This window comes from Salinicoccus halitifaciens (assembly GCF_021026095.1).
Taxonomy (GTDB): Bacteria; Bacillota; Bacilli; order Staphylococcales; family Salinicoccaceae; genus Lacicoccus; species Lacicoccus halitifaciens.
Map to the genome: position 1 here is coordinate 1 of NZ_JAJNCU010000009.1, position 42617 is coordinate 42617.

Consider the following 42617-nt stretch of genomic DNA (forward strand, 5'->3'; position numbering starts at 1 on the left):
TTTATATAAAAATCCCCGGATTAAAATTCACATTTTAATCCGGGGATTTTTGGTTATGGGCGGGGACTTATGTCCCAGCCCCGTTTCATTTTAGAAGCTCTCAGGTTTATAAAGGTTCCTGTTTTCCAGAGGGAATATCCGTTCCGTAAACATGCCTTCTTTAGTGTTTTCCAGATGTTTATCCATCATCATCATCCGTGCATCGATATTGTCGATGAAGTGCAGGATTTCCGCCTCCTTCAACATCGGCACTTTCGGTGAACCGTACTCGAGCTTGCCGTGGTGCGAGAGGATCAGGTGCTTCAACAGCAGCACTTCCTCCCCTTCAATCTCCAGTTCATCTGCAATTTTGGTGATCTCCTCCACTGCGATGACGATATGGCCGATCAGGTTGCCTTCCGTCGTATAAGTCGTCCCTATCGGTCCGGACAGCTCCTTCACTTTACCGATATCATGCAGGATGATGCCGCTGTACAGCAGGCTCCTGTTCAATGACGGGTAGATGTCGCACAACGCTTCCGCCGTCCTCAGCATATAGTGTACATGGTATGCGAGACCGGAGACGAAGTCGTGATGGTTCGTCATTGCGGCAGGATAAGTCAAAAACTCATTCTTATATTTTGAGAGAAGCTGACGGACGATGCGCTGAAGCGCACCGTTCTCTATCTTCAAAGTATAATCCAGTATGCTTTCAAGCAGCTCATCTTCATCCATCGGCGCTTTTTCGACAAAGTCCTTCGGCTGCAGTCCGTCCTGCTCCGTCGCGAGGCGGTACATCGCGATTTTCATCTGGCGTTTATTGCGGTAGTCGATGACGTCGCCCTTCACTTTGATCAGCGTCTCAGGAACAAGGGCTTCCATATCTTCCTTGGAGACCGTCCAGAGCTTGGCTTCGATTTCGCCTGACTTGTCCTGCAGATACAGTGTCATGTAAGGTTTCCCCTGGGTGGTGACACCCTGCTGGCTTCTTTTGATCAGGTAGAAAGTTTCCACACTGTCCCCTGCTTTAAGATTTGCGATATTCGTCACAAAATTCACCTCTATTTAACTTTCTCTTTTAGTCTGATTGTCTGGCTGGAAGGTATTGCGGTGTCAAGGTTGCATGTGAAATAAAGGACCTGGTCTTTCACTTCGCTCCGCAGATAATCCATTATGATCTTCTTGCGCTCTTTATCGAAATGGACGAATGCATCATCAATGATCAGCGGCAGTTTGTAATAGCCCTGCAGTGCCTGGATCAGGCTGAGCCGGAGACTGATGTAGAGCATCTCCTTCGTCGACTGCGAGAGCTCCAGAGGATGGAAGAGCTGGCCGTTCGAATGTCTGACGGTGATGCCATTGTCATCATAGATGACATTGATGTACCGGCCCTTGGTCACAAATTCGAATATGCTCCTCGCTTCCTCGATGACAATCGGCAGACGCTCATCCTTGATCGCTTTTATATGAGTCTCGATGAGCAGCTGGATATATTTGAGCGACAGGTAATCTTCCGAGAGGCCCTGGATCAGGCTCTTGCGCATTTCATACTCATGGTTGAGTTCGCTCAATTTGCCGTCGCTTTCCAGCACTTCGATTTCCTTGTTCAGTTTAGCAAGCACTTTCTGCTCATCCTGCACCAGTTCGTTGAAATGCTCAATCTGTTTATTGATGCCCTCTTCCTCTTCTTTCAGGTCCGCAAGCCTCAGGGAAGCAAGGTCGTTCCTTATATCATAATCGAACAGCTCTTCACTCAATTTTGCATCGAGCTCCCTGAACTGCTCCAGATTCTTCCGGTATTCTTCGGCTTTGCGTGCATGATAGTAGTAGTCATCCTCATTTTCTGCATCGACATGATCGAACAGTTCTCCGATCTCTCTGCCGGCTGAGGCCACTCTTTCTTGCATGACGCTGATTTCATTTTCAAGCAGCTGGATCTGGTCGGAGAGATGATTGTAATTTGCGATATCCTCATTGAGTTCGGTGAGCCTTGAATTCACTTCATAGAAAATGGAAGCATCATTGTATGTGATGCCGAACCTTGAAATCTCAGCCTTCACTTCACGTTTGAACGCCTGCAGGCTTCTGATGACATTATCCTTCTCGACGCTGTGCCTGTTGATCTGGTTGCGTTTTTGCTTGATATCGCGGATTGTATGGATCGCATCCACAATATATTTGTTTTCGATTTCAGGATTGATTTTAAGTTTCCGCTTCACTTCCAGAAGGTCGGTGTTCAGACGGTCATGTTCGGTTTCTTTCATCGCGAGTGTCTCTTTCAATTCTTCGATCTTCACATTGAGGGAAATGCGTTTCGATTTCAGGGTGCGCAGATCCATCTTCAAATCCCTCGCATCATTCAGGTCGAAATCGATATCGTGTGCCTGTTTGATTCCTTCAATTTCGTCTCTCAGTTCCGCCACTTCATTTTCATAATCGGTCCGGAGACTCTCCTCCTCTTCCCTGTTCGTCAGGAAGAGTATGAGGAGCGCCGCCAGGCCGATTGCCGTGAACACCGTTCCCATGACCAGTGCGGAGTTGATGAAATAAAAGATCCCGATGCCGAGCGTGACCGCACTGATGGCGAGGACGAGGAAGGTCTGGTTCCTCTTTGCACGGTTGCGTTCCCGCTTCTCCCTCTCATATTCCTTTTCAATGAGCTGGAACATCTTGCCCTTTTCTTTAAGCTCGATCTCCTTGTCCAGCACTTCCTTTTTGACCCTGATGCGCGCATCACTGATCTGGGCCGCCTCAAGCTCTGTGATTTCCTGGTCGAGCTGTCTGATGTCGGATTTGATATGTTCAACCTCGCGCACGAGATATTGCTCTTCGAGATTGACCTCGTCCAGTTTGGCAAGCAGTGCCTGCACTGATTCCCGGACGATGTTCGAGTCATCCACTTCGAGATGCTCACTCTCCCAGCCGATGTCTTTCTGCAGCTGGACGATTTCGTCTTCGAGGGTTCCGATTGCATTGGTGAGGCGGGTGACTTCCAAATTCTTCTGTTTAATGTCAGGCTCCCGGGACTTGAGTGCCTCGAGATATTCAATATCTTCTGGCGCAGGCAGTTTGATCCGGTTGATTTCACTCTTCAATGATTTCAATTTTTCCAGACGGAGATCGATATCCTTAGCCGCCTGTTCGTAGCTGTTTTTCAATGACTCGTATCTTTCGATACCTTTTTCAGGGAATGTGGGGGGCGCGACATTCAGTATGCCTTCAAGCGCCTTCCATTCTTTTATATCTCTGTGATACATGATTTCTTTCATCTTCTGTTTTCTAACGCTATCCAGCTGGTGCAGCGCATCCCGTTTGGCACTGATGCTCTCTTCATACTTCATCTGTTCAGTCGTCAGATGATTATAATTCGATTCCTCTGCTTCAAGTTTCCGGATCTTCTCGTTGATCTCGCGGAGTTCGACCAGTTCCTGATTGATTTTCGGATTGATCCCGTTTTTCTTATATAAATCCTTCAATTCCTGATCGATGGCCGAGAGCATCTCGTCATATTGATGGGAGCCAAGCGCCCCTGCACGGAGCAGATACTCCTGGAGTTTGTCTTCAGTCATATTCTTATGGATATCCTGGAGTCCGAGCACATCGAATGAAAATATGGAGCGGTATGTCCGTTTATCGATGAAGTTCATCTTCCTGACGAGCCAGTCTTCACTGCGTGAAGAACCGTCATTCAAGTATATCTTCACGTCGCCCTGGACTTTATTGCCTTTGACCCTTTCTATCTCGACCGGGCCTTCGCCGTCTTCGAAGTCGACGGTGAGTTTGCCGCCGTACATGTTGTGCATGCGCGGCTCGCGCCTCGGTTCAGCTTCTTTCCTAGTCGGAAAGCCGAAGAGGACAGAGTGGATGAATGACTGCATCGTGGATTTGCCCGCTTCATTTTCACCGAATATCTGGACGAACTGATGGGGTGTCCTGATCTCGGTTTCTGCAATCTTCCCGTAACCGTATATATTTAATGATAGAATCTTCATCTTTTCACTACTTCCTCATCAGCATTTTCAAACGCTCTTCGCCAAGCTCCAGATAGTCTTCTTTTTCCAGTTCATTCATCGGCGGCAGCAGACGGTTGATTTTCGGGTCCATGTACATGCTGTTCAGGGCTTCCTTGAATATTTCATCATTGTCCGAATAACTTGCTTTTATGTCATTCAGTATTGCCGTCTGGTCCTGGTTTGCATAATCGATCGTCAATGAATCGATCCATATGAAGTCCTTCACATCCTGCTCATCCTCATGGAGCAGCAGAAGAAGTTCATTATAATCCGCTTCCGCCAGTTCATCATCCCCCTCGTGATGGAGCGTCAGCTGAATGATCTTCTTGCCGGCCTCGCGCAGCCGTGATTTGAATTCAACGATGGCCTGATATACATCATGCTTATCCAGGGCCGGCATATCAAGCGTGTATTCTGCAAAAGTGATTTCATGGACAGGGACGAATGTCGTGCTGAGGAAGACCTCATCCCCTTCGACAAGGAGAAATCCTTTATCGCCGTACTCATTCCTGTTACGCCCCTGTATATTCCCGGGGTAATGGATCGGCGGGAGGTCCGAGAGCTGTTCCCTGACATGGATGTGCCCAAGCGCCCAGTAATGGTAGAGCTTGCTGTTGAGCGTCTCCAGGTTGAATTCCGTATAGCGTGCCTGCTTATGGCTCGAGTTTGCATAAGTGCCGTGCAGTATGCCGATATGGATGCCCTCATTCAGATCATTGACCGGATAGTCATCGAGCTTGTTTTCATATGTATCGTCAAGGAAATAGCTGAAGCCGTGAAGGAAGATGCGTTCACCCTTCGAGCTCACGGATTCGAATGTCTCCACCTGCTCCTTGAAGACACTCACGTTGTCCGGCCACTTCGTCTTCGCCTTTTCGGTGAGCGGATCATGGTTGCCGTGCAGCATATAGACGAATATGCCGTTATCCTTCAGACGTTCAAACTGCCGCTTCAAAAACGTTTCGGATTTCAGGGTGCGGTTTTCCTTGTCGAAGACGTCACCGGCGATGATGATGAAATCCACCTGTTCTTTGATTGCAATATCGATCATTCTTGTCACGCTTTTATATGTACTTGAGATCAGATCCTCGAAGATGTTCTTCGGCATCCTGGTCCGGGATTTGAACGGACTGTCCAGGTGCAGATCCGCACAATGTATAAATTTGACCATCAATTTCACCCACTTTGCTTTATATGTTCATACACAACCAGTATACCAAATTTCAAAACAAAAGAGGCCTAAGAATAGACCTCTCAATGATTAATTTTGGTTGTTGATTCCGTACAATTCTTCGATCGGTTTCATGATGACACGATTCAAGTCCTGAATCAGCTGACTCATGTTCTGTTCAGCTTCCATCAAAGCTTTGATGTTCTCATCATTTTCTATTTCCGCAGCTGAGCTCTGTGCCTTCTGCACGTCTTCTTCAAGGATTTCCTCGCCCTGCATCTGCTTTTGCTGAAGCTCCATCTGCACCTGTCTGAATTCATCAAACAATGCCTTGGATTCAGGGTTGCTGTTCACTTTCCCATAAAGTTCCTTCATATTGTTGAATTCATCTGATTCTCTTAATGCACTCTCGAGTGCATTGGCCTGATCGTATACATTTACTGACATCATAAAACTCCTTATTTTTTTGATGTGTCTACTGTAACATATTCTTTTAATTTATAACAACACTACAACGATGCCCTGGAACAATCCGATGACCGCCCCCAGGATGAACCCGAGCAGCGTGATCATCTGGAACTCTTTTTTCGCAACATCCATGACAAGATTTTCAATGTGGGCAAGCTCAAAGCTGTCTATCTGCTTCTTGATCACTTCGGCAAGCTGAAGTTTATCCATAATCCTGCCCATATTGTGGGCCAGATAATTGATGGTGTTGTCTTTCAGCGTATACTTGCCGCGCTCTTTGAAAGAGTCAAAGAATTCCCTGTTGAATTCAATGATCGGCTTATCCAACAGACTGCGCACGTCGATGCGCGCCTCCAGTGCACTGCTGATGCTTGTGACGAGCCCGTCCTTGTCATCCTCGGACAGGAAGTCATTGACCGGCCTGCCCTTCACCCTCCTGTACTCTTCGATGATGAACTTTTCCATGATATCCACCATTTTAGGATGATGGATCAATTTCACAAGCTCTTTTTGGATATTCAGGGTGATGCTCTCTTTCGTCATTAAATATTTCAGCGTTTTAGCAAGCCGCCCTCTCTTTTCTATGAACTCATCCGTCATCGTGTACAGATCTGCGTAGCCTTTGTCGGAGGTCATATATTCTTCGAGTTTGCGGGTGAGCTGGGGCTGGAGCCCCGCCACTTTCATGTCGATCGTATGCATGGCATCTCGCGGCATAAGGTCCTCTATCTTAGATATATAAAGTTTTTCACTTTCTTCCGATATCTTCTTCTCAAGTTCTGCATTGAATCCCCTGATCACTTTCTCACTCAGGTCCGGATGCAGCCGCTCAAGGAAGTAACCGATGCTGAGCTTCTCCTCTTCGATCGTGCTGATCTGCCTGTCGATGAAATTCATGATGAACCGGTCCGTTTCGGGACTTTTGACTTTATTTATGAAAACATCCGGTGTCAGCAGATGACCGGTGATGATCCTGCCGAGCTTCGTCGAAGCTTCGCTCCGACGGCTTGGTATGACGCCCGGTGTGAACGGCAGCTTGATGCCGAATAAATGCTTCGCCTCATAGGGGCGGAACAGCATCCTGATGGCAAGCATGTTCGTGAAGCCCGCAATCAATGATCCCGTCACCACCATGAATATGATCAATCCAATTGTATTCATCCACTGCCTCCCCTGCCTGATCTCTTTCTTCACTTCGCAATAATACCATAAAAGCATCCGATTATTGAAAAAAAAGAGCAAAGCGTCATGCGCTTTGCCCTTCATTTATGGGACCACAGAGTTTATACCGGCTGAAGATCCGTCTGCTTGTTGAAGAACGTCCTGATTTCGCGTTCGATGTATGAAGCATGCACCGGCTGGTTCTCGTCGTTCAATACTCTGTATATTTTATTGCCTTTGTTGAATTGAAGTTCATAGCCACTTCTTGTTTCAAGTGTTTCCCAGTACACTTTCTCGCTGTCGTAAAGCGGATATACACAATGGCCTCTGGATATCACCTGAGCGAGTTCCAGCGGATCTCCGGAGAATGTATTGGTCAATACTTCACTGTTCCTGAAAAGTGCACATAAAGAAATACATGTCGTCCAATTCGGCAAAATACGCTCTTTTTCGATCTGAACCAATGTCTTCTTTGATAATCCAATCGTGTGGCTCATAGAGTCCTGTGTGTACCCGGCTTCGGTACGCACCATCTTGAACTTGGACTGTAAAGTTTCTATAAAAGCTTGCTTATCCATTTTAAACACCCTTTCAAAAATACAACGGCCTATCGCTGCCGACGATAACGTTAAAAAACTACACTTAAAATATAATAATATAAATTTACCAAAAATAAAAGAGTATACAAGATAAGTTCAATAAGTGTTCACTTATGGAAATCTTATATACTCTTATTATTATACCACTTTTCCATATAAAGTGTAATATTATGCTTGCTTCGCCGTCTCCGCCTTCTCCTCTTTCCTCGTCATCTGCTCATTCAGCACGACGGAGATCGCTGCATCACCCGTGATGTTCACGGCTGTACGGGTCATATCGAGCAGCCGGTCGATACCGATGATGATGCCGATGGCTGCAGGGTCGAGGCCGACCGCGGTGAGCACCATCGCAAGCATGACCAGGCCGACGCCCGGGACACCCGCCGTTCCGATGCTCGCCACGACCGCAATGATGACGACAGTGATCATCTGCATGATGGTGAGGTCCACCCCGGACAGCTGTGCGATGAAGACCGTCGCCACCCCCTGCATGATCGCGGTGCCGTCCATGTTGATCGTCGCACCGAGCGGCTGGACGAAACTGGATACACCTTTCCTGACACCCAGGTTCTTCTGCGCAGTCTCCATCGATATCGGCAGTACAGCACTCGATGACGATGTACTGAATGCGACACCCATCGCCGGTGCGAAACCTTTGATGAACCAGATGAAACTACGTTTCGCAAGGAAGCGGATGGCGCCGCCGTAAACGAATAAGAAATGTATGAACAGTGCGAGCAGCACACAGACGAAGTACATGCCGAGCTGCTGGATGGCACCGAATCCGGCCTGGACGAAAGCCGTCGCTACAAGGCCGAAGGCACCGATCGCTGCGAAGTATTTCATGATTGCAAGCACGATCCACATGACGACTTCATTGGCCTCTTCGAACAGCCTGATCAGTCCCGGCACTTTGTCTTTCACGGCAATCAATGCGATGCCGATGAATATCGCAAATGCGATGATCTGCAGCATATTCGCAGTCCCCATCGCTTCGATCACGTTGGTCGGGATGATGTTGATGATCGTCTGGTCGAATGTCTGGTTGATCGCTTCACCGGTCTCTCCTTCAAGCTCGGTTTCACGGTACTCCTCCACTTCGGATGAAGAAAGAAGTTCTGATTGGCCTTCACCCGGCTGAAGCACGAGCGCGACGATGATCGCGATTGAGATGGCGATGGCGGTCGTCGTCAGATAAAATGCCAGCGTCTTGATGCCGAGACTGCCCAGGGTCTTCGGATCCCCGACACCGACCACGCCGAGCACGATGGAAATGAATACGACGGGGACGACCATCATGAATATCATGCTGAGGAACAGCTGCCCCACGACATTGAATATGTACTGATCGATCCACTGCACCCAAGCCTCGCCGGACATTGGGCTCAAGATGGAGCCGATGATGATGCCGGCAACCAGCCCGATGACAATATATAATGTTAAACGGTTACTTACTTTCATATTATTCCTCCCTGATGCGTAGTGAAAACACTTCCAAATTATACAGCGAAACAATTTTTTTAACAACTGAAACTTTTACAAATCCCGTCTCACCGGGCTGCAGGCGGATTTTGAGGGAGACGTCCCTTATTCATCGGCCGGTTGGAATTACATTTCCGATAACCTCTATATGTAGCTGCATCAATAAAGGCACCGTCACTGAAATGACGGCGCCCCGGAACATCAAAGTTTCACAAGATTATATTTGATCGCATAGATTACAGCCTGTGTACGGTCTGAGACTTCCAGCTTGTTCAGAATATGGCTGACATGCGTCTTCACTGTCTTCTCACTCACATAAAGGGCCTCCCCGATCTCCTTGTTGGATTTGCCCTTAACGATCTCCTTCAGCACATCTATTTCACGTGCGGATAAGGCATTCCTTTCATGCGGCAGGTTTCCGGTATTATCGATGATCTTCAATATGTTCGGATGGATGACCTTCTCACCCTGGATCACATCCCTGATGGAGGAGACGAGCTCCTCCGCTTCCATCTCCTTGATGATGTAGCCGTCCGCCCGTGCCTGGAACACCGGCCTGATATATTCCTCGCTCGTGTAGCTCGAAAGTATGAGCACCTTCACCTTCGGATAATCCGCCTTGATCATCCGGGTGAGCTCGATGCCGTCAATCTCCGGCATGACGAGATCCAGGAGTACCAAATCGACTTCCGCGTGGTGTTCCTTCAAGTATTCGAGCGTTTCCCTGCCGCTGCCGAAATCTTCGAGCACATTGATGTTCTCGGTGGTCGACAGCAGGAATTTCATGCCTTCCCTCACGATATGATGATCGTCCGTGATGATGACGTTATACATATGCTTCACTCCTCAATCGGTACAGTGATCCTGACGACTGTACCTTCATCAATTCCTGTATCTATATCCAGCTCGCCGCCGAGTTTCCTGATGCGTTCCCTCATGTTGCCGAAGCCGTAGCTCGTCGCCCTCTTGTTGCGCAGATCGAACCCGGCGCCCCTGTCCGTCACCGTCGTGTAAAGTTTTTTATCCCGTACGGTCATTTTGACATCCGCCTCTTTTACACCGGAGTGTTTCATGACGTTGTTCAGGCTTTCCTGTATGATGCGGTAGAGCTCGATCTCTGCAGCGTCGCTGATGCTGTAGAAGCCTTCCAGTTCGATGTTGACCTTGACCCCGATGAGTTCGCTGTACGATTCGATGGCATGCAGTATGCCGTTCTCAAGCCCGATCGGCTTCAGCTGCCATATCAGTGCCTTCATTTCCTTCATGGCGTGTTTCGATGTATTTTCGATGGAGGTCAGGGCATCGTCGATCTTCTCTGCATCAGAGAGGGATTTCGCCGCATGGGACGTGATGCCGATGGAAAACAGCATCTGGTTCACGGAATCATGGAGGTCGCGTGCAAGCCGCTGACGCTCCTTGATGACGACACTTTCCTTCTCCTTTGCGGTCAGTTCGATCCTTTTCAAGGTCGATCCGATCTGGAATGCCACCGATTCGAGCAGTGCGAGCTCGTCCTTGTCGAACTCTTCACGGTCCGGGCTCGCCACGTTCAACAGACCGTAAGACTCGGAGCCGGATATGAGCGGCATGGTGGCATGGTGGGTGATGCCTTTATTCTCCCCCGGGAACTCCAGCTGGGCCTTTTCAAGCCTTGAACAGACGAAGATGTTCGTCGCCGTCCTGAGCTGGCCTTTATGGTAAGCCCGGACACACCAGCAGCTCCCGTCATCCAGGTAGTGGCAGTCCCGCTTTTTAAGCGAAGGCGGAAGCCGGTAATGGGCAGCGAGTTCATGTTCACCCTCATCATTGATGAAGAAGATCCAGCCGGTATCGAATTCAGTATGGTCGATGAGTTCGCGGAGCGCACCGTCCAGCATCGTCTTAAGATCGGTCTCTTCATTCAGGAACTCTGCGATATCTTTCAATAATTTTAATTTACTCTTCATGGAAACACCCATATTCATTTCTGTTGTAATCAATTTGTAAAAATATTGATGGCAAATGATCCCCTGCATACTATAATATTATATTATGTAACCAAGTAAAGAAAGTAAGAGGAAGGTCGTCCATATGAAAAACAACAAACTATTCATGCAGCTGATATTCCTTGTCTCATTGATTGCGACACTCGGTTCCCTGTATTTCAGCGAAGTCAGGATGTATCTTCCCTGCGAGATGTGCTGGTACCAGCGGATCATCATGTATCCGATCGTGCTCATATCATTCATCGGCCTCATCAGGAATGATCTGAATTCAAGGATTTACGTCAGGGCGTTCAGCGGCATCGGCATCATCACCTCCGCCTACCATTACAGCCTGCAGAAATTTTCGTTCATCGCCGACAGTCAGCCTGCTTGCACGGGTGTCGACTGTACTGTACAATATATAAATTGGTTCGGCTTTATCACGATTCCGTTTCTCGCACTCATCGCATTCATACTGATCTTTACAATGTCATTTTTAATCAAAAAATAAAAGGAGTTATCATTGAATGGGAAATAAAATATTTTACGGCATCATCGCAGCAATCGTTGTTGCATTCATCGCAATTTTCATCGTCATGAACAACAATTCATCCGAGCCTGACCAGCTGAGCGACTCGGGCTACTACCCTTATACGGATATGGAACCCGAGGCACTGAGCGGTCCGACGATCGACGCACTGGATAATGAGGATTACCATTATAACCAGACGCCGGCTGAAGTCGCAGGTGCCATCGAGGACGGCGACGGCCAGTACGTCTACTTCTGGTCCCCTACATGTCCACACTGCCTGGAAGCCACACCACTGCTTGTGGACGCTTTCGAACAGGCGGATGAAGACCTGATCCAGCTGAATGTCCTCGAGTACGAGGAGCCTTGGAGCACATACGAGCTTGAGGCGACACCGACACTCATCTACTTTGAAGATGGGGAAGAAGTCGAAAGAATTACCGGGAATCCGGGAGACGTTGAAAGCTATGAGTCATTCATCGCTGCAACTTCAGGAGAATAATTGATGAAATTCACAGTGCATGAAAATTTTGACGGCCAGTCCCTCGAAGACGTCTTAAAGACGCTTCACTTATCGAAAAAGGAACTTCATCTTCTGCGCATGTCAAAAGATATCGAAATCAACTCGGAGAAGAAGCCTTTGAACACCGTCCTCCATACGGGTGATGCCGTAGATCTCCCGGCGGCGGAAGAAAAAAGCCAGTACAAGCCGAGTTACAGGACATGCGAAGTATTGTACGAGGACAGATATCTCGCCCTCCTCTTCAAGCCTCGCGGCGTCAAGACACATCCGAATGAAATGCACGAAACGAACACATTGATGAACCATGCACTCTATACGCTCGATGTGGATTATCTCGAACCCGTCCACCGTCTCGATCAGGAGACGAAAGGCGTGATACTGGTGGCCAAGCACCCATACGTCAAAAAGATGCTTGATCATATGCTGGCTGAACGCGAAATCAAGCGCGTCTACATCGCAAGGGTCGATACGAAGAAACGTCTGGAGCCCCAGACCATTTCCGCACCGATCGCCAAAAACCCGAAAGAAAGAAATAAATACCACGTCACCCCGCGCGGAAAAGAAGCCGTGACGAACATCATCAAATCCAAAGTGACGGATGAGTACTGTGAAATCGAACTGGAGCTTGAAACCGGGCGCACCCACCAGATCAGAGTCCATCTTGCGCATATCGGGTTTCCCATCATCGGAGATCCGTTGTACGGCGGCTCGACACTGAGGGATCTGCAGCTGTTCAGCTATAAGATGTCATTCATCCATCCGATCCTTCAGAAAGAATTGACCATCGCACTGGATAAAGATGAATTATAAATGAAAAAGCCCTTTGAAATCACAATGATTTCAAAGGGCTTTTTTTATGGTGCCGCATATCAGTTGCTCTTCTTGAATCTGTTCCTGATCCGCGTCAGCAGATAATTTTCCTTATGTTCTATCTGTTCACGGTTCACTTTCAGCGCACGGCGCATCAGTTCTTCCTGCGCGCTGAGCAGCGGCGCATCATTCCTCACATATGCGTAAGTGCCGTCCGGCTTCTGGTAGCGTGCTTTTTTATTGTCTCTCAAGTACAGTGCGTTGATCTCCTTCAATTCTTCGATGAACCTTTCATCATTCACCGGGAAGAGGATCTCCACACGCTTGATCATGTTCCTTGTCATCATATCCGCAGAGGATAAAAACATCTTATCCTGTCCGTTATGGCGGAAGTAATAGATCCTTGTATGTTCCAGGAACCTGCCGACCACACTGATGACGCGGATATTTTCACTCACACCGGGAATCCCTGCCTTCAGACAGCATATGCCGCGGATCACGAGGTCGATCCTGACGCCTTCCTGTGATGCGATGAGCAGCTTATCAATGATCTTCTTATCGGTAAGTGAGTTCATCTTGGCGAATATATAGCCGTTGCCGTGCGCTTTATGGAATGCGATTTCCTTGTTGATGTAATCATCGAACAAATCCCGGATTTCAAAAGGTGCCACATGCAGCGATTTGTATTCGGGTTTCAGTGAATATCCGCTCAAGTAGTTGAAGAAGTTGATCGCATCGTCGCCGATATCCGGATCTGTCGTGATGATGCCCATATCCGTATATTGCTTCGCTGTGGAGTCGTTGTAATTGCCCGTCCCGAGATGGACGAACCTGACCAGCTTGTTCCTCACACGCTTGATGACGAGTGTGATCTTGCTGTGCGTCTTCAAATAGTTCATACCGTAGATCACATGGCATCCTGCATCCTCGAGCTCCTTCGCCCAGTGGACGTTGCTCTCCTCATCGAACCGCGCCTTCAATTCGACCAGCACCGAGACCTGCTTGCCGTTCTCGGAAGCTTCCTTCAGGGCGGCGATGATCGGTGAATCGCTCGATACACGGTACAACGTCTGCTTGATCGCGAGCACATCCGGGTCTTCCGCCGCCTCTTTGACGAAATCCACGATCGGCTGGAATGACTCGAACGGATGGTGCAGGAAGATATCTTCCTTCAAGGCGCGCTCATACACATCGTCCGTACCGAGGAACTTCGGGGACTGCGGTTCGAACGGTTTATAGATCAAATTCGGGTATCTCCCCTTAAGGTTCGAGACGAACTCGAAAAGGAAAGTCAGATCCAGCGGCCCGTCAAACTTATACACATCATTTTCACCGAGGGAGAGCTCCTCCATTAAAAATGAGCCTTTGATCGCACTGTCCCCGCCGCTGTCGATCTCGAGGCGCACTGCTGCACCTTTCGTGCGTTCCTTGAGGAACCTTTCGATTTCGATCAGCAGATCCTGTGCCCCCTCCTCATGGATGGTGAGGTCGGCATTCCGCGTGATCCTGAATGCGAATGTCCTGTCTATTTTGTACCCTTTGAATAATTTGCCGACATTCCTGATGATGATGTCTTCGGACAGCACGACGTATGTCCTGCCGTCATCATGGAAAGTGTAGAACCGTTTGATGATTGTCGGCAGCTGCACGATCGCCGTCTGATCACCAAGCTCATTCGACAGATTCACGAATATATTGATCTTTTTATTCATCAGCTTCGGGAAAGGCCGGTATGCATCGATGCCGAGCGGCGTCAATGAAGGGAAGATTTCTTCGTCGAAGATTTTATCCGTCTCCGCTTTGAATCCATCAGGCAGATCTTCCGGCTTTTTGAAATAAACCCCGTAACTTTCAAGTTCATCTTTAAGGTCGTTGAAGATGCGGTACTGGGCTGTGCAGTTTTCCCTGTTCAATCTGCTGATGTTTTCAAGCTGCTCACCCGGGGTCATCTTCGTCTTATTTTCAGGCTCATGGTAATTCATCTTCACCTGGTCTTTCAGCCCGCCGACCCTGACCATGAAAAATTCATCCAGGTTGGAACTGGTGATTGCGAGGAATTTGAATCGTTCGAGCAATGGATTATGGTCATCGATCGCCTCTTCCAGCACTCTGTAATTGAACCTGAGCCAGCTCAGTTCACGGTTATCATAATATTCCCTGTTGTCGAGTTTGTATTCCACGGTCATCCCTCCAATCACCATTATATCGTTTTAATGTTAAGCTTCTATGAATTTTATCGCCAATTTCTTATCGAGTATCTTCTCGATATGCTTCTTCTGTCTTGATGCCTGATATTCCTCGGCGATCGGGTCACCCTTATACTTGATGGTGAGCAGATACTCATCATCATGCTCTTCAAGATACAGGTCACTGACGATGTTCGTATGCGAGATATTGAGCGCATTCGAAAATTTGAGTATGCTCCCGAGATCGAGCAGCAGTTTGATGTCCTCGTCATCAAACCAGCCCACGTCCTCTGCATAAAATTTAAGGAGCGTCTTGTTCTTGAAGCTTGCAATCAACGCAAGCCGCACCCGGTCCCGGTGGACGATGCCGTTGATGTTGCTGTTGGCGAGCAGGTAGAATGTATGCTGGCTCGTCGCATCCCGGTCTATGAAATCACCGAGATAGAATATTTTAGCCGCGTTCTTCAAAAGGTATTTGTCATGCTTCGATATCGTGAGCAGATCATGGCGGTTCAGTTCATGGTAGATGCGCTCCGTGATTTCAGTCCGCTTCTCGGAGGTTTCCGGATTCAGCTTGAAATCATTGGCGAGCTCGCTCATCGCATCCTCGTAGATCTTATATTTGTTGAAGGCATACGGCTTCTCCTTCGCTATGATGGACATGGCGAGACCTTCACGCAGGCCTTTGCGGCTGAATTTGAATTCCTTCGCATCGACGATGTCGTAAAGTGTCTTGAAGACGAGCAGGCTCGGCAGTATGATGTCACTGCGGTCCCTGCTCAGACCGTCGATATCATCCAGATCTTCACCTTCAGTATTCATAAGGATATCCATGACACCTTCAAGGCCGTCACGCTGAAGGGAATAACCGTGCACACCGGCGATCGGATAATTGATCATCGACTGATGAATCCGGGCGACGTTCCGGGCACTGCCGCCGATCGCAAGGATGGGAACGCGCCTTTTGGCCAGCCATCTGACCTTTCCAAGTTCCTCTTCAATATGTTTTCGTGCTTCTTTGATCGCACCTTCGTCATTATGGGCTTTTCCTTCAAAGAACATTTCCTGGAGCGTCACCACGCCGTAAGGGATACTTGTGGAATAGATGAGTTCTTTATCTTCGAAGAAAGTGAGCTCCGTGCTTCCCCCGCCGATGTCGATGGTGACTGCGTCATGGGTGCTGATCGTATGGGTGACTGCATGGAAGCCGTAATAAGCCTCTTCCTTGCCGGAGATCACTTTGATGTCGATATCCAGGTCTTCTTTGACACGCTTCACAATATCGTCGACATTTGAAGAATTCCTGATGGCTGCAGTGGCGACGGGATACAAGTCTGCCACATCATACTTGTCGGCAATCTGCTTGAAGCTGTGGAGTATATTCACCAGAAGTTCGATCCCCTCTTCTTCCATGAGACCGTCTTCAGTCACGTAACCCGCGAGCCTTGCAGGCGTTTTTATATTCTGGATCTCTTTCAGACCCGTCTCTTCGGTATACTCGAACAGAACCAGCCGTACGGTGTTCGAGCCTATATCTATCAAGCCTATCCGTTTCATAAAAAGTTCACCTATTCTTTAGATTCAGTCATATCTTCAGGTCTGATCCACTCATCGAACTGCGCTTCCGTCAAATGACCGGATTCGACAGCTGATTCTTTCAGCGTGATGCCTTTTTCATGAGCATTCTTGGCAATTTTCGCCGCTTTTTCATAACCGATATGCGGATTCAGTGCCGTGACGAGCATCAATGAATTATTTAGGAACCTGTCTATGTTTTCATGTATCGGTTTGATGCCGACAGCACATTTATCATTGAATGTTACCATGCCGTCTGCCAGAAGGTAGATCGACTGCAGTGTATTGTACAGGATCACCGGCTTGAAAACATTGAGTTCGAAGTTGCCCTGTGATGCTGCAAATCCGACTGCTGCGTCATTTCCGAAGACCTGTGTCGCCACCATCGTCAGCATCTCCGACTGGGTCGGGTTGACTTTGCCCGGCATGATGGATGACCCCGGTTCATTGGCGGGGATTTCAATCTCCGCAATGCCCGCACGCGGCCCTGAAGCAAGCCATCTCACGTCGTTTGCGATCTTCATGAGGTCTGCTGCAAGCGCTTTAAGTGCACCGTGCAGATAGACCACTTCATCATGTGCAGTGAGGGCATGGAACTTGTTCGGGCTTGTGACGAACTCGTAACCGGTCTGGACGGATAACTCCCTTGCCACACGCGCACCGAATTCAGGGTGTGCATTGATGCCGGTGCCCACCGCCGTGCCGCCGATCGCAAGGTTCCTGAGCTGGCCTTTCGACTCTTCGATGAGTTCCTCACACTTTTCAAGCATGTATCTCCAGCCGCTGATTTCCTGTCCGAGCGTGAGCGGTGTCGCATCCTGCAGATGCGTACGGCCGATTTTGATGATATCATCATACTCTTTTTCCTGTGCTTCGAAAGTTCTTTTCAATTTCATCAGTGCAGGCAGCAGCTGCTCTTCTACAGATACGAGGAGTGCCACGTGCATTGCTGTCGGATATGTGTCATTGGAGCTCTGAGACATGTTCACATCGTCATTCGGATGGACTTTCTCATCTTCGATACCCTTTTCCTGCAAGTACTCGTTGGCGACATAGCTGACGACTTCGTTGACGTTCATGTTGCTCTGTGTGCCGCTTCCGGTCTGCCAGACGACAAGCGGGAAATGCTCGTCCAGTTCACGGTTGATTACACGGTCGCATGCATATGCAATCGCATCCTTCTTGTTGTCCGACAGTTTGCCCAGATTGTTGTTCGCAACAGCCGCCGCTTTTTTCAGCTCGGCGAATGCCACGATCACTTCAATCGGCATCTTCTCTTTGCCGACCGGGAAATTCTGACGGCTGCGTTCGGTCTGTGCCGCCCAGTATTTATCAGCGGGTACTTTGATTTCTCCAATAGTATCTTTTTCAATTCTGTATGACAATGAAAAAAACCTCCTGTAAATTAGTATTCATCAACATTTTATACTAATTCACCAGAGGATTCATCTGTTATTCATCATTTTCTTGCCGATCTGCATGCGACTCATCAACAGAAGTATCAATCGGATAGTCCGGGTTTTGGGAAAGCTGTTCCATTTCCCGGCCGAGCTCACGCACATCTTCCATATCGTACGTCATCGTATTCGGATCCGGTTCCACCAGATCCTTATAGTCTTCATCCTCGTCATTTCCGTATCGGACCTTCCAGTCTTCCTTCTTCATCCCGTCCTCACCTCTTCAGACTTATGCAAATTTAAAGCTGTAATAATCGGCAATATCCGGATCCAGCCCCGATGCCGCCTCGCGGTCCAGCACAACCGTCACCATACGGTGCGATTTGATCTGGCTGTAAGCATCCTTGTCATTTTCCTTGGCGTTGTACAGCGCCCTGACCACATCCGCCTTGTCCGCGCCCGTTGCCACCACGAACAATTCGCGGGCATCGAACACCGGCTCATTCTTATCTTCGTCATTGAAGCCGACATTGCCTTTACTGTCGAGGTACAAGAGCCCCAGGCTGATCTGTTTTTTATCTTTATCATCAGAATCCAGGAGACTGTTCAGTGATTCACTCGAGCCGTCTTTATGGAACTGGTTTTCAGGTATTTCAAGCTTATCCAGCACATCCGTCGTCGGTCTCCCGATCAATGCGATGTTCACCTGGGAGAAATCTGCAGGATGCTGCTTCGTCTCACCGACGAATTTTTCATAAGTCCAGTTCAGATCTTCATTCATCTCCAATGCAAGCAGGCTGGTGGGATTGTTATGGACCTGTTTCCTTAAAATATCAGCAGTATATACACTTAAAGTTTCTTTGGTGTCGAAAATTTTAAAATTCATAGCCATGGTCATTTCCTCCATATAATGTGTTTTAAGACATATCATACTTAGTTTACCCATAATTTTATCACAAATAACACTGAAGCAACTTTAAAATGAAAATACTGTAACTTTGTGAGCAGAAAACACCCGTCCCCTCCGTATAGCATTTATAATTATAGTTAGAGATTAATTTCACAAATTATGAATGGAGAGGATGATTCAGAATGGAAGGTTCAACGAAGAAATTCAACTGGATTTCACTGATTGTCGGAATCATATTCATCATTCTGGCAATCTTTTTATTCGCAAACCCGGACGCCACTATTTTGGCCGCAGTATTCCTGCTCGGCTTCGGCGCAATCTTCAAAGGTGTCTTTGAAATTTTCTTCAGAAGGAAAATAAAGGACTACGCGGACAGGAATTATACCCTGATGCTCATCATCGGCATCATTGACATCATCATCGGCCTGCTGATTTTGTTCAATATACAGCTTGGCATCATCGCCCTGCCGATACTGCTCGGCGCATGGTTCATCGTCGACTCCGTCTACCTGCTCATCACATCGAGCTACATCAAAGAACGGAGCACCAGCAGATTCTGGGCCGCGGTCATCATCGGCATCATCGGTATACTACTCGGTATCATGGTCCTGTTCAACCCGCTGACCGGACTCTTTGCTATTGCATTCCTGATGGGAATCTACTTCCTGATTGCAGGCATCGAGTTCATAATCGAAGCATTCGATTCATAGCATTCAAAAATTATATGAAAGCCTCTTTTTAAATGTGGTATAATCAGATATAATGTAAATTATATAAGCGAGTACGCTAGGAGGCAGACTAATGGATGCATTTTTAATCTTAATGGTATGTATTGCGTTTTTAACCGCAATTTTCACTGCTGGCCGTGAATCTGAGTGGGGTTACAAAGACGACGGCGAAAAGAGAATCAAATAATATTGAAATTCGAAAGACCTGCTCAAATTGAGCATGATGCCGTAGATCATTTCTGATCTGCGGTATTTTTTCGTGATATTTGGGTGGGTTTCGGCTCGAAGTTGCGGATATTTCTCCGTATTTCGCAACCTTCATACGATCTCAAAGGCAACGTTGCGAATTCTCACTCCTTTTTCGCAACCTTTGCCTGTATTTCACCCCAACCTTGCGAATTTACCTCCCGATTTCGTAACCTTATACCGTGTTCCAAGTCAATGTTGCGGATCTATTCTCCTTTTTCGCAACTCTTGCCTGTATTTCATCCTGATCTTACGAATCCAAGGTAATAAGCAATTAAAAACTTCATGATAACTCATTAGAGTTCGAATTGTAATAAAAAAAGACGACTTCAAACCCATTGATTTGAAGTCGTCTTTTTTCATAATTCGATTTATATTACTGCTTTCTGCTTGCATAGAATATCAGCAGTGCATTACTTGTAAACAGCGGGAAGCTACACTCTTACTGCCCTAAAAATCCCTGCTTTTTAACGACTTCGTCGACATCCAGGCGCTGCTTTTTATTGAGCATGCCGACCACCTGGTCGCTCCACGAATCATCCCTCTTGCCGCCTGTGCGTTCTTTATAGTATGCGCTCACACGCTCGTCATAATCTTCGATTTCCTCTTTCGTCTCATCCAGATGCTGGTAGGTGTTCTCGTGATATACCGCTTCAAACGGCAGTCGCTCCTTCACACTGCCTTCGTGTGCCGGGTAGCCCGCCACCATGCCGAAGAGCGGGAATGTGCCTTCAGGCAGCTCGAGTATCTCGATCACTTTCGCCATATCGTTCCTCAGAGAACCGATGTAGCAGATGCCGAGTCCGATGCTCTCGGCCGCAACGGCGAGGTTCTGCGCCGCAAGCGCCGCATCGACGGTGCCGACGATGAACTGTTCCGTCAGATGGAAGTTGATCGGTGCATCTTTTTCTTCAGATAAGTCGCGGTGTCTTCTATAGTCTGCAACGAAGACGAATAAATGCCCGTTGTTCTCGACATAGGGCTGGGTGCTGATTTCCTTCAGTGCTTTCTTCTTTTCAGGATCCGTCACCCCGATGATCGTATATGCCTGGACGTAACTTGAAGTGCTGGCACTCTGTGCCGCTTCAACGAGCATCCTGATCGTCTCGTCCGGTAATTTCTCTTCGGTGAATTTACGTATTGAACGGTGGTTTTTAAGCAAGTCAATCACTGCATACTTTTCCATGTCAAAGTGTCCTCCTATATAAGTCCCGGATAGTTTTGCTGCCTCAATGCTTCATATACTAGCATAGTTGCGGTATTAGCCAAATTCAGCGACCTGACGTTCTCCGTCATCGGCACCCTCAGCAGCGTTTCATCATATTCTTCCCTGACCCACTCGGGCAGCCCTGTCGTCTCACGGCCGAAGACGAAGTAATGGTTCTCGTCAAAGTCAGAGTAATCCATATCCGAGTGGGCCTTTTTGCCGTGTTTTGAAAGCATGTAATAATTGCCTTCACTTTCTTCAAAAAACTGTTCGATCGATTCATAATAATGGATGTCCACAAACTCCCAGTAATCCAGACCTGCCCGCCTCACCATCTTCTCTTCGACGCTGAAGCCGAGCGGCTTGATCAAATGCAGTGTGGTATCCGTCGCTGCACATGTACGGGCGATATTCCCCGTATTCTGGGGTATTTCCGGTTGAAATAAAACGATGTGGTTCGGCATGTCTTCTTCCTCTCTAATGACTGGTTTCCTGGATGCCTTTCAGCATTTCCTCTTTCACTTCCGCATCCTGTTCGTGCGGATATCTTTCATGGATGTACCCGGCGGCATCACTGCCCTGGATCTGGCCGATCGCCCAGTAGGCGGTGCCCTTGATCACCGGACGCGGATCATTTTCCGCAACACGCTTCAAAGTGTCCACTGCAGATTCCTCTTTAAAATGTGCCAATGCAATTATAGCATTTCTCTGGATCGGCTTCTTCCCCCGCCATACCCCGGCGAGGTGGCCGTACTTCTCCTTGAACTCCCTGTTGGATATTTCAAGGAGCGGCTCAAGCTCAGGCTTCAATATTTCAGGTTCGAGGACGATATCCTCATGGTGATCGGTGTTGATGCCCTTATTCCTCGGGCAGACCTGCTGGCATGTGTCGCACCCGTATAAGCGGTTGCCGATCTTATATCTGTACTCATCCGGCATCCAGCCTTTGATCTGGGTGAGGAACGAGATGCATTTGTTGGAATCGAGCTGGCCGTTGCCGACGAGCGCCCCTGTCGGACAGCGGTCGACGCATATGTTGCAGTCTCCGCATGAATCGATCAACTCCTCGTCCGGCGGGAACGGGTAGCTGACGATCATTTCGCCGAGGTATGTGTAGGTCCCGAGCTCCGGGTTGATGACGAAGCCGTTCTTGCCGATGTAGCCGAGGCCGCTTCTCCGCGCCACTTCACGGTCTGAGAGCACGCCCGTGTCCACCATCGATTTCGTCTCAATCCCCGGGTCGATGGACTTGATATAGGCTTCAAGCTTATTGAGACGCCTGTTCAGCAGTTCATGGTAATCCATGCCCCATGAGGCACGGGCGAACATCCCCCGCCGGCTGCCCTTCCTGCCCTTCGGCGCATCCGGGAGTTTATTCGGATACCCGACGGCGATGGCGATGATGCTTTTCGCACTCGGCAGGCTTGCTTTCGGGTTCGTGCGCTCTTCCACGCTGCCTTTTTCAAAGCCTGATGCATATCCCTTGTCCAGATAGTCGATGAGCTTCGCCTTATATTCCAAAAATGGCTCGGCATGCGTGAAGCCGATATCGTCGATGCCGATGCTGTGGGCGTAGTCGATGACTTTCCGCTTGAATTCATGACGGTCCATGATCATTCCTCCTTTCATTGAAAATAAACACTGAAAAGTGTAATATGGAATTAATTATAGAGAAAAGGAGTGAAATCAGGCCGATGAAGTAAATTATCCTTTACCCATGACATATTGATGCTTATTCAGCATGCAAAAAATGTCGGATCAGGATAATCACGGCCTAATTTTCTCCTTGTTCATTACGGATGATGTTATTTAATGTGTTTTATGAAGCATATTATAACATAGAGGCCCGTCGTACCCTGATTCGAAATACTGAATTCGGGGGTTTTTTTATGCTTGAATTGAAAGATATCCACCTGGAAGTGAATGGTGAGCTTCTGCTCTCAGTCGATCACCTTCTGGTACAGGAACATAAGACGATCGGATTGATCGGCAGAAACGGCAGCGGCAAAACGACACTCTTCAACCATATGATTGAAAACAGTGAGATTTATACGGAGGACACCATCCAGCTGATTCCGCAGATCAAGGATACCGACATTAAAAAAAGCGGCGGCGAGACGACACAGCTGTATTTAAACCGGACGCTGAATAAGGATGCAGGGATCATGCTTTTGGATGAGCCCACCACACACCTCGATGAGCAGTATTCCAAAGCTCTGGTGAAAAAGCTGCAGCATATCGATAATATCAAGATTATCGCCTCCCACGACCGTGAATTCCTGAACAGGACCGTCGATGAAATATGGTCCATTGAGGACAATTCGATCAAAGTCTACCCGGGCAACTACGACAAATATAAGGAGATGAAAGAGCACTCCATAAAGAGGCAGCAGGATGAGTATGATAAATATGTAAAAGTTAAAAAACAATTATCAAATGCGATTGATAAGAAAAAGCGTCAGGCGGATGGCGCCGCAAAAGTAAAGGATAAGTCTGATTCCGACGTGAATGTCATCGGTGCAAAACCCTACTTCAACAAGAAACAGAAGAAACTCGACCAGGTGGCGGGCGGCATGAAATCCCGGTTGGAACAGCTTGAAGTAAAGGACAAGCCGATCGAGGAGAAGGAAATCAAGTTCCATACCCAGGATATGGAATCCCTCGGTCAAAAGATGATCATCAGAATTGAGGATGAAGATATCAAACGTGAAGATAAAACCATATTGGCAGGGGCTTCTTTATTTGTAAGAGCGGGTGAAAAGATCTCAATAACCGGCGCAAACGGCAGCGGTAAAACCAGCCTGCTCAACCATATCCACGAAAAATATAAAGAGTCTTCACTTAAAATCGGCTATTTCCACCAGCAGCTGGAATCACTTGATAATGATAGGACCATCATTGAAAACATCATGACAGCGAGCCGCTATGATGAGACGACCGTCAGGACCGTCCTTGCCAGGCTGAATATAAAGCGCGATGCGGTATATAAGAAAATAAGCGTCATCAGCGGCGGGGAACGCGTCAAAGTCCAGCTTGTGAAAATCTTGATGTCGGATATTCAGTTGATGATGCTCGATGAGCCGACGAACTTTCTCGACATCCATACGGTTGAAGCACTTGAAGACATGCTGCAGAGCCATCCTGCGGCCATCATCCTCGTTTCACATGACCGGTTACTCCGTGAAAATATCACTGACACCAATTACAATATTGAGTATGGAAAACTGCTCAGTGATCAGACTACTGAATTTCTTGATGACACCGGGGAAGCACTGATGGTTCTTGAGAATAAAATCACTGAAGTGCTCAGCAGATTGTCTCTTGAACCCACTGAAGCTCTCGATGCCGAGTTCAACCGCTTACTCGAAGAAAAACGGGTATTGTTAGGCAAACGGGATAAGAGGAGATGAGATGATGCTCAAACTGAAAAGGGTGTATGAGGATGTCTCCGGGCAGGATGGGAAGCGGATACTTGTGGACGGCATCTGGCCGAGGGGCGTCAAAAAGGAAGAGCTTGAACATGATGAATGGATGAAGGAGATTGCACCTTCGTCGGAACTCAGGAAGTGGTTCGACCATGACCCGGATAAATGGGATGAATTCAAAGAAAAATATAAGAAGGAACTGGATGACTGTAAGGAAGTTTTGATGCAAATCAAGGAGGATTCCGACGGACATAATGTCACCCTGCTTTATGCTGCAAAAGACGAAAAGCATAACCAGGCTGTGGTGATCAAGGAATATATCGAGGATTTGAAGTAGCAACGCAAATGAAAAAGGCCTCAAAACCAATAGGTTTTGAGGCCTTTTTCTGCTTAATTCAATTTCAACGTCATTGCATTCAGCGCAACAACGACCGTGCTGATTGACATCAGTATTGCGCCGACGGCCGGGGAGAGGATCAGTCCGATGGAAGCGAGCACACCTGCTGCAAGCGGGACGGCGATTATATTATATCCTGCCCCAAGCCACAGGTTCTGCACTGTTTTATTCATCGTCTTCTCTGAAAGTGAGAGGAAGTTCATGATGTCCGACGGATCACTCTTTACCAGTATGACATCCCCGGATTCTACCGCAACATCTGTTCCGGCACCTATAGCCACCCCGATGTCCGCCCGGACGAGGCTCGGTGCATCGTTGATGCCATCACCCACCATCATCACTTTCTTTCCTTCCTTCTGATACGACTGGATCACCGCTTCCTTATCCTCGGGCATCATCTGTGCATGTACTTTACTGATGCCAAGTTCGGCGGCGACCGCTTCTGCAACCTGCCTGTTGTCTCCTGTCATCATGACAGGTTCGATTCCGCGTTCAATCAGATCTTTAACCATGCCTTTAGAGCTTGCCTTAATTTGATCGCCCTGTGCGACGATGCCGCTGTTTTCACCGTCGATGATAAGGAAACTGACCGAGTTTCCCCGCCCTGCGAGGGATTCAAACTGCTTCTCATCGTAAGCTATATTATGATCTTCCAGATAGGACATGCTTGTAATCTTCATGTCCTTGCCGGCAATTGTGGCTTCCAATCCAATGCCCGGGATGTTGTTGACATCTTCAGCCTGCGGGACAGTGATGCCCTCCTCCGCCGCTTTATCCAGTATGCCGAGGGCGAGTGGATGACTCGAACTTTTTTCGATTGCTGCCATGAAGCCCAATATTTCTGTATCAGAATACGCCTCATTGAAACTTTCAAAATGATTCACTGCAAAGTTACCTTCTGTGAGTGTGCCTGTCTTATCCATCATAACTGCATCCAGATGCCTTGCCGTCTCCAATGATTCACGGTTTTTAACGATCAGTCCGTTTCTCGCACCGATGGAAGTCGACCGTGCCGTCACAAGTGGAATGGCAAGCCCGAGCGCATGTGGACACGCTATGACTAGCACCGTCACCAGCCTTTCAGTCGCAAAACTCATATCGCTTGAAATCATCATCCATACCACGAATGCAATCAATCCGACACTGAGCGCGAAGTAGAATAAATACCCCGCAATCCTGTTGGCAAGCAGCTCTGCGCGTGACTTATCGCTTTGAGCCCGGCTCACGAGCCCCATCACCTGTGACAGATAACCGCTTTCCCCTGTACCCGTCACTTTTACAGTAATGGTGCCGGATCCGTTCACAGAGCCGCCGATGACTTTATCGTCGACTGTCTTCTCAATATTCCTTGACTCTCCTGTAACAAGGGATTCATCCACAGAAGTGCGCCCCGCTGTGATGATGCCGTCAGTCGGGATGTTGTCCCCCGCGTTCACCTGGACGACGTCGCCCTCGTTCACTTCAGAGAGCGTGACCTCTTTCGTATTCCCATCCTCTTCAACGATGACTGCCGTGTTCGGGAGGAGCTCGGCCATTTTTTTGAGTGCATCCCCTGCGTTCCCGACCGCATTCATCTCAATCCAGTGGCCCAGCAGCATGATGACGATTAATGTCGCCAGTTCCCAGAAAAAATCCATCGTATGTGCATCTGCTGCACCGAAGTGGTTCATATAGAACGCATATAAACTGTAGAAATATGCGACCGAGATGCCCATTGATATCAGAGTCATCATGCCCGGCTTCCGGACCTTCAGCTCTTCCTTCGCACCACTCAGGAAAGGCTGGCCGCCGTAGAAATACAGTATTGTTGCAAGCACGAGCACCACCCACTCAGATCCGGGGAACGTGAACTGGAAAGGCAGTTCGATACCCATCATCGGGGCGAGAAAGATGATCGGCACTGCGAAAATCAACGAAACAAAAAACTTTTTCCTGAAATCTCCATGATGGTGATGTTCGTGACCCCCGCCGTGATTCCCGTGTCCATCCTGATGATCATGAGCGGCATGGCCGACGTGATGGTCTTCGCTGTCATGATGGTGATCATGATGTTCATGCTTATGTTGTGACATATTCATCCCTCTTTTCTTTATTATTAAGTAGAACCATGTTTACACCTGATTTTCAATTTATACCTGGTAAGGGTATATAAAACCTTAAAAAATTTTGAGTCAGTGATCTCCATTCAAAAACCCGTGTTACGGGTGACGGGTTTGGCATCTGCACTGACCGGCGGGACAGCTGCACGGCACTTCTTCCACTGCGTCTTTTTTCTTTTTCTCTATCATCCTTTCAAGCAGCTCTATATCTTCAAAGCTTAAAACCGAATTCCCAATCAGCCCTGCAATCATGCTGCCATTATCCTTATCACAAATATTATTGAATGTCTCATCCAGGGTGTGTTTGAGGAATTCATCTTCGCCGATCTTGGCCGAATATAAAAACATCCTGCCCTCTTTTTCCGTATCAAGCATTTCTTTTTTAACGAGCCTGCCGATGAATGTTTTAATCGTGGCAGCACTCCAACCCTTCTTTTTCTGCAGGACTTCTATGATTTCCCTGCTCGTCACCTGCTCCTGTGCCCAGACAGCTCGCATGACTTCCCATTCAGAATCCGTAATCTTATAATCCGGCTGTGCCATCTTCATCCCTCCATCGTTTACATCTGTAGTCTTATTATCTTTAGTTTACAACTGTAATCGTTAATTGTCAAATTTTTTAGGTGTTACTCCTTATATATTCAAGTAGCTACTTGAATGTAAATTTAAAAGGGAGTATACTTTTATTCAAATATATACTTGAATGAGAGGTGCGTTATGAATAGAGAAGAGACCTGCGAAATTTTCTGTTATGACGAAGAAAAAGTCGACCGCGTGCAAGAGGATTTACAGACTGTGGACATTGCCGGTGTCTCGCAAATGCTTAAGGCCATCGCCGATGTGAACAGGGCCAAAATCACGTATGCCCTGTGCCGGGAAGAGGAATTATGTGTGTGCGATATCGCAAATATACTCGGCGTGACCATCGCCAACGCCTCCCACCATCTGCGCACCCTTTATAAACAGGGGGTCGTCACTTTCAGGAAAGAAGGAAAACTTGCCTTCTATTCGATTGAGGACCAGCATATCAAGCAGATCATGATGATTGCCCTGACGCATAGGAAAGAAGTGGCAGCCAATGTCTGAGGGGCTCGCTAAAATGGATCAGACAGACGAAAGCATCTACCGTGTAGAAGGTTTTTCCTGTGCGAATTGTGCGGGGAAGTTTGAAAGTAATGTCAAGAAGCTGCCCGATGTCCACGACGCTAAAGTCAACTTCGGCGCTTCCAAAATTTCGGTCTACGGCTCGGCGACGATTGAAGAGCTGGAAGCCGCCGGTGCATTTGAAGACCTCAAAGTGGCACCGGAGAAAACAACTAAAGATCACGATTCTCAAAAAGAAACGCCCGTCCCGTTTTATAAGAAACACAGCACCCTGCTCTACTCGCTGTTATTCCTCATTTTCGGTTTCATTTCCATGTTTGTGAACGGCAATGATAATATCCTTACGCCTTTGCTGTTCATCACCTCGATGCTCGTGGGCGGGAGTTCGATGCTGAAGACCGGCCTTCAGAATCTCATCCGTCTGGAGTTCGATATGCGGACACTGATGACGGTCGCAGTGATTGGCGGTGTCATCATCGGAGAATGGGCCGAAGTTGCGATTGTCGTCATCCTTTTTGCCCTCAGTGAAGCCTTGGAGCGTTTTTCGATGGAACGTGCAAGGCAGTCCATCAGTTCACTTATGAACATCGCGCCTAAAGAGGCACTCATCAGGCGGAATGGACATGAAATGACGGTTCATGTCAATGATATTGAAGTCGGCGACATCATGGTCGTCAAGCCGGGACAGAAAATCGCAATGGACGGCGTCATCGTCGATGGTTACTCTGCCGTCAACCAGGCAGCCATCACAGGTGAATCGGTGCCTGTCGGGAAATCCCGTGATGATGAAGTCTTTGCAGGCACGCTGAACGAAGAAGGTCTGCTCGAAGTCAAAATCACCAAGTTGGTCGAAGATACGACCATTTCAAAAATCATACATCTTGTTGAAGAGGCCCAGGGTGAACGCGCCCCGGCCCAGGCGTTCATCGATAAATTTGCGAAATATTACACCCCCGCCATTATGGTCATTGCCCTGTTGGTTGCGGTCATGCCGCCCCTATTCTTCGGGGCCGCCTGGTCGACGTGGGTGTACCAGGGATTGGCCGTCCTTGTTGTAGGCTGCCCTTGTGCACTGGTGGTATCCACCCCGATATCAATCGTTTCCGCCATCGGGAATGCCGCCAAAAAAGGTGTCCTTATAAAAGGCGGCGTCCATCTGGAAGAAATGGGCGGATTAAAAGCCATAGCATTCGATAAGACAGGGACACTCACAAAAGGCGTACCCGTTGTGACCGATTATCAGTTGATTGATGATTCTCTTGATGAAAAAGAAGTGCTGTCGATCATCTCCGCCCTGGAATACCGTTCCGAGCATCCATTGGCATCCGCCATCATAAAAGAAGCGGAAGATAATAATGTGCCGTACACCGATATACCTGTCGAAGATTTTTATTCCGTCACAGGAAAAGGGATACAGGGCAGCATCAACGGCGAGATATATTATATCGGCAAGCCGGCATTATTCAATGAGATGGAGGCATCCGGCTTCAGCAGTACTGTTGAAGATAAGGTGAAGGCGCTCCAGGATCAGGGGAAGACGGTCATGATTGCAGGCACCGGGGAAAGCATCCAGGCAATCATCGCCGTCGCGGATGAAGTGCGCGAATCCAGCCGGGAAGTGATCGGCAAGCTGCATCAGGCTGGCATCAGGAAGACGGTCATGCTGACCGGCGATAACCGCAGTACGGCCCGGGCCATCGGTGAACGGACCGGCGTGACGGATGTCCACTCCGAATTGATGCCGCATGAGAAGCTGGATGTGATCAGGCAATTGAAGACGGAATATGATCACGTGGGGATGGTCGGCGACGGCGTGAACGATGCACCGGCACTCGCCGCCTCCACAGTCGGCATCGCCATGGGCGGCGCAGGCACAGATACTGCCCTCGAAACGGCAGATGTCGCCTTAATGGGCGATGACCTGAGAAAACTGCCGTTCACGATAAAGCTCAGCCGTAAAACGTTGAACATCATCAAAGCGAACATCGCTTTTGCCATCGGCATCAAAATCATTGCCCTGCTGCTCGTCATCCCCGGATGGCTGACGCTCTGGATTGCGATTCTCTCAGACATGGGTGCAACACTCATCGTCGCATTGAATGGTATGAGGCTTATGCGGGTGGAGGAAGATGAAGCCGAGGATGAGCCGGTGAATAAAAACACCTATGCTGAAACGTTGAAGCTGGAGAATTGATTATAAAAGTATCCATACATCCAAAACACCCCGACTGTAATGGTCGGGGTGTTTATTTTATGGGATATCCAGTTTGACTACTGAGATCACCTGGTTCACGGCTTTTTCCAGGTTGAAGCGGGTGGCTTCACTGTCCATCGCTTCTTTCAAGGATACCGGCGTCCGCTGGATGGAAAAGATCGCATCGAGGCGGCTTTCGGTCAATGTGTAGGCATCCTCTGTCAGGCTGCCGCCGAATGCGATGACGGGTACACCATACTTCTTCGCCGCCTCCGCAAGCCCTGCCGGCACCTTGCCCATCGCAGTCTGTGCATCCAACCTGCCCTCACCTGTGATGACAAGGTCCGCATCCTTGATTTCAGTCTCCAGATCAAGCAGGTCGATCACCAGCCGGATCCCGGGTTCGAGCCGGGCATCCAGATAACCATAGAAAGCAGCACCCAGTCCGCCGGCGGCACCGCCGCCTTCAACAGTCGAGATGTCGATGCCCATCTCAAGTGTCTTATCCGCATAATGTTTCAGTGCATCATCCAGCCTTGGCAGCATGGCCTCTCCTGCACCTTTCTGGGGTCCGAAGATATATGTCGCACCATCCGGTCCGTATAGCACATTATTCACGTCACAGGCCACCCGGAAATCACAGTCATCAAATTCAGCCGCTTCTTCCGTCTTGATGATCTGTTCGATATCCTTTAACCCTCCGCCGCCGGGCGGGATCGGCTCACCGTCATCATCGTGGAAGCGGTAGCCCATCGCCTGCAGCATCCCTACACCGCCGTCATTGGTCGCACTGCCGCCGAGTCCGATGATGAAAGTCCTTGCACCTTCATTATAAGCATGACGGATCAGTTCCCCGACACCGTAAGTCGTCGCCCGCCATGGATCGAGCGTGTCTTCTGCGAGCAACGTCAAACCGCACGCTTCTGCGATTTCAATGACGGCAAGGTTTTCTTTATTCACAAAGCCATAACGGGCATTGACTTTACCCCCGAGCGGGGCGGTGACTTCTCTTGACCGGATTTCCCCGCCAAGACCGTCGATCAGCGCATCAATCGTGCCCTCCCCGCCGTCTGCCATGGGGAAAGTGCGCACATCTGCATCGTCAATTATGGCTTTTATCCCTTTTCTGACTGCTTCGTTCGCCTCAAGCGATGACAGGCTGCCTTTGAAAGAGTCCATGGCTGCAATAACCTTCATTTGATCCCCACCCCTGCTTTAATTTCCGGACAGTCGCCCTTCACCCTGCGGCTCCTTCCGTTTTTCTCAACAGAATCCAGACAGAACAATCATAGTATCGGCCTCTGTCCGTTTTCACTACCATAATCCAGACAGATTCGACCTCTCGCAGACCTTCATCCGGAAGAAGTGTTCATAGTCCCCCAAGCAGCGCCTGGCCCTCTTCATAATCGCGCCGCCACACTTCTTCCGGAACCATGTCACCGCCGGTCGACCACACGAGGTGTGTGCCGGGGATCATGTCCGGGTCTTCCTGCTGAAGCTTATAGGCACCGGGCATCCCGGCAAGTGCAGAGGGTTCAAGCTTCATCTCCTCTTCCTCCCACAACTTGGCGAGCAGCTTCAATAATGCCTGATCTTCAACAGTGTAGAACCCGTAAATCATGTCTCCGACTGTCTTCCCGATGAACTTCGATGCACGTCCGACGGCGAGCCCGTCCGCAATCGTCACGTTATCGAGCCCGATATCGCGCACGGAAATTTCATCGTGCCGTCCGCTCATCACGCCGAGCAGCATGCACGGCGAATGTGTAGGCTCGGCAAACACCGGACGGACGGCATCACCGAAGACTGCCTTCAGCCCGAATGTGATGCCGCCGGGCGCCCCGCCGACCCCGCACGGGAGATGTACGTACAATGGCTTGTCTCTGCTCACTTCTATCCCCGCTTCCTCCAGCTGCCCCTGCAGTCTGAGCGCGCTCACCGCATACCCGAGGAACAAGGTGACCGAGTCTTCATCATCGACGAAATAAAAGTCATCGCGCTGCATGGCCTCTTCCCTGCCGATTTCCACCGCATGGCTATAGTCGTCCATATGCTCGATGACGTCCACCCCGTATTCCCGCAGCATTGCCTTCTTCCACTCTTTGGCATCGGCCGACATATGGATCTCCACTTTGAAGCCAAGCTTTGCACTCATGACGCCGATGCTGAGTCCCAGGTTGCCCGTCGAGGCGCAGATGATGGTATGGCGTGAAAACAATACCTTGAACTGATCCGAGGCAAACTGTGAATAATCCAGGCTTTCATCGATCAGCCCCTCCTCCAGCGCGATTTCCTCGGCATGCTTCAACACTTCATAGATGCCGCCGCGGGCCTTCACCGATCCTGAAATGGGGAGTATATCATCCCGTTTTATATACAGGCTGCCCGCGAGAGCAGTACCGTACAGATCATCCAGATGACGCTGCATCCGCTCCAGGCGCACGACCGGCGATTCGATGATCCCGTTCTGCCCGCTTGTTTCAGGGAACAGCCTTTCAATGAGCGGGGCGAATTTCAAGAGCCTTTCTTCCGCGGCCCTGATGTCGGCCATGGTGAAGGCACCGTCTTCAATCACTTCATGATGCTCATATCCATCATTTTTCCAGAAGACTTCCTCCGCTGCTTTCAAACGTTCCAAAACCTGTTCATTCATCTTATCCCCTCCGAAATTAAAAAGAGCAGACTTTTCGTCTGCCCTTAATTTATCACTATTCGAATTTCTAATCAGCACTTTCCATCGCTTTTCTCACGCGGTACGGAATCATCGTGACAGCCGCCGTCATATCTTCAGGACGGAATGTCTTATCGATGCATTCATCAAAGAATTCGATATGCTTTTCATCGATCTTCGGTGCGCTTGGGCCATCATCATCGGCCGCCCGTTCGTCCTGTACACTGTACCAGTACAGGTACTCGACATTATTGAACGCTTCACGGAAAATCGTCTCGACATACATCCGCTCACCTTCGAGGTTCAACAGCACGTCATCCATGTTTTCGTGGATATAGTTGATCCAATCATCCACACGTCTGCTTTTTCCTTCTTTTACACGAAATTTTGTGAGTTCCACTCTCATCGATTTCACCTCTTAAGTAACTGTTCAACTAAACATCATTTCGCTCAAATTAAAGTCATACCGGCCACTGTTGAATTTTTGACTCGTGAGCCATCTTTAAATATGTAATAATATAGTAAAAAGGATGTTTATATGAAATTAATTTTAGCTTCATCTTCACCCCGGAGGAGAGATCTCCTGAACCAGGTCAACATAAAATTTGAGCTGCGGGAACAGCTGACAGACGAATCAAGAGTAACGATAACAGAACCTGTGGAAAAAGTAAAGACCCTGGCGGCGAGAAAATCGCACAACACCAAGGTTTCAGACTCTGAAGTCATACTGACCGCCGACACCGTCGTTTCAAAGGACGGCGTCATTTATGAAAAGCCGGAAAATAAAAATCACGCCCGTGAGATGATCAAAAGTCTGAGCGGCGGCGTCCATCAGGTTTACACCGGCTGCATGCTGCGCTCCCTTCATAAAGAAGAGTTCATCATCTCCAAAACGGACGTGGTGTTTTATGATCTGACTGATGAAGAAATTGAAAATCACTTACAATATGAAGACTATATGGACAAAGCAGGTGCATACGGCATTCAGAGCCACGGCGCCCTGCTCGTCAAGGAGATACACGGCGACTACAACACCGTCGTCGGTCTGCCGCTCGCAGAAGTCGTGCGCGCGTTGCAGAAGTGGCAGGAGTGATCACCGCTCCCCCTGCCATTCAGCATGGAACTGCTCCAGATAATCTTCCATGAACTTATGGCGCGCTTCAGCCAGTTCCTTCGCTGCATCCGTGTGCATCAGGTCCTTCAGCTTCAGGAGCTTTTCGTGGAAATGATTGATCATCGTATTTTCTTCACGGTATTCCTTGAGTGTCATCCCCTCTCTCGCCCCGGCTTCCGGATTATGAATTTCATGATTTTTGGCACCGCCGAAAATGAAAGTCCGCGCAATGCCGATGGCACCCAGCGCGTCAAGCCTGTCCGCATCCTGGACGACCGCATCTTCGATGCTCCTCACTTCAAAGGCATTATTCCCGCCCTTGAAGGACACGGCCTGCATGGCATAGAGTATCCGCTCGACGACCGCTTCCTCAATTGAAAAGCCCCTCAGGTAATGCCTGGTGTCTTCGACCGCATGCTCGCTCCCGTTAAGCTTATCATCTATCGTATCATGCAGCAGGCTCGCCACCCTGATGATGAATTCATCCCCGCCTGCCTGCTTCTGGATGCGCATCGCATTCCTGTACACCCTCATCACATGATGAAAGTCATGGCCCGTCGAATCCTCTGCATGAAAATCCCTGACATGTTCTACGACTGAATTGATGATCTCTTCCTGATTCATTTCCATCCCCTGCCGATCCTTTGAATTTTAAACATCTTAAAATTGAAAATACCACACCCGGAAGGTGTGGTAAAGTTTCTGACTGATTATTTTTCTTCTCTGAACTGCAGTTCAAGGTTGACTTTGACCTCTTTACTTACAAGGACGCCGCCTGTTTCAAGTGACTGGTTCCAGGTCAGGCCGTAATCTTCACGGTTGATTGAAAATGAACCTTCGAAACCGTAAACTGTGTCACCGCTCATCGGGTCGGTCCCCTGGCCGTTATATTCCATGACGACCGTTTCTTCTTTAGTCGTGCCTCTGATCGTCAGATCGCCCGTCACTTTGAATGTGTTGCCGGACTTTTCGATATTCGTTGAAGTGAAAGTGATCTCAGGATAATTTTCAGCATCGAAGAAATCTTCGGACTGCAGGTGGCCGTCGCGGTCGCCGACGCCTGTGTTGATCGTTGCCGGATTCGCTGTCGCCTTAAGGCTCGCATTTTCGAAATCCTCGATTGAATCCGCTTCGATTTCTATGGAGTACTCTTCGAAAGTGCCCTTCACTTTAGTCACCATCATGTGTTTCACTGAAAACTCGACTTCTGAGTGGAAATTATCTGCTACAAATTTAGCCATTATTAAAAACCTCCGGTATATTCATGTTTATTTTTAACATGTATTTATAATATACCACTCAGTTACAAAAAGCAAGTAACAAACTTAATAAATCTCAAATTCTAGATATTTTTATTCGTCCCGGCTCAGTTCATTGAAGAACTTTATGATTTCATTGTTCATATCATCAATGTTTTCAGTGTGCATATACTGATGGCCTTCATTTTCATAAGCGACGAAATCCACACCTTTACCTTTCCGCTTCATCCTGCCGTACATTTGGTCGGATTCACTGTAAGGAACCCTCACATCATGCTTCGAGTGGAATATTCTGAGCGGTGCCTGTATGTTCATGGCGTTTTCAAGCGGCGCCGTCGCCTCAAAGAAATCATCATGTGTGCCGATGAAGCCGTACTCATGGGAGCGCAGCTGCCTGCGCCATTTCGACGTATTCTGAAGCAGCGTCTTCAAATGCGATATACCCACGATATCGACAGCACCTTTCCACAACTCCGGATACTGTGTGATGGCCATCAGTGTCATAAAGCCGCCGTAGCTCCGGCCCATGATGAATATCTGTTCAGGATCAGCATTACGGGAATTGATCAGATGTTCCCTCAAATATATGATGTCATCGAGCGCGTCCAGCCGCTTCAGCTGATCATCCAGGCCGATGTAGAATTTGTGGTAGCCCGTGCTCCCCCTGATGTTCGGCACCGCAATCTGGTACCCTTCCCGGTAAAGTTTATAGTACAATTCGTTGAACTCGGGCCGCGCCTGCGATTCCGGCCCGCCGTGTATATGGATCACGGTTTTGACATTCTGGCCCGGCTGCTTATAAAGGTAATACGGGACATCCAATGCATCGAATGATACATATGTGCCCGTTTCGGTCACGATATCAGTGCCCGCCGGACTGTTGCCGAACAGCTTTTCAGATCTGTCCGTCCTGATATCATACTTATAGGCACGGTGGGGTTCAGCCATGCTTGAGTGGAGTATATATAAATGGTCCTTCTCTTTTTTCAACGAGTGGATGACACCGTCATCCGGGAACTCAAGCCGCTTCAGGACATCTTCATCAATATCATATTCGTACAGTGTTGAATATCCGTTCTCATTCAGTGTCAGATAAGCCATGCGCCCTGCCAGTATGAAATGCTCGATGTTCCATTTGAAGTCAGTGAGCCTTCTGTAGTCCCATGTATCTTTATTTAATGAATAAAGGTTCAAATAGCCGTTTTTGAAGTCGCTGACGAATATGGCTTCCTCTTCGTCCAGTGAACTGTATTTTTTGAACCTGCCTTCCGGGAAAGGCAGCGGCTCCATCCTGGCACTTTCAATATCATATATATAAAATTTTGAATCAATGTTTGTAGCATCCTGACTGAGCAGCAGCTGGCCGTCACGGAATTTGGAAATGATTTTGGTCGGCTTCTGGAATATATTGAGGATGCGGCCCCGGCCTTCCAGATCCGTCATGCACAATTCAAACTCACTCTTCTCCTGATGATTTCTGAAGTACAGTATATGCCCGTCCATATAAGTCCCGTAATAATGATAATGATCCGGGGCGGCTGTAAGCTCGAAACCATTATTTGCGAGTTTGAACTGTTCACGTTCATTGCCGTTGTAATCCGTCGAAATCATCAGGCGGTCATTGACGAACCAGTAATTTTTGACGTTCTGCACCTCGTGCGTCACCTGTTCTGTCGAACCGTCCGCAAGGTTGTATCTATGCAGCTCGCGCTTCCCCGTCTCGTCGCTGATGTAGTATAAGAAGCCTTCTTTTAATTTCATGTTCAGGTACTTTATAAAATTGGTCATTTCTTCATCCCTTCCAATGTCATTTAATACAAAAATACCCTAAACCTCCCGAGTTGGAAAGGTTTAGGGTATTTTATCAGAAATCCTCCACTATGCCTTCTGTAATTTTGCGTTCAATGAGCCTGTTGCCGACATATATATAAATGACACCTGTCTCAAAATCCGTGTAATTCGATTTGTAGTATACAGCTTCATAATCATAGTCGTTATCAATATTATCGACAATCCTGTAGGCACCGTCAATCTTTTTGAGGAATACTCTCTTACCGGATGCATATTCGAAGAAGTCATTATCCACAGCCAGATTGAACGGTATAAAAGATAAATAGGTCTCCGGCATCTTACTCAGTATATAGCTGGAAAGCGACCCCTGCAGAATCAAATCCATCAGCTGTTCTCTGTCCTCGCCGATGATCAAATGATCCGTCTTCTTCTTCTGGGCATATTGAACCGCTTTTTCAAATGCATGCTTAGGCGAACACTCAATGATATCCAGATTACAGTTCAGTTCTTCCGCACGGTTTTTGATCAGCTGGAAGTCCACTTCTTTGTTGTACTTCAACTCTTCGGAACTGATATCAACGACAAGGATATTAAGGTTATCGTCATCATGAACCAGCTCCAGGGCATGTTTGATCATGCTTTCACCTTGGATACCATACTCTATCATAATCGTAACGTTTTTACCCATAACTAATCTCCTCTGATCCATAGATATGATATAGGATGATTATAACATCTTGTCACAGAATTGTTACATGTTAATTGAATTTATTTGTGATAGCTTACAGCAATCCGTGTACCGACTTCAGCATTGTTCTTTACAAGTCTGATGTTCGTCTCAAGGCTTTTACCTTCCGTCGACTCCACGACTTTGCTGAGGAGGAAAGGTGTTGAATCTTTACCGTGTATGCCTTTTTCCCCGGCTTCCCGTACAGCCTCATTGATGACGCTGTCGATGTAGTCCTTATCCATCGCATCCTCTTCCAAAATCGGGTTCGCCACGACGATGCCGCCTTCAAGACCCAGTTCGTATTTGACCCTGGCGATATCTGCGATCTCTTCCACCGTCTCACTTGTCGCATTCAGCTTGATACCGCTCTCGCGGGTGAAGAATGCAGGCAGTTCATCCGTCTGATAGCCGATTACAGGCACACCTTTCGTCTCAAGGTATTCCATCGTCTTATCAAGATCCAGAATCGATTTCGCACCTGCACAGATCACGACAACATCAGTCTGAGCAAGTTCCTCCAGATCCGCAGAAATATCCATCGTTTCCTCGACACCACGGTGTACCCCGCCGATGCCGCCTGTGACGAAGAAGCGTATGCCTGCCATCTCCGCACAGATCATTGTGGAAGCCACCGTCGTCGCCCCCAGCTGCTTCGTTGCGACCACCTGGGCCATATCGCGCCTTGATACTTTGGCGACACCATCCGTATTCGCCATGATTTCAAGTTCTTCATCGGTAAGGCCGATTTTGATCTTACCGTCGATGATGGCGATCGTTGCCGGCACGGCACCGTTGTCCCGTACAATCTGCTCGACTTCTTTAGCCATCTCCACGTTTTGAGGGTAAGGCATGCCATGTGAGATGATTGTGGATTCCAGCGCCACTACGGGTTTATTTTCATCCAGTGCTTTCTGCACTTCTTCTGTAATGCTTAAATATTGTTTCATTTGATTTCCTCCAGATTTTTGATTAATTGATATTCATCCAGGTCCTGCCTGACCGTATAGCTGGTCTCTATCGTTTTCCTGCTGTTGATCATGCCGAGTCTGATCGTGTCTTCCATATCCATACCCTTTAACCAGCCGTAAATCACGGCAGCGGAGAAAGAATCACCCGCACCGGTCACATCCACGACATCCGCAGAAGCTTCTATTTCATATACAGAAGCCTTGCCTCCGGAACTGTATACAAGGGACTTGGAACCATTCGTGACGATGACATGCTCTACACCTTCTCTGTTCCATCTGCCTGCCGCATCGCGCAGATCATCTTCACTCTCTATGGAGATATCGAAATATGCTTCCGTCTCATCCCGGTTCACAATCATCCAGTCCACTGCATGAAGATTATGCGGCATATTTTTCATCTTCGGCCCCGAGACCGGTATCAGCACGAGTTTTATTCCGTACTTTTCTGCATAGGAACATAAAAATTCAAGAGAGGCTTTCGGGATGTTCAAGTCGACGACGATGCACCTGGCACGCTTTAATATATAGCTGTTTTGTATCAGTACTTCCGGCGTCAGCTCGTCATAGACCGCCATATCCGCAAAACCATATTCCATCTCACCATTTCCACTGATCAATGCAGTATAGGATCCGGTGCTCTTATTCCCGATCTGATGGACATAGTCAAGATTGATGAAAGGTGCACTGAGCGACTTGATGGTCTCCCACTCGCTGTCCACGCCGCATGCAGTAATCAATGTGACATCCTGGGAAAGACGGCCGAGGTTCTCACTGATGTTCCTTGCCACCCCGCCGACGGACTTTGTCGACTCGATTGGATTCGAGGTTCCGTGAATCAGCTTTTCTTTGACGTAGAACTTCCGGTCAACGTTCGCCGCACCGATGCAGACGATCGGGTACTCATCGTTCAGTACGTAAGCCTTGCCCTGAACATACTCCTTCTTGATCAGTCCCGATATGATGTTCGCGACCGCCGAACGTGAGAGCCCGACCTTCTCCGCCAGCTCCTGCTGAGAGATGAAGGGATTCTCTTTTATAAGATCGAGCACCATCTGTTCCTTCTGGTTCATCATTACACCTCCAAAACATTTGTTTTAGTTTCAAACAATTGTTTATAATATACCACAGAATGATGAAATTCACATCACTTTATATGTATTTTCAAAATAAAGAAATCTCTTTATAACCCTTACAAAATCTTAATATATTTTACACAGCTATTGACTTGGTATCAGGCGATGGGTTATAATTCTATTGTTGCTTAAAAATATTGCGATGCCACCATGGCGGAATTGGCAGACGCGTCGGACTCAAAATCCGATGGCCGTAAAGGCCGTGCCGGTTCGACCCCGGCTGGTGGTACTAAATGAGATATAAAGGCCTTCAACTACATTGTTGAAGGTCTTTTTTATATGTAAAATCGGACTATTATTCCTTAAATAAGACGCCGTACCCAACCACAATATCAGAAGAAGCTCTAATGACTCATCATCTAAAGTCTGATGGTCCTAAAGGCCATACCCGGTCTGTAATACCAGTCCCCTGGAGACACTCTCCAAGGGTGTTTTTTTATTACATATATTTTTAAACATTAAAAAACCGGCTGCATAAGCAACCGGCCGGTTTATAACAATCAATTTAATTATGAAACAAAATAAATAAAATGGAGCGGAAGATAGGATTTGAACCTATGTCTTGCTTCAGGAAGAAGCATGTTCTAAACACTGAACTACTTCCGCATTGTATGGAAGGATTGCAAAGGCGCCAACCGGATTTGAACCGGTGATAGAGGATTTGCAGTCCTCGGCCTTACCACTTGGCTATGGCGCCAGAAAAACTGGGCTGGAAGGATTCGAACCCTCGCATGACGAGACCAAAACCCGTTGCCTTACCGCTTGGCTACAGCCCAATAAAATGGGGCGACCGATGGGAATCGAACCCACGAATGCCGGAGCCACAATCCGGTGCGTTAACCACTTCGCCACGATCGCCATATGGCAGGGGTAGTAGGAATCGAACCCACACCAAAGGTTTTGGAGACCTCTATTCTACCATTGAACTATACCCCTAAAATGGTGGGGGGCAGATTCGAACTGCCGAACCCGAAGGAGCGGATTTACAGTCCGCCGCGTTTAGCCACTTCGCTACCCCACCAAATGGTGCCGGCCAGAGGACTTGAACCCCCAACCTACTGATTACAAGTCAGTTGCTCTACCAATTGAGCTAGGCCGGCTGAGAAAAGGTGGTCCAGGACGGAATCGAACCGCCGACACAAGGATTTTCAATCCTTTGCTCTACCGACTGAGCTACTGGACCTGCCTATGTAATTAAAAATGGCGGTCCCGACGGGAATTGAACCCGCGATCTCCTGCGTGACAGGCAGGCATGTTAACCGCTACACCACGGGACCACTAAAAAAAGTATTGCGGGAGTTGGATTTGAACCAACGACCTCCGGGTTATGAGCCCGACGAGCTACCAGACTGCTCTATCCCGCGATAATAATATTAAAATAATAATGGCGGAGGAAGAGGGATTCGAACCCCCGCGGGCCGTTAAGCCCCTGTCGGTTTTCAAGACCGATCCCTTCAGCCGAACTTGGGTATTCCTCCGTATGAAAAAAGCATTTAAAAAGATGGTGGACCTTGCAGGACTCGAACCTGCGACCCAACGGTTATGAGCCGTTTGCTCTGACCAACTGAGCTAAAGGTCCAATATGGCGGCGGAGGGGATCGAACCCCCGACCTCACGGGTATGAACCGTGCGCTCTAGCCAGCTGAGCTACACCGCCATGGTAAACTCAATGTTTTAAATAATGGTGGAGACTAGCGGGATCGAACCGCTGACCTCCTGCGTGCAAGGCAGGCGCTCTCCCAGCTGAGCTAAGCCCCCATTATGATGAGTATAAGTGAATCAAGTCGGGAAGACAGGATTCGAACCTGCGACCCCTTGGTCCCAAACCAAGTGCTCTACCAAGCTGAGCTACTTCCCGTAATTTAAGCGCGCCCGAGAGGACTTGAACCCCTAGCCTTCTGATCCGTAGTCAGACGCTCTATCCAATTGAGCTACGGGCGCATAAGAATGAAATATGGTGCCGAGGACCGGAATCGAACCGGTACGATAATCACTTATCGCAGGATTTTAAGTCCTGTGCGTCTGCCAATTCCGCCACCCCGGCTAACTTATTAAGACATGATTCTGATACTATGAATAATTATATGGAGCGGAAGACGGGATTCGAACCCGCGACCCCCACCTTGGCAAGGTGGTGTTCTACCACTGAACTACTTCCGCATATACAATTTTAATAGTGCGGGTGAAGGGAGTCGAACCCCCACGCCGTAAAGGCACTAGATCCTAAGTCTAGCGTGTCTGCCAGTTCCACCACACCCGCGTGGTGAGCCATAGAGGATTCGAACCTCTGACCCTCTGATTAAAAGTCAGATGCTCTACCGACTGAGCTAATGGCTCATACTTGATGAAGAAAATGGTGCCGGCCAGAGGACTTGAACCCCCAACCTACTGATTACAAGTCAGTTGCTCTACCAATTGAGCTAGGCCGGCATAAATGGTGGAGAATGACGGGTTCGAACCGCCGACCCTCTGCTTGTAAGGCAGATGCTCTCCCAGCTGAGCTAATTCTCCAAAATAAAAACATGATGCTGATATTCAATTGATAAAAATGAATTGCCTGGCAGCGTCCTACTCTGGCAGGACGTATGTCCAACTACCATCGGCGCTGGAGAGCTTAACGGCTGTGTTCGGCATGGGAACAGGTGTGGCCTCTCCGCCATCGCCACCAGACAATTATTGATTACAGAATGTGTAATCAATGTTGAATGTCATGTACATTCAAAACCATATAGAAGCCAAGCAGTGCAGAAAACCTACACGGTACAAATCTTTGAATAAGTCATC

37 protein-coding genes, 23 tRNA genes and 1 rRNA gene are annotated in these 42617 nt (G+C 48.3%); 10 read left to right on the forward strand and 51 right to left on the reverse strand.

Going from position 1 to position 42617, the window contains the following annotated elements; genetic code table 11:
* Positions 1 to 90: 90 nt before the first annotated feature.
* The 9 genes from yhaM to LPW40_RS13270 form a co-directional block, all read right to left on the reverse strand.
* Positions 91 to 1029 (reverse strand): 3'-5' exoribonuclease YhaM, encoded by a 939-nt coding sequence (yhaM, locus tag LPW40_RS13230; protein ID WP_230822724.1) that lies wholly within the window; start codon positions 1027 to 1029, stop codon positions 91 to 93.
* 11 nt (positions 1030 to 1040) lie between these two features.
* A complete protein-coding gene (locus LPW40_RS13235; protein ID WP_230822725.1) occupies positions 1041 to 3971 on the reverse strand; it encodes an ATP-binding protein in 2931 nt (976 codons plus the stop codon).
* Positions 3972 to 3978: 7 nt separating this feature from the next.
* Entirely contained in the window at positions 3979 to 5163 is a 1185-nt protein-coding gene (locus LPW40_RS13240; protein ID WP_230822726.1) for a metallophosphoesterase family protein, read from the reverse strand.
* A 90-nt stretch (positions 5164 to 5253) separates the two neighbouring features.
* Entirely contained in the window at positions 5254 to 5610 is a 357-nt protein-coding gene (locus tag LPW40_RS13245; protein WP_097039534.1) for a YlbF/YmcA family competence regulator, read from the reverse strand.
* Positions 5611 to 5661: 51 nt separating this feature from the next.
* Positions 5662 to 6792, reverse strand: a complete 1131-nt coding sequence (locus LPW40_RS13250; RefSeq protein ID WP_230822727.1) for a DUF445 domain-containing protein — start codon at positions 6790 to 6792, stop codon at positions 5662 to 5664.
* A gap of 122 nt (positions 6793 to 6914) precedes the next feature.
* The gene (gene xdrA / locus LPW40_RS13255) at positions 6915 to 7370 is read right to left on the reverse strand and encodes an XRE family transcriptional regulator XdrA (protein ID WP_230822728.1); all 456 of its coding nucleotides are present in this window, start codon (positions 7368 to 7370) and stop codon (positions 6915 to 6917) included.
* Between the two features lie 189 nt (positions 7371 to 7559).
* Entirely contained in the window at positions 7560 to 8852 is a 1293-nt protein-coding gene (locus LPW40_RS13260; RefSeq protein WP_230822729.1) for a dicarboxylate/amino acid:cation symporter, read from the reverse strand.
* A gap of 222 nt (positions 8853 to 9074) precedes the next feature.
* Complete coding sequence (locus LPW40_RS13265) at positions 9075 to 9707, reverse strand: response regulator transcription factor (protein WP_230822730.1); 633 nt, start codon at positions 9705 to 9707, stop codon at positions 9075 to 9077.
* Between the two features lie 5 nt (positions 9708 to 9712).
* Complete coding sequence (locus LPW40_RS13270) at positions 9713 to 10819, reverse strand: GAF domain-containing sensor histidine kinase (RefSeq protein ID WP_230822731.1); 1107 nt, start codon at positions 10817 to 10819, stop codon at positions 9713 to 9715.
* Between the two features lie 124 nt (positions 10820 to 10943).
* Here LPW40_RS13270 and LPW40_RS13275 point away from each other — a divergent pair, with 124 nt between their 5' ends.
* From LPW40_RS13275 to LPW40_RS13285, 3 genes are read left to right on the forward strand one after another with little or no spacing between them, the layout of a single operon-like run.
* A complete protein-coding gene (locus tag LPW40_RS13275) occupies positions 10944 to 11348 on the forward strand; it encodes a disulfide oxidoreductase (RefSeq protein ID WP_230822732.1) in 405 nt (134 codons plus the stop codon).
* Between the two features lie 16 nt (positions 11349 to 11364).
* Complete coding sequence (locus LPW40_RS13280) at positions 11365 to 11868, forward strand: thioredoxin family protein (protein ID WP_230822733.1); 504 nt, start codon at positions 11365 to 11367, stop codon at positions 11866 to 11868.
* 3 nt (positions 11869 to 11871) lie between these two features.
* Positions 11872 to 12699 (forward strand): RluA family pseudouridine synthase, encoded by an 828-nt coding sequence (locus tag LPW40_RS13285; RefSeq protein ID WP_230822734.1) that lies wholly within the window; start codon positions 11872 to 11874, stop codon positions 12697 to 12699.
* A gap of 59 nt (positions 12700 to 12758) precedes the next feature.
* Here the strand turns inward: LPW40_RS13285 and LPW40_RS13290 are convergent, their stop codons facing one another.
* The 5 genes from LPW40_RS13290 to LPW40_RS13310 form a co-directional block, all read right to left on the reverse strand.
* Positions 12759 to 14885 carry an RNA degradosome polyphosphate kinase gene (locus LPW40_RS13290; RefSeq protein ID WP_230822735.1) on the reverse strand — a complete coding sequence of 709 codons (2127 nt, stop codon included), beginning with the start codon at positions 14883 to 14885 and terminating at the stop codon, positions 12759 to 12761.
* A 30-nt stretch (positions 14886 to 14915) separates the two neighbouring features.
* The gene (locus tag LPW40_RS13295; protein WP_230822736.1) at positions 14916 to 16442 is read right to left on the reverse strand and encodes a Ppx/GppA family phosphatase; all 1527 of its coding nucleotides are present in this window, start codon (positions 16440 to 16442) and stop codon (positions 14916 to 14918) included.
* Positions 16443 to 16453: 11 nt separating this feature from the next.
* The gene (gene fumC / locus LPW40_RS13300; protein WP_230822737.1) at positions 16454 to 17845 is read right to left on the reverse strand and encodes a class II fumarate hydratase; all 1392 of its coding nucleotides are present in this window, start codon (positions 17843 to 17845) and stop codon (positions 16454 to 16456) included.
* Positions 17846 to 17912: 67 nt separating this feature from the next.
* A complete protein-coding gene (locus LPW40_RS13305) occupies positions 17913 to 18125 on the reverse strand; it encodes a hypothetical protein (protein ID WP_230822738.1) in 213 nt (70 codons plus the stop codon).
* A 21-nt stretch (positions 18126 to 18146) separates the two neighbouring features.
* Positions 18147 to 18749, reverse strand: coding sequence for a 6-phosphogluconolactonase (locus tag LPW40_RS13310; protein WP_230822739.1), 603 nt, complete (start codon positions 18747 to 18749; stop codon positions 18147 to 18149).
* Positions 18750 to 18949: 200 nt separating this feature from the next.
* Here LPW40_RS13310 and LPW40_RS13315 point away from each other — a divergent pair, with 200 nt between their 5' ends.
* On the forward strand, positions 18950 to 19477 hold the full coding sequence (locus LPW40_RS13315; RefSeq protein WP_230822740.1) for a DUF308 domain-containing protein: 528 nt from the start codon (positions 18950 to 18952) through the stop codon (positions 19475 to 19477).
* Between the two features lie 706 nt (positions 19478 to 20183).
* Here the strand turns inward: LPW40_RS13315 and nfsA are convergent.
* From nfsA to queG, 3 genes are read right to left on the reverse strand one after another with little or no spacing between them, the layout of a single operon-like run.
* Complete coding sequence (nfsA, locus tag LPW40_RS13320) at positions 20184 to 20927, reverse strand: oxygen-insensitive NADPH nitroreductase (protein WP_230822741.1); 744 nt, start codon at positions 20925 to 20927, stop codon at positions 20184 to 20186.
* 14 nt (positions 20928 to 20941) lie between these two features.
* Positions 20942 to 21412 carry a tRNA (uridine(34)/cytosine(34)/5-carboxymethylaminomethyluridine(34)-2'-O)-methyltransferase TrmL gene (trmL, locus tag LPW40_RS13325; protein ID WP_230822742.1) on the reverse strand — a complete coding sequence of 157 codons (471 nt, stop codon included), beginning with the start codon at positions 21410 to 21412 and terminating at the stop codon, positions 20942 to 20944.
* A gap of 13 nt (positions 21413 to 21425) precedes the next feature.
* On the reverse strand, positions 21426 to 22559 hold the full coding sequence (gene queG, locus LPW40_RS13330) for a tRNA epoxyqueuosine(34) reductase QueG (protein ID WP_230822743.1): 1134 nt from the start codon (positions 22557 to 22559) through the stop codon (positions 21426 to 21428).
* Positions 22560 to 22837: 278 nt separating this feature from the next.
* Here queG and abc-f point away from each other — a divergent pair, with 278 nt between their 5' ends.
* Positions 22838 to 24358, forward strand: coding sequence for a ribosomal protection-like ABC-F family protein (gene abc-f, locus LPW40_RS13335; protein WP_230822744.1), 1521 nt, complete (start codon positions 22838 to 22840; stop codon positions 24356 to 24358).
* A gap of 4 nt (positions 24359 to 24362) precedes the next feature.
* Complete coding sequence (locus tag LPW40_RS13340; RefSeq protein ID WP_230822745.1) at positions 24363 to 24710, forward strand: DUF488 domain-containing protein; 348 nt, start codon at positions 24363 to 24365, stop codon at positions 24708 to 24710.
* A 53-nt stretch (positions 24711 to 24763) separates the two neighbouring features.
* Here the strand turns inward: LPW40_RS13340 and LPW40_RS13345 are convergent, their stop codons facing one another.
* Both LPW40_RS13345 and LPW40_RS13350 read right to left on the reverse strand, forming a co-directional pair.
* Positions 24764 to 26848, reverse strand: coding sequence for a heavy metal translocating P-type ATPase (locus LPW40_RS13345; RefSeq protein ID WP_330166196.1), 2085 nt, complete (start codon positions 26846 to 26848; stop codon positions 24764 to 24766).
* A 120-nt stretch (positions 26849 to 26968) separates the two neighbouring features.
* A complete protein-coding gene (locus LPW40_RS13350) occupies positions 26969 to 27412 on the reverse strand; it encodes a CopY/TcrY family copper transport repressor (RefSeq protein ID WP_230822747.1) in 444 nt (147 codons plus the stop codon).
* A gap of 174 nt (positions 27413 to 27586) precedes the next feature.
* On the opposite strand from LPW40_RS13350, the gene LPW40_RS13355 reads away from it, so the two are divergent.
* Positions 27587 to 27955, forward strand: coding sequence for an ArsR/SmtB family transcription factor (locus LPW40_RS13355; RefSeq protein WP_230822748.1), 369 nt, complete (start codon positions 27587 to 27589; stop codon positions 27953 to 27955).
* A complete protein-coding gene (locus LPW40_RS13360) occupies positions 27948 to 30167 on the forward strand; it encodes a heavy metal translocating P-type ATPase (RefSeq protein WP_230822749.1) in 2220 nt (739 codons plus the stop codon). Before LPW40_RS13355 ends, LPW40_RS13360 begins: the two co-directional genes overlap by 8 nt.
* A 57-nt stretch (positions 30168 to 30224) precedes the next feature.
* Here LPW40_RS13360 and LPW40_RS13365 read toward each other — a convergent pair whose 3' ends face one another.
* From LPW40_RS13365 to LPW40_RS13375, 3 genes are all read right to left on the reverse strand, one after another.
* Positions 30225 to 31364, reverse strand: coding sequence for a glycerate kinase family protein (locus tag LPW40_RS13365; RefSeq protein WP_230822750.1), 1140 nt, complete (start codon positions 31362 to 31364; stop codon positions 30225 to 30227).
* A 172-nt stretch (positions 31365 to 31536) separates the two neighbouring features.
* Entirely contained in the window at positions 31537 to 32820 is a 1284-nt protein-coding gene (locus LPW40_RS13370) for a D-serine ammonia-lyase (RefSeq protein WP_230822751.1), read from the reverse strand.
* Between the two features lie 67 nt (positions 32821 to 32887).
* The gene (locus tag LPW40_RS13375) at positions 32888 to 33244 is read right to left on the reverse strand and encodes a DUF6176 family protein (RefSeq protein ID WP_230822752.1); all 357 of its coding nucleotides are present in this window, start codon (positions 33242 to 33244) and stop codon (positions 32888 to 32890) included.
* Positions 33245 to 33376: 132 nt separating this feature from the next.
* Here LPW40_RS13375 and LPW40_RS13380 point away from each other — a divergent pair, with 132 nt between their 5' ends.
* Positions 33377 to 33931: a Maf family protein gene (locus tag LPW40_RS13380; protein WP_230822753.1), complete on the forward strand. Its 555-nt coding sequence runs from the start codon at positions 33377 to 33379 to the stop codon at positions 33929 to 33931.
* Here the strand turns inward: LPW40_RS13380 and LPW40_RS13385 are convergent, their stop codons facing one another.
* The 6 genes from LPW40_RS13385 to LPW40_RS13410 all read right to left on the reverse strand — a co-directional run bounded on the left by LPW40_RS13385 (position 33932) and on the right by LPW40_RS13410 (position 39770).
* Positions 33932 to 34582 (reverse strand): HD domain-containing protein, encoded by a 651-nt coding sequence (locus tag LPW40_RS13385; protein WP_230822754.1) that lies wholly within the window; start codon positions 34580 to 34582, stop codon positions 33932 to 33934.
* Positions 34583 to 34662: 80 nt separating this feature from the next.
* Positions 34663 to 35193 (reverse strand): YceI family protein, encoded by a 531-nt coding sequence (locus LPW40_RS13390; RefSeq protein WP_230822755.1) that lies wholly within the window; start codon positions 35191 to 35193, stop codon positions 34663 to 34665.
* A 111-nt stretch (positions 35194 to 35304) separates the two neighbouring features.
* On the reverse strand, positions 35305 to 36972 hold the full coding sequence (locus tag LPW40_RS13395; RefSeq protein ID WP_230822756.1) for a S9 family peptidase: 1668 nt from the start codon (positions 36970 to 36972) through the stop codon (positions 35305 to 35307).
* A gap of 103 nt (positions 36973 to 37075) precedes the next feature.
* Positions 37076 to 37690, reverse strand: a complete 615-nt coding sequence (locus LPW40_RS13400) for an adenine nucleotide alpha hydrolase family protein (protein WP_230822757.1) — start codon at positions 37688 to 37690, stop codon at positions 37076 to 37078.
* A gap of 80 nt (positions 37691 to 37770) precedes the next feature.
* Positions 37771 to 38679: a pseudouridine-5'-phosphate glycosidase gene (locus tag LPW40_RS13405; protein WP_230822758.1), complete on the reverse strand. Its 909-nt coding sequence runs from the start codon at positions 38677 to 38679 to the stop codon at positions 37771 to 37773.
* A complete protein-coding gene (locus LPW40_RS13410; protein WP_230822759.1) occupies positions 38676 to 39770 on the reverse strand; it encodes a carbohydrate kinase in 1095 nt (364 codons plus the stop codon). The genes LPW40_RS13405 and LPW40_RS13410 overlap by 4 nt, the downstream gene beginning before the upstream one ends.
* Before the next feature lie 207 nt (positions 39771 to 39977).
* Here LPW40_RS13410 and LPW40_RS13415 point away from each other — a divergent pair.
* A tRNA-Leu gene (locus LPW40_RS13415) sits at positions 39978 to 40062 on the forward strand.
* A 302-nt stretch (positions 40063 to 40364) separates the two neighbouring features.
* Here the strand turns inward: LPW40_RS13415 and LPW40_RS13420 are convergent.
* The 23 genes from LPW40_RS13420 to rrf form a co-directional block, all read right to left on the reverse strand.
* Positions 40365 to 40439: transfer RNA gene (locus LPW40_RS13420), tRNA-OTHER, on the reverse strand.
* A gap of 20 nt (positions 40440 to 40459) precedes the next feature.
* Positions 40460 to 40530: transfer RNA gene (locus LPW40_RS13425), tRNA-Cys, on the reverse strand.
* Between the two features lie 7 nt (positions 40531 to 40537).
* Positions 40538 to 40609: transfer RNA gene (locus LPW40_RS13430), tRNA-Gln, on the reverse strand.
* Positions 40610 to 40615: 6 nt separating this feature from the next.
* Positions 40616 to 40691 (reverse strand) — tRNA-His (locus LPW40_RS13435).
* 4 nt (positions 40692 to 40695) lie between these two features.
* A tRNA-Trp gene (locus tag LPW40_RS13440) sits at positions 40696 to 40769 on the reverse strand.
* Between the two features lie 4 nt (positions 40770 to 40773).
* Positions 40774 to 40854, reverse strand: a tRNA-Tyr gene (locus LPW40_RS13445).
* Positions 40855 to 40857: 3 nt separating this feature from the next.
* Positions 40858 to 40933 (reverse strand) — tRNA-Thr (locus LPW40_RS13450).
* 10 nt (positions 40934 to 40943) lie between these two features.
* Positions 40944 to 41016: transfer RNA gene (locus tag LPW40_RS13455), tRNA-Phe, on the reverse strand.
* Positions 41017 to 41034: 18 nt separating this feature from the next.
* Positions 41035 to 41110, reverse strand: a tRNA-Asp gene (locus tag LPW40_RS13460).
* Between the two features lie 13 nt (positions 41111 to 41123).
* Positions 41124 to 41197, reverse strand: a tRNA-Met gene (locus LPW40_RS13465).
* Between the two features lie 21 nt (positions 41198 to 41218).
* Positions 41219 to 41311: transfer RNA gene (locus LPW40_RS13470), tRNA-Ser, on the reverse strand.
* Positions 41312 to 41335: 24 nt separating this feature from the next.
* A tRNA-Ile gene (locus LPW40_RS13475) sits at positions 41336 to 41412 on the reverse strand.
* 4 nt (positions 41413 to 41416) lie between these two features.
* A tRNA-Met gene (locus tag LPW40_RS13480) sits at positions 41417 to 41490 on the reverse strand.
* A gap of 25 nt (positions 41491 to 41515) precedes the next feature.
* Positions 41516 to 41591: transfer RNA gene (locus tag LPW40_RS13485), tRNA-Ala, on the reverse strand.
* A gap of 26 nt (positions 41592 to 41617) precedes the next feature.
* A tRNA-Pro gene (locus tag LPW40_RS13490) sits at positions 41618 to 41691 on the reverse strand.
* Positions 41692 to 41700: 9 nt separating this feature from the next.
* A tRNA-Arg gene (locus LPW40_RS13495) sits at positions 41701 to 41774 on the reverse strand.
* Between the two features lie 14 nt (positions 41775 to 41788).
* Positions 41789 to 41877: transfer RNA gene (locus tag LPW40_RS13500), tRNA-Leu, on the reverse strand.
* 41 nt (positions 41878 to 41918) lie between these two features.
* Positions 41919 to 41993, reverse strand: a tRNA-Gly gene (locus LPW40_RS13505).
* Positions 41994 to 42010: 17 nt separating this feature from the next.
* Positions 42011 to 42093: transfer RNA gene (locus tag LPW40_RS13510), tRNA-Leu, on the reverse strand.
* A gap of 1 nt (position 42094) precedes the next feature.
* Positions 42095 to 42170, reverse strand: a tRNA-Lys gene (locus LPW40_RS13515).
* A 17-nt stretch (positions 42171 to 42187) separates the two neighbouring features.
* Positions 42188 to 42263: transfer RNA gene (locus tag LPW40_RS13520), tRNA-Thr, on the reverse strand.
* Between the two features lie 5 nt (positions 42264 to 42268).
* Positions 42269 to 42344: transfer RNA gene (locus tag LPW40_RS13525), tRNA-Val, on the reverse strand.
* A 44-nt stretch (positions 42345 to 42388) separates the two neighbouring features.
* Positions 42389 to 42503 (reverse strand): 5S ribosomal RNA (rrf, locus tag LPW40_RS13530).
* Between the last annotated feature and the right edge of the window lie 114 nt (positions 42504 to 42617).

What these genes read in the sequence shown, in the direction of transcription:
- LPW40_RS13235 (WP_230822725.1), bottom strand. Translation starts at nt 3,971, where the DNA reads ATGAAGATTCTATCATTAAATATATACGGTTACGGGAAGATTGCAGAA.
- LPW40_RS13240 (WP_230822726.1), bottom strand. Translation starts at nt 5,163, where the DNA reads ATGGTCAAATTTATACATTGTGCGGATCTGCACCTGGACAGTCCGTTC.
- LPW40_RS13245 (WP_097039534.1), bottom strand. Translation starts at nt 5,610, where the DNA reads ATGTCAGTAAATGTATACGATCAGGCCAATGCACTCGAGAGTGCATTA.
- LPW40_RS13250 (WP_230822727.1), bottom strand. Translation starts at nt 6,792, where the DNA reads ATGAATACAATTGGATTGATCATATTCATGGTGGTGACGGGATCATTG.
- xdrA (WP_230822728.1), bottom strand. Translation starts at nt 7,370, where the DNA reads ATGGATAAGCAAGCTTTTATAGAAACTTTACAGTCCAAGTTCAAGATG.
- LPW40_RS13260 (WP_230822729.1), bottom strand. Translation starts at nt 8,852, where the DNA reads ATGAAAGTAAGTAACCGTTTAACATTATATATTGTCATCGGGCTGGTT.
- LPW40_RS13265 (WP_230822730.1), bottom strand. Translation starts at nt 9,707, where the DNA reads ATGTATAACGTCATCATCACGGACGATCATCATATCGTGAGGGAAGGC.
- LPW40_RS13270 (WP_230822731.1), bottom strand. Translation starts at nt 10,819, where the DNA reads ATGAAGAGTAAATTAAAATTATTGAAAGATATCGCAGAGTTCCTGAAT.
- LPW40_RS13275 (WP_230822732.1), top strand. Translation starts at nt 10,944, where the DNA reads ATGAAAAACAACAAACTATTCATGCAGCTGATATTCCTTGTCTCATTG.
- LPW40_RS13280 (WP_230822733.1), top strand. Translation starts at nt 11,365, where the DNA reads ATGGGAAATAAAATATTTTACGGCATCATCGCAGCAATCGTTGTTGCA.
- LPW40_RS13285 (WP_230822734.1), top strand. Translation starts at nt 11,872, where the DNA reads ATGAAATTCACAGTGCATGAAAATTTTGACGGCCAGTCCCTCGAAGAC.
- LPW40_RS13290 (WP_230822735.1), bottom strand. Translation starts at nt 14,885, where the DNA reads ATGACCGTGGAATACAAACTCGACAACAGGGAATATTATGATAACCGT.
- LPW40_RS13295 (WP_230822736.1), bottom strand. Translation starts at nt 16,442, where the DNA reads ATGAAACGGATAGGCTTGATAGATATAGGCTCGAACACCGTACGGCTG.
- LPW40_RS13305 (WP_230822738.1), bottom strand. Translation starts at nt 18,125, where the DNA reads ATGAAGAAGGAAGACTGGAAGGTCCGATACGGAAATGACGAGGATGAA.
- LPW40_RS13310 (WP_230822739.1), bottom strand. Translation starts at nt 18,749, where the DNA reads ATGGCTATGAATTTTAAAATTTTCGACACCAAAGAAACTTTAAGTGTA.
- LPW40_RS13315 (WP_230822740.1), top strand. Translation starts at nt 18,950, where the DNA reads ATGGAAGGTTCAACGAAGAAATTCAACTGGATTTCACTGATTGTCGGA.
- nfsA (WP_230822741.1), bottom strand. Translation starts at nt 20,927, where the DNA reads ATGGAAAAGTATGCAGTGATTGACTTGCTTAAAAACCACCGTTCAATA.
- trmL (WP_230822742.1), bottom strand. Translation starts at nt 21,412, where the DNA reads ATGCCGAACCACATCGTTTTATTTCAACCGGAAATACCCCAGAATACG.
- queG (WP_230822743.1), bottom strand. Translation starts at nt 22,559, where the DNA reads ATGGACCGTCATGAATTCAAGCGGAAAGTCATCGACTACGCCCACAGC.
- abc-f (WP_230822744.1), top strand. Translation starts at nt 22,838, where the DNA reads ATGCTTGAATTGAAAGATATCCACCTGGAAGTGAATGGTGAGCTTCTG.
- LPW40_RS13340 (WP_230822745.1), top strand. Translation starts at nt 24,363, where the DNA reads ATGCTCAAACTGAAAAGGGTGTATGAGGATGTCTCCGGGCAGGATGGG.
- LPW40_RS13345 (WP_330166196.1), bottom strand. Translation starts at nt 26,848, where the DNA reads ATGAATATGTCACAACATAAGCATGAACATCATGATCACCATCATGAC.
- LPW40_RS13350 (WP_230822747.1), bottom strand. Translation starts at nt 27,412, where the DNA reads ATGGCACAGCCGGATTATAAGATTACGGATTCTGAATGGGAAGTCATG.
- LPW40_RS13355 (WP_230822748.1), top strand. Translation starts at nt 27,587, where the DNA reads ATGAATAGAGAAGAGACCTGCGAAATTTTCTGTTATGACGAAGAAAAA.
- LPW40_RS13360 (WP_230822749.1), top strand. Translation starts at nt 27,948, where the DNA reads ATGTCTGAGGGGCTCGCTAAAATGGATCAGACAGACGAAAGCATCTAC.
- LPW40_RS13365 (WP_230822750.1), bottom strand. Translation starts at nt 31,364, where the DNA reads ATGAAGGTTATTGCAGCCATGGACTCTTTCAAAGGCAGCCTGTCATCG.
- LPW40_RS13370 (WP_230822751.1), bottom strand. Translation starts at nt 32,820, where the DNA reads ATGAATGAACAGGTTTTGGAACGTTTGAAAGCAGCGGAGGAAGTCTTC.
- LPW40_RS13375 (WP_230822752.1), bottom strand. Translation starts at nt 33,244, where the DNA reads ATGAGAGTGGAACTCACAAAATTTCGTGTAAAAGAAGGAAAAAGCAGA.
- LPW40_RS13380 (WP_230822753.1), top strand. Translation starts at nt 33,377, where the DNA reads ATGAAATTAATTTTAGCTTCATCTTCACCCCGGAGGAGAGATCTCCTG.
- LPW40_RS13385 (WP_230822754.1), bottom strand. Translation starts at nt 34,582, where the DNA reads ATGGAAATGAATCAGGAAGAGATCATCAATTCAGTCGTAGAACATGTC.
- LPW40_RS13390 (WP_230822755.1), bottom strand. Translation starts at nt 35,193, where the DNA reads ATGGCTAAATTTGTAGCAGATAATTTCCACTCAGAAGTCGAGTTTTCA.
- LPW40_RS13395 (WP_230822756.1), bottom strand. Translation starts at nt 36,972, where the DNA reads ATGAAATTAAAAGAAGGCTTCTTATACTACATCAGCGACGAGACGGGG.
- LPW40_RS13400 (WP_230822757.1), bottom strand. Translation starts at nt 37,690, where the DNA reads ATGGGTAAAAACGTTACGATTATGATAGAGTATGGTATCCAAGGTGAA.
- LPW40_RS13405 (WP_230822758.1), bottom strand. Translation starts at nt 38,679, where the DNA reads ATGAAACAATATTTAAGCATTACAGAAGAAGTGCAGAAAGCACTGGAT.
- LPW40_RS13410 (WP_230822759.1), bottom strand. Translation starts at nt 39,770, where the DNA reads ATGAACCAGAAGGAACAGATGGTGCTCGATCTTATAAAAGAGAATCCC.